General features: G+C 43.0%; 53 protein-coding genes and 1 other RNA gene (1 of these 54 running past the window's edge). 24 read left to right on the top strand and 30 right to left on the bottom strand.

Annotation, left to right across the window (positions count from 1 at the left end; all coding sequences use genetic code 11):
• Positions 1–462: the 3' portion of a TRAP transporter large permease gene (locus tag ACYQ28_RS15890; protein WP_460051569.1), read on the top strand. It extends 924 nt beyond the left edge of the window; the window shows 462 of its 1,386 coding nt (coding positions 925–1,386); the start codon falls outside the window, past its left edge; it ends in the stop codon at positions 460–462.
• A 233-nt stretch (positions 463–695) separates the two neighbouring features.
• On the opposite strand, the gene ACYQ28_RS15885 is transcribed toward ACYQ28_RS15890, so the two are convergent.
• On the bottom strand, positions 696–1,328 hold the full coding sequence (locus ACYQ28_RS15885; RefSeq protein WP_460051571.1) for a DUF2799 domain-containing protein: 633 nt from the start codon (positions 1,326–1,328) through the stop codon (positions 696–698).
• A gap of 474 nt (positions 1,329–1,802) precedes the next feature.
• Between ACYQ28_RS15885 and ACYQ28_RS15880 the strand changes: the two genes are divergently transcribed.
• The 4 genes from ACYQ28_RS15880 (at position 1,803) to ACYQ28_RS15865 (ending at position 6,961) form a co-directional block, all read left to right on the top strand.
• Positions 1,803–2,612, top strand: a complete 810-nt coding sequence (locus ACYQ28_RS15880; protein WP_460051572.1) for a formylglycine-generating enzyme family protein — start codon at positions 1,803–1,805, stop codon at positions 2,610–2,612.
• Positions 2,613–3,429: 817 nt separating this feature from the next.
• On the top strand, positions 3,430–3,864 hold the full coding sequence (locus ACYQ28_RS15875) for a hypothetical protein (RefSeq protein ID WP_460051574.1): 435 nt from the start codon (positions 3,430–3,432) through the stop codon (positions 3,862–3,864).
• A gap of 671 nt (positions 3,865–4,535) precedes the next feature.
• Positions 4,536–5,417 carry an alpha/beta fold hydrolase gene (locus tag ACYQ28_RS15870; protein WP_460051576.1) on the top strand — a complete coding sequence of 294 codons (882 nt, stop codon included), beginning with the start codon at positions 4,536–4,538 and terminating at the stop codon, positions 5,415–5,417.
• Positions 5,418–6,016: 599 nt separating this feature from the next.
• Complete coding sequence (locus ACYQ28_RS15865; protein ID WP_460051577.1) at positions 6,017–6,961, top strand: N-acyl homoserine lactonase family protein; 945 nt, start codon at positions 6,017–6,019, stop codon at positions 6,959–6,961.
• Between the two features lie 102 nt (positions 6,962–7,063).
• On the opposite strand, the gene ACYQ28_RS15860 is transcribed toward ACYQ28_RS15865, so the two are convergent.
• Entirely contained in the window at positions 7,064–8,359 is a 1,296-nt protein-coding gene (locus ACYQ28_RS15860; RefSeq protein WP_460051578.1) for a metal-dependent hydrolase family protein, read from the bottom strand.
• A gap of 148 nt (positions 8,360–8,507) precedes the next feature.
• Here ACYQ28_RS15860 and ACYQ28_RS15855 point away from each other — a divergent pair, with 148 nt between their 5' ends.
• A complete protein-coding gene (locus ACYQ28_RS15855; protein ID WP_460051579.1) occupies positions 8,508–9,173 on the top strand; it encodes a hypothetical protein in 666 nt (221 codons plus the stop codon).
• Between the two features lie 334 nt (positions 9,174–9,507).
• On the opposite strand, the gene pepP is transcribed toward ACYQ28_RS15855, so the two are convergent.
• Together pepP and ACYQ28_RS15845 are read right to left on the bottom strand one after the other, a co-directional pair.
• Positions 9,508–10,827: a Xaa-Pro aminopeptidase gene (gene pepP / locus ACYQ28_RS15850; RefSeq protein WP_460051581.1), complete on the bottom strand. Its 1,320-nt coding sequence runs from the start codon at positions 10,825–10,827 to the stop codon at positions 9,508–9,510.
• A gap of 10 nt (positions 10,828–10,837) precedes the next feature.
• Positions 10,838–11,545: a UPF0149 family protein gene (locus ACYQ28_RS15845; RefSeq protein ID WP_460051582.1), complete on the bottom strand. Its 708-nt coding sequence runs from the start codon at positions 11,543–11,545 to the stop codon at positions 10,838–10,840.
• 243 nt (positions 11,546–11,788) lie between these two features.
• Between ACYQ28_RS15845 and ACYQ28_RS15840 the strand changes: the two genes are divergently transcribed.
• The 4 genes from ACYQ28_RS15840 (at position 11,789) to ACYQ28_RS15825 (ending at position 13,270) form a co-directional block, all read left to right on the top strand.
• Complete coding sequence (locus ACYQ28_RS15840) at positions 11,789–12,013, top strand: TIGR02449 family protein (protein ID WP_460051583.1); 225 nt, start codon at positions 11,789–11,791, stop codon at positions 12,011–12,013.
• Between the two features lie 25 nt (positions 12,014–12,038).
• Positions 12,039–12,338 (top strand): cell division protein ZapA, encoded by a 300-nt coding sequence (locus tag ACYQ28_RS15835; protein WP_460051584.1) that lies wholly within the window; start codon positions 12,039–12,041, stop codon positions 12,336–12,338.
• Between the two features lie 95 nt (positions 12,339–12,433).
• Positions 12,434–12,610: non-coding RNA, 6S RNA (ssrS, locus tag ACYQ28_RS15830), on the top strand.
• Between the two features lie 51 nt (positions 12,611–12,661).
• Positions 12,662–13,270, top strand: coding sequence for a 5-formyltetrahydrofolate cyclo-ligase (locus ACYQ28_RS15825; RefSeq protein WP_460051586.1), 609 nt, complete (start codon positions 12,662–12,664; stop codon positions 13,268–13,270).
• Between the two features lie 61 nt (positions 13,271–13,331).
• On the opposite strand, the gene ACYQ28_RS15820 is transcribed toward ACYQ28_RS15825, so the two are convergent.
• Complete coding sequence (locus tag ACYQ28_RS15820; RefSeq protein WP_460051587.1) at positions 13,332–13,469, bottom strand: hypothetical protein; 138 nt, start codon at positions 13,467–13,469, stop codon at positions 13,332–13,334.
• 406 nt (positions 13,470–13,875) lie between these two features.
• On the bottom strand, positions 13,876–15,405 hold the full coding sequence (gene ilvA / locus ACYQ28_RS15815) for a threonine ammonia-lyase, biosynthetic (protein WP_460051588.1): 1,530 nt from the start codon (positions 15,403–15,405) through the stop codon (positions 13,876–13,878).
• A 129-nt stretch (positions 15,406–15,534) separates the two neighbouring features.
• Here ilvA and rpiA point away from each other — a divergent pair, with 129 nt between their 5' ends.
• Together rpiA and ACYQ28_RS15805 are read left to right on the top strand one after the other, a co-directional pair.
• Entirely contained in the window at positions 15,535–16,203 is a 669-nt protein-coding gene (gene rpiA / locus ACYQ28_RS15810) for a ribose-5-phosphate isomerase RpiA (RefSeq protein ID WP_460051590.1), read from the top strand.
• Between the two features lie 315 nt (positions 16,204–16,518).
• Complete coding sequence (locus ACYQ28_RS15805) at positions 16,519–17,139, top strand: LysE family translocator (RefSeq protein ID WP_460051591.1); 621 nt, start codon at positions 16,519–16,521, stop codon at positions 17,137–17,139.
• Positions 17,140–17,437: 298 nt separating this feature from the next.
• Here ACYQ28_RS15805 and ACYQ28_RS15800 read toward each other — a convergent pair whose 3' ends face one another.
• The 5 genes from ACYQ28_RS15800 to ACYQ28_RS15780 form a co-directional block, all read right to left on the bottom strand.
• Complete coding sequence (locus tag ACYQ28_RS15800) at positions 17,438–17,782, bottom strand: TRL domain-containing protein (RefSeq protein ID WP_460051592.1); 345 nt, start codon at positions 17,780–17,782, stop codon at positions 17,438–17,440.
• 290 nt (positions 17,783–18,072) lie between these two features.
• On the bottom strand, positions 18,073–19,473 hold the full coding sequence (locus ACYQ28_RS15795) for a cryptochrome/photolyase family protein (protein WP_460051593.1): 1,401 nt from the start codon (positions 19,471–19,473) through the stop codon (positions 18,073–18,075).
• Positions 19,474–20,457, bottom strand: a complete 984-nt coding sequence (locus ACYQ28_RS15790) for a YbgA family protein (RefSeq protein WP_460051595.1) — start codon at positions 20,455–20,457, stop codon at positions 19,474–19,476. It lies immediately after the preceding gene.
• 405 nt (positions 20,458–20,862) lie between these two features.
• A complete protein-coding gene (locus tag ACYQ28_RS15785) occupies positions 20,863–21,186 on the bottom strand; it encodes a DUF4156 domain-containing protein (protein ID WP_460051597.1) in 324 nt (107 codons plus the stop codon).
• A gap of 61 nt (positions 21,187–21,247) precedes the next feature.
• Entirely contained in the window at positions 21,248–22,153 is a 906-nt protein-coding gene (locus ACYQ28_RS15780) for an alpha/beta hydrolase (RefSeq protein WP_460051598.1), read from the bottom strand.
• A 470-nt stretch (positions 22,154–22,623) separates the two neighbouring features.
• On the opposite strand from ACYQ28_RS15780, the gene serA reads away from it, so the two are divergent.
• Positions 22,624–23,853, top strand: a complete 1,230-nt coding sequence (serA, locus tag ACYQ28_RS15775) for a phosphoglycerate dehydrogenase (protein WP_460051600.1) — start codon at positions 22,624–22,626, stop codon at positions 23,851–23,853.
• A gap of 241 nt (positions 23,854–24,094) precedes the next feature.
• Here the strand turns inward: serA and ACYQ28_RS15770 are convergent, their stop codons facing one another.
• From ACYQ28_RS15770 to ACYQ28_RS15755, 4 genes are all read right to left on the bottom strand, one after another.
• Positions 24,095–24,961, bottom strand: coding sequence for a DUF3108 domain-containing protein (locus tag ACYQ28_RS15770; RefSeq protein WP_460051602.1), 867 nt, complete (start codon positions 24,959–24,961; stop codon positions 24,095–24,097).
• A 377-nt stretch (positions 24,962–25,338) separates the two neighbouring features.
• Complete coding sequence (locus tag ACYQ28_RS15765) at positions 25,339–26,292, bottom strand: alpha/beta hydrolase (protein ID WP_460051604.1); 954 nt, start codon at positions 26,290–26,292, stop codon at positions 25,339–25,341.
• A 139-nt stretch (positions 26,293–26,431) separates the two neighbouring features.
• On the bottom strand, positions 26,432–27,880 hold the full coding sequence (locus ACYQ28_RS15760) for a TonB family protein (protein ID WP_460051605.1): 1,449 nt from the start codon (positions 27,878–27,880) through the stop codon (positions 26,432–26,434).
• Positions 27,881–28,437: 557 nt separating this feature from the next.
• Complete coding sequence (locus ACYQ28_RS15755; protein WP_460051607.1) at positions 28,438–29,394, bottom strand: D-hexose-6-phosphate mutarotase; 957 nt, start codon at positions 29,392–29,394, stop codon at positions 28,438–28,440.
• Positions 29,395–29,624: 230 nt separating this feature from the next.
• Between ACYQ28_RS15755 and ACYQ28_RS15750 the strand changes: the two genes are divergently transcribed.
• Together ACYQ28_RS15750 and ACYQ28_RS15745 are read left to right on the top strand one after the other, a co-directional pair.
• A complete protein-coding gene (locus tag ACYQ28_RS15750) occupies positions 29,625–30,518 on the top strand; it encodes a fructose bisphosphate aldolase (RefSeq protein ID WP_460051609.1) in 894 nt (297 codons plus the stop codon).
• A gap of 158 nt (positions 30,519–30,676) precedes the next feature.
• The gene (locus tag ACYQ28_RS15745) at positions 30,677–31,864 is read left to right on the top strand and encodes an aspartyl protease family protein (RefSeq protein ID WP_460051610.1); all 1,188 of its coding nucleotides are present in this window, start codon (positions 30,677–30,679) and stop codon (positions 31,862–31,864) included.
• Positions 31,865–31,990: 126 nt separating this feature from the next.
• On the opposite strand, the gene ACYQ28_RS15740 is transcribed toward ACYQ28_RS15745, so the two are convergent.
• From ACYQ28_RS15740 to ACYQ28_RS15730, 3 genes are all read right to left on the bottom strand, one after another.
• On the bottom strand, positions 31,991–32,962 hold the full coding sequence (locus ACYQ28_RS15740) for a hypothetical protein (RefSeq protein WP_460051612.1): 972 nt from the start codon (positions 32,960–32,962) through the stop codon (positions 31,991–31,993).
• Positions 32,963–33,192: 230 nt separating this feature from the next.
• Entirely contained in the window at positions 33,193–34,035 is an 843-nt protein-coding gene (locus ACYQ28_RS15735) for a PoNe immunity protein domain-containing protein (protein WP_460051613.1), read from the bottom strand.
• Between the two features lie 367 nt (positions 34,036–34,402).
• Entirely contained in the window at positions 34,403–35,077 is a 675-nt protein-coding gene (locus ACYQ28_RS15730) for a DsbA family oxidoreductase (protein WP_460051615.1), read from the bottom strand.
• A 172-nt stretch (positions 35,078–35,249) separates the two neighbouring features.
• Here ACYQ28_RS15730 and ACYQ28_RS15725 point away from each other — a divergent pair, with 172 nt between their 5' ends.
• From ACYQ28_RS15725 to ACYQ28_RS15705, 5 genes are all read left to right on the top strand, one after another.
• Positions 35,250–36,800, top strand: coding sequence for an alkaline phosphatase D family protein (locus ACYQ28_RS15725; RefSeq protein ID WP_460051616.1), 1,551 nt, complete (start codon positions 35,250–35,252; stop codon positions 36,798–36,800).
• A gap of 430 nt (positions 36,801–37,230) precedes the next feature.
• Positions 37,231–38,316: a helix-turn-helix transcriptional regulator gene (locus ACYQ28_RS15720; RefSeq protein ID WP_460051618.1), complete on the top strand. Its 1,086-nt coding sequence runs from the start codon at positions 37,231–37,233 to the stop codon at positions 38,314–38,316.
• Positions 38,317–38,542: 226 nt separating this feature from the next.
• The gene (pip, locus tag ACYQ28_RS15715; RefSeq protein ID WP_460051619.1) at positions 38,543–39,514 is read left to right on the top strand and encodes a prolyl aminopeptidase; all 972 of its coding nucleotides are present in this window, start codon (positions 38,543–38,545) and stop codon (positions 39,512–39,514) included.
• 63 nt (positions 39,515–39,577) lie between these two features.
• Positions 39,578–40,015 carry a D-aminoacyl-tRNA deacylase gene (gene dtd / locus ACYQ28_RS15710; protein WP_460051620.1) on the top strand — a complete coding sequence of 146 codons (438 nt, stop codon included), beginning with the start codon at positions 39,578–39,580 and terminating at the stop codon, positions 40,013–40,015.
• A 944-nt stretch (positions 40,016–40,959) separates the two neighbouring features.
• Positions 40,960–42,111 (top strand): HD domain-containing phosphohydrolase, encoded by a 1,152-nt coding sequence (locus ACYQ28_RS15705; protein ID WP_460164728.1) that lies wholly within the window; start codon positions 40,960–40,962, stop codon positions 42,109–42,111.
• 155 nt (positions 42,112–42,266) lie between these two features.
• On the opposite strand, the gene tatC is transcribed toward ACYQ28_RS15705, so the two are convergent.
• The 8 genes from tatC to ubiE all read right to left on the bottom strand — a co-directional run bounded on the left by tatC (position 42,267) and on the right by ubiE (position 47,835).
• A complete protein-coding gene (gene tatC, locus ACYQ28_RS15700; protein WP_460051623.1) occupies positions 42,267–43,058 on the bottom strand; it encodes a twin-arginine translocase subunit TatC in 792 nt (263 codons plus the stop codon).
• On the bottom strand, positions 43,055–43,498 hold the full coding sequence (gene tatB / locus ACYQ28_RS15695) for a Sec-independent protein translocase protein TatB (RefSeq protein WP_460051624.1): 444 nt from the start codon (positions 43,496–43,498) through the stop codon (positions 43,055–43,057). The genes tatC and tatB overlap by 4 nt, the downstream gene beginning before the upstream one ends.
• Before the next feature lie 43 nt (positions 43,499–43,541).
• The gene (gene tatA / locus ACYQ28_RS15690) at positions 43,542–43,790 is read right to left on the bottom strand and encodes a Sec-independent protein translocase subunit TatA (protein WP_460051626.1); all 249 of its coding nucleotides are present in this window, start codon (positions 43,788–43,790) and stop codon (positions 43,542–43,544) included.
• A 57-nt stretch (positions 43,791–43,847) separates the two neighbouring features.
• Positions 43,848–44,183 carry a phosphoribosyl-ATP diphosphatase gene (locus ACYQ28_RS15685; protein WP_460051628.1) on the bottom strand — a complete coding sequence of 112 codons (336 nt, stop codon included), beginning with the start codon at positions 44,181–44,183 and terminating at the stop codon, positions 43,848–43,850.
• A gap of 48 nt (positions 44,184–44,231) precedes the next feature.
• Positions 44,232–44,651: a phosphoribosyl-AMP cyclohydrolase gene (gene hisI, locus ACYQ28_RS15680; protein WP_460051629.1), complete on the bottom strand. Its 420-nt coding sequence runs from the start codon at positions 44,649–44,651 to the stop codon at positions 44,232–44,234.
• A gap of 128 nt (positions 44,652–44,779) precedes the next feature.
• On the bottom strand, positions 44,780–46,402 hold the full coding sequence (gene ubiB / locus ACYQ28_RS15675) for a ubiquinone biosynthesis regulatory protein kinase UbiB (protein ID WP_460051630.1): 1,623 nt from the start codon (positions 46,400–46,402) through the stop codon (positions 44,780–44,782).
• Positions 46,403–46,421: 19 nt separating this feature from the next.
• Positions 46,422–47,057, bottom strand: a complete 636-nt coding sequence (locus ACYQ28_RS15670) for a ubiquinone biosynthesis accessory factor UbiJ (protein ID WP_460051631.1) — start codon at positions 47,055–47,057, stop codon at positions 46,422–46,424.
• A 31-nt stretch (positions 47,058–47,088) separates the two neighbouring features.
• On the bottom strand, positions 47,089–47,835 hold the full coding sequence (gene ubiE / locus ACYQ28_RS15665) for a bifunctional demethylmenaquinone methyltransferase/2-methoxy-6-polyprenyl-1,4-benzoquinol methylase UbiE (RefSeq protein WP_460051633.1): 747 nt from the start codon (positions 47,833–47,835) through the stop codon (positions 47,089–47,091).
• A 289-nt stretch (positions 47,836–48,124) separates the two neighbouring features.
• Between ubiE and ACYQ28_RS15660 the strand changes: the two genes are divergently transcribed.
• The 3 genes from ACYQ28_RS15660 (at position 48,125) to ACYQ28_RS15650 (ending at position 50,182) form a co-directional block, all read left to right on the top strand.
• Positions 48,125–48,493 carry a rhodanese-like domain-containing protein gene (locus tag ACYQ28_RS15660; RefSeq protein WP_460051634.1) on the top strand — a complete coding sequence of 123 codons (369 nt, stop codon included), beginning with the start codon at positions 48,125–48,127 and terminating at the stop codon, positions 48,491–48,493.
• 592 nt (positions 48,494–49,085) lie between these two features.
• On the top strand, positions 49,086–49,418 hold the full coding sequence (locus ACYQ28_RS15655) for a hypothetical protein (RefSeq protein ID WP_460051635.1): 333 nt from the start codon (positions 49,086–49,088) through the stop codon (positions 49,416–49,418).
• Positions 49,419–49,816: 398 nt separating this feature from the next.
• Positions 49,817–50,182 (top strand): hypothetical protein, encoded by a 366-nt coding sequence (locus ACYQ28_RS15650; RefSeq protein WP_460051637.1) that lies wholly within the window; start codon positions 49,817–49,819, stop codon positions 50,180–50,182.
• 209 nt (positions 50,183–50,391) lie between these two features.
• On the opposite strand, the gene ACYQ28_RS15645 is transcribed toward ACYQ28_RS15650, so the two are convergent.
• From ACYQ28_RS15645 to ACYQ28_RS15630, 4 genes are all read right to left on the bottom strand, one after another.
• Positions 50,392–51,483: a bifunctional transcriptional activator/DNA repair enzyme AdaA gene (locus ACYQ28_RS15645; RefSeq protein ID WP_460051638.1), complete on the bottom strand. Its 1,092-nt coding sequence runs from the start codon at positions 51,481–51,483 to the stop codon at positions 50,392–50,394.
• A gap of 221 nt (positions 51,484–51,704) precedes the next feature.
• Positions 51,705–52,838 carry an osmoprotectant NAGGN system M42 family peptidase gene (locus tag ACYQ28_RS15640; protein ID WP_460051640.1) on the bottom strand — a complete coding sequence of 378 codons (1,134 nt, stop codon included), beginning with the start codon at positions 52,836–52,838 and terminating at the stop codon, positions 51,705–51,707.
• A 96-nt stretch (positions 52,839–52,934) separates the two neighbouring features.
• The gene (gene ngg / locus ACYQ28_RS15635; protein ID WP_460051641.1) at positions 52,935–54,743 is read right to left on the bottom strand and encodes an N-acetylglutaminylglutamine synthetase; all 1,809 of its coding nucleotides are present in this window, start codon (positions 54,741–54,743) and stop codon (positions 52,935–52,937) included.
• Between the two features lie 2 nt (positions 54,744–54,745).
• On the bottom strand, positions 54,746–56,518 hold the full coding sequence (locus ACYQ28_RS15630) for an N-acetylglutaminylglutamine amidotransferase (RefSeq protein WP_460051642.1): 1,773 nt from the start codon (positions 56,516–56,518) through the stop codon (positions 54,746–54,748).
• 711 nt (positions 56,519–57,229) lie between these two features.
• Here ACYQ28_RS15630 and ACYQ28_RS15625 point away from each other — a divergent pair.
• On the top strand, positions 57,230–57,671 hold a 442-nt coding region (locus ACYQ28_RS15625; RefSeq protein ID WP_460164727.1), incomplete at its 3' end, for a hypothetical protein.

The following is a 57,671-nucleotide window of genomic DNA, read 5'->3' as shown; positions in this document are numbered from 1 at the left end:
ATGTTTGCATTAGTGTTGCGCGAATTAGGTGGTGACGAATACATTGAATCTTTATTAACGTCTTTGCCTTTTGGTCCTTACGGAATCATTTTATTTATTTTGTTTGTGGTGTTTTTACTAGGCTTTATTTTAGATTGGATCGAGATCACATTAATTATTTTACCGCTTGTTGCGCCGGTAATTAATGCATTGGAAATTTCGATTAACGGTTATGGTGTGTTGGATAATCCAACGCTGGTGTGGTTTGTAATGCTGGTTGCGCTCACGCTACAAACGTCATTTTTAACACCGCCGGTAGGCTTCTCATTATTTTATTTAAAAGGTGTGTGTCCACCGGATGTGAGCTTGGCGACAATTTATCGTGGTGTGGTGCCGTTTATTATCTTGCAACTTACTGCCCTTGCTTTATTGATTATTTTCCCGGCTTTAGTGAATTGGTTCCCCGCCGTGGTGTACGGATAACTCCCTGTCAGAATACCGCTAGGTCACGCCGCTTGCTGAAACGCCGCCAAAGATTTTTCATGGCGGCGTCTTTTTTTGCCAATTTCTTCACAATTTCAATCACTTACAGTTCTTGAAATTGGCGACACATCCTTGTGTCGCGAGAAACTCTAGGTTAATCAGAGCTTCCTATAGTCTTATTCAAGAAAACTTTGATTAAATCCTAGAGAAGTTAACCCTAGTCTCCCAAATACTTATCGAGCACTTTGTTGTTCGTAGATGAGTTCATCTAAAAAACGTTGTTCAGATTGCAGTGATTCTCGAATATCGCTGACAGCGTTAATTAATTCCACGTTCTCATCTTCAATCGCGCGCAATTCTTCCAGCGCTTCTTCTCGTTCTTCGCCTGTGGTTTGGTCGCTGACAAGGACTGCTTCTAAATGTTCGATTTGATGATGATTATCTTCGATAGAATGGTTTAGAGAATTGATTTCTGATTGTAGCTGGTGTATCACGCGATTTTGTTGGTATCGCTCATAACCGTGCTCATAACCCAGATTAAATTCGGCCAACGTTAGAGCCGGACAATACTCTGGACGGGATCGGCCGACGTTTCCTAAGAGTAGACCGTTGTCGTAGGTACAGTAGCGCAACAAACCTTGAGTATGGCCTTGCTCGTAGGCTTCTCGGTCTGGAGTAACACCGGCTTTAGCACAGGCTTTGCGATGACGACCAAGCGTTAAAGGGTCTTTGCCTTTGTTGCCGTCTTCTAATCCTATTTGATACCAGTCTGCGTACAGACATTCTTCTTTCGAGAGGGTGGCGCAACCTTGCAGTGCGAGGGTAATGCAACCTAATAAAAATGCAGTAGACGCTCTTTGTGACATGAATGACCTTATTGTTTGAGTTATGTATTCCGTCTATTTAATGCGCTCCGAATTCATCAGAGCTTTCTACAGTTACTTTGATTTACTGCTCCATGATTTAATTGAAAGAACAGAAATTGAACATACGCTTTCCAATTTCTTCACAGTTTCAATCAATTACCATTCTTGAAATTGGCGACTCATCCTATGTTGCTGAAAACCCCGGAATAATCTGAAGTTCCGTTAGTTTAATCGAAGCGGTGCGGATCTTAAAATCGGCCAATGCTGGTTCATCAGACCTAACCTCAAGCTGTTCCGTTTACATACATTCCGTAATCAACCAGATTTTGAACATTTGTACTGAGATTGCCGATGCATTTCTTTTTGAACGCACTTGTTAAAATATTGAATATCGGTTTTTTTTAATGACAATTTTAATAATGTAGCGTGTTAGCTGTATGCTTTATTAACAGCGCACTGCGTGAGTGAATAGTTATGCAATCGTTAAATAAAAAAGCGGGAATTTTGGTAATTGCGATGGCCTCTGCCGTGGCACAAGCCCAAGAGCGTGTGCTTATTAAGGCCGGTGCGTTTCAAATGGGGTGTTCAGTAAACGACACCCATTGTGAGCAAGACGAAGGTGAAGCGGGTGGTGTGCGTGTTGAGGTACCGAGCTTTTATATTGACCAGTACGAAGTTACCGTCGCGCAATATCAAGGCTGTATTGATGAGGGTAAGTGTGATCGCCCGAAAGACCATGATCGAAACAAATACTGTAATTTAGGGGCTCCGGGACGAGACAATCATCCGGTGAACTGTGTTGATTGGCAGCAAGCATTGACTTATTGTCAGTCAAAAAATGGCCGCTTACCCTATGAGGCCGAATGGGAAAAAGCCGCTAGAGCAACCAGTAAAACACGTTACCCTTGGGGGCAAGAAGTCTCTTGTGCAAACGCCATTGTTGACGACGGTGTAACTCAGGGATCTGTTGCTAACGAACCCGACGGCTGTGGCGAAGATCGCACCTGGCCGGTAGGTTCAAAGCCTGCGAACGGCTACGGCCTTTATGATATGCACGGCAATGCCGGTGAATGGACCATGAATTGGTATACCGCAAATGGCTTAAGCATCTACGCCGAGGGTGATTTACAAGCACCGGCAAATGGTGCCCGCAAAGTCGTACGTGGTGGCTCTTGGGATGAAAATAAAAATAACCTGCGCAGCTCGTTTCGCAACGTAAAACTACCCGACAGTGGCAAAACTGTGTACGGTTCTATTGGTTTTCGCTGCGCCTACGATTTATAAACACAGGAACCTCTGATTAAATCATGGATGAGTGAATCAGAGGCTTTAAACGAAGTTTCTTAGAAAACGAACAAAATTGCAGTTAACGAAACCGTTTTTATCACGCGTTAATTAACGTTGTGCCATTTGCGTTGGTGTTCCGATGCGTAAAAAACGATAATGATCAACGTTAAAAACTACTCTTTTCATCTTCTTCAACATTCTTTCTGGGCAATATTATTAGGCGTTCTGCTGAATGGTTTTGCTTTCACAATTGCCACCGCGGCTACTTTGGACGGCAAGTTAATTGTTGAATAGATATTTTCGTAAGCGTTCGCGATTGCTAAAGAAATTCACCAAAAGTTCTGGAATAAAAATTATTGGCATGAAAAATAGTTATTGTCTTTCACCTGTTAACAATGAAAGATAAAAACCCTAAAAATAGCTAACTATTTAGGGTTTGTAGTTGCTATTTTTGCGGCCTTTATAATATTGATGTTCACAAGCCCAGCAAGCAGAGCGCGCCATCTATGCATTTGATGAAAACTACTTTTGTATCTTGCGGTTTTATTGTTGTTGCACGAATGCTTTCTTAGCAACTTTTGTTCGCATGTTTGGGTATCTGTCTAAACAAAACTAAATTAAAGACAGTTAGTGTATTTCTTTTTGTTATTGGAATTTTATGGTCTATATTTACACAATTAGGCAACTCGGATTCTTCGCAATACTTATTTGAAAACGTTATCGAGTTTATGATTTCTTATTCGAGTGTCAGTACTTTGGTTGTGTTAACAATCATTGGAATAACTATAAAGTGACCACGTTTGAGAGGGTTAAAATGAATAATAATAACAGCCTGTTGAATAACACTGTGATTGATATTGATCACAAAAAATCGGTAATAGTGACTTTATTCGGCGGATTTATAGCTTTGGTTTTTTCGATTGTAGGTGGTTTATTTGTTGAATCTTGGGTGCATTTTTCTCTTACTGGAGCGGTTTCCAATCCCAATGAACCGCAGATTTATCTTCTACCCACAATTTTGACCTCATTAGTGAGCTTTTTCTGCCTTACCAGTCTTTTGATTAAGTTTTCTGGTCGTTATGCTATTTATTATGTAAGTCTTCCTCTGTTATTTTCTTGTTTTACGTTATTTTTAGGTTATGAGCCTAGTTACCCTTTAGCGCACAACATCGTTATATTATTTGCGATGACAACGGGTGCCTTGGCAGCTATATACAAGAATCACTATGTTGTTAGTAAACATCATTAGTTTAATCGGATTGTCAGTACTAAATTTTTTTAAACGTTAAAAGTAATAACCCAAACCCTAATTGGTATTAGCATTTTAGGATGCTAATACTGTCGCCTATAAAATTCTAAAAACCTCTGATTATCGCCACTAAGGTTTAATCAGAGGTTTCTCTCTCGATTCCCTAACAAAAAAACCTCTCTAGAACTTAAAAAGTTCTCACGCCTGTTTGGTTTCAAAACACAGTTGCTGTGATATTGCTGGTAAGTTTTTTGTGAATGCCTATCGAGAAGCTTCTGTTCAGAATGGAGCTTCTTTGGGTAATGCAGAAGCAATTTAATAACCTGTTAAATGCGATTACGTCATTTGGAGATGAAAAATTAAAAATTGCATTTTGTGCAACGGAGCAGGTTTTGTTGATGGACATCACAAATATATGCTGAAAAGATCTTTTTTTATTTAGATTTATAATTAATTACACACGTTCTTATAATTTTATATCACTGGATGAAAATTCTCTTTGCGAATCTTTTACGGCAGTAGTAACCTTCTATAAATACAAACAAGGGTTACTTGGGGTGTTTCCTATCGTTTGTGAATACCCAAGAGCAGCTTCATGAGGCCTGATAATTTCGTATTCATAGATTACGGCCCATCTACGCTCATCATAATAATTAATGTGGAGAATTATCATGGCGACTCTGCCTACAGTTGTATACGGTACCGAAAAGGTTGGTGATTTGGAGATTTTTTATCGCGAAGCTGGCGATCGCGCCAATCCAACGATTGTTTTGTTACACGGCTTTCCAACGTCTTCGTTTATGTATCGAAACGTCATCAATGGTCTAGCGGATAAATATCATGTAATCGCTCCGGATTATCCCGGCTTTGGTAACAGCAGTTGTCCTAGCCCAAGTGCGTTTAAATACACTTTCGATAAGCTAGCAGACGTCGTTGATCAATTTCTTGAGCAAAAAGAAATTTTCAAATTTTCCATTATGATGCAAGACTATGGTTCGCCTGTTGGTTTTAGAATTGCGACTAAGCATCCGGAGCGTGTACAAGCGATTATTACGCAAAACGGTAATGCCTACATGGAAGGTGTAAACACAGATACATTTGCACCAATTATTCAGTATTGGCAAACTCAAACCGAAGAAATTGAAAATATGATTATCGATAATATTTTCTCACTTGACGGTTTAAAGTGGCAATATGTTCACGGCGTACAAAACCCTGAAAGCATTTGCCCTGATAACTGGATGCTCGATTTTGCATGTATGCAGCGTCCCGAGTTGCATCGCTTGAACTTGGATTTATTTTTAGATTACCAAAATAACGTTGCTCTCTACCCTGTGTGGCATGAATACCTTCGCGATAGCAAAGTGCCTGTTTTAGTGGTTTGGGGTAAAAATGATGCATTCTTCCCTGAAGCCGGCGCTCATGCGTTTGAGCAGGACGCGCAAGATTTGGAGATTAATCTGTTAGATTCTGGTCATTTTGCGCTAGAAGATCATCATAATTTTGTTTGTGAAAAAATTGCCGCCTTCTTATCGGCCAGAGATATTCAATGATTTTTAAGTATATTTATTTCGATTCTTTCTTTTTTAAATTAAGGCATCGAAAAAGGCTGATATTCGCATGCTATCAAAATATTTTACGTATTTTGCACTGATATAGATAAAATAACTAATCTACGGCGGTGCTGGATAGTAACTTGATTAAGTGATGGATGTTAAATTAACTGCCATACTATTTTTCAATGTTGTGTTTTCAATGTTGTGTTTTCAATGTTGTGATTGCCTCTTGTTTAACCACTATTTTTTAGACTCTGTAACGTTTACGAGTCTTTTTTGTATGTAAGAGTTTTAACTACCACAAGCCCTAGGCAGCACTTAGTGCTGCCATTTTTTTATTTGTGTGTAATAGCTGCTGTTAAAACAACCGAAATATTGGCGTTGTAGATTTTGACGGATGAATAATTTATGACAAATACCATGTCATTTAATGTTTGTTCGGCGATAAAAAGCCGTGATGTTATTTTTGCGTGATTTGAAAAGCGTCAACAACTGATATTGTATACCAGTTCTAGCTTACACGATCATTATTGATTGTAAGTGGAATAAAGAATTTATTTTTTTAAAACAAAATAACAAGCTCTATGGTGAGAAATATGTTCAATCGTTTATATGACGCTATAAAAAATAAATCGGCGTTGGTTCTTTCATTGGGAATTGTGTCTTTTACTGCAATGGCTGAAAGTACAATAACCGAAGCAGAGTTTGTTGATCAAGGCATCGCCAATGCCAAGGTATACAAAGAGTTTGCGGCGCGTGGTGATAAAAACGCAGCGGTTTCAAGTTTGACGGTGTTTGAGTGCGGCAAAGTACAATCGCCGGATCGTTCACACTGGTCACCGGGTGTTGATGTTAATGTTGCCCATAAAATGGTGGCAAGCTGTTATCTTCTAAAACACGGCGATGACTACATGGTATGGGACACGGGAATCCCAGCGCCGGTAGCGAACATGAAAGATGGTCTTTCTATTGCTGGTGGTAAAATCAATTTATTTTTAGATACACCTTTCCCAGTATTGTTAAAAGAATATGGTGTCGAGCCTACAGACGTTAAATATTTGGGGTTATCACACATGCATGCCGACCACACCGGCAATGCCAATGTGTTTACCAACGCGACTTGGTTTATTCAAGAGGTAGAATACAACGCGGCTTTTGGTGAATTGGCTCCAAAATTAAATTTCAATCCAAAAACCTACGATAAGCTAGATCAAAATAAAGTGGTAAAATTAAACGGTTATCACGATGTATTTGGTGATGGTTCTGCGGTAATTATTCCGGCACCAGGTCATACACCGGGTCATCAAATTTTGTTTGTTAATTTAGAGTCTGGTCCAATTATTTTATCGGGTGATTTGTGGCACTTTACCTCTAACTACACTAACGAACGTGTGCCCGGTTTTAATTTCGATATGGAACAAACTCGTGCAAGCATTCGTTTAGTTGATGCCTTGGCAAAGGTATCGGGCGCGAAAATTTTAATTCAGCACGATCATGAGCGTAACGAGCACGTACCTCATGCTCCAGATTCAATTCATTAATGCTAAGCAACAAAAAAGGCTCCATGGGAGCCTTTTTTATGTTTATCACTTTGTGAGTGAGAGTACAATAAACGGAATGATTGCTCAGCTTATTAGCTGCACTCAAATTTCTTGCGCGACGCTTTTAAAGACCTTTCCAGATTTCATCACAAAATCAACATCCAAAAGTTCTTCGATGTTTTCAAGAGGCGATCCTTGCGTGGCGATGATATCGGCGGCTTTGCCAACTTCTAAGGTTCCAATCGAATTACTCATATCAATTAAGTCTGCGGCATTTACTGTAGCAGAAACCAAAATGTCCATCGGTGACATACCGGCTTGATGCATTAATACCGCTTCTTGTGCGTTTATACCGTGTCTTGATACGCCGCTGTCGGTACCAAAGGCGACTTTTACTCCAGCCTTATGAGCTTTAGCAAAATTAGATTGCATATCGCCACCGACCCGAATGGCTTTTTCTTTGATGGCTGGACTCATAAATTCAGAGTTTTCGGCCAAATGTTTTACTGTGTCTCCAGCCAGTAAGGTTGGCACCAGGTAAGCACCGGTTTGTTTAAAAAGTTTAATGGCTTTAGGGCCTGTGTAAGAACCATGTTCGATACTGGCAACACCGGCTTCTAATGCCGCAATAATGCCATCTTCTTGGTGAGCGTGGGCAGCAACCTTTTTACCCATAGATTTCGCCGCTTCGACAACTTCTTTGAGTTCGTCATTGTGCATTTGCTGGCCGGTACCTGTGGCCCGATCGGTAAGCACGCCACCGGTGGACGCTACTTTAATGAGGTCGCCACCAAATTTGATGGCTGATCGAGCAGCGCGACGACAGTCATAAGGGCCGTCGCAAATTTGCTTGGTGGTGTAAAAATCCAAAAGCTCGTGTTTCATACCACTGACATCGGTGTGACCGCCGGTAATGCCCACGCCACCTGCGGCGATAATTCGCGGGCCATCAACCCAGCCTTTGTTAATGGCGTCGCGCAACGCGTACATGTATTGTGGGTTAGAACCAACATCGCGAACGGTGGTAAATCCGGCCAATAATGTTTTAAAGGCAAAATGAGTGGAGCGCATGGCCATAAGCTCATCCGACATCTTTAGCGCTTCGGAGTCGTTCTCTGGGCCGAGCTCGCCTTGCAGATGCACATGCATATCCATTAGGCCTGGCATTACAAAACTGTCTGTTAAATCAATGATATGATCGAAGTCATCGCCTTTAATATAACCCGATTCGATGGCGGAAATTTTTCCATCTTCGATAATAACGGTTTGTTCGGTGAGTGGTGTTTTACCGGGAATAGAAAGTAAGGTTCCCGCGTAGATCGCCGTTTTGTCTGCATAAGAAGCATTGGCTATGAAAAGCGCTGAGCACAGGCCGAGAGTTGTTATCGTTTTTAGCATAGTAAACCCTTATCGCTTATTTTAAGTAACACGTCTGTCAACGAGTTAGCATCGAACAACCTCACATATTATGGTCATTAAAATAAACCAATTCGAATGAGGTTTCGTCTATATTCGAAATTGACAAACAACCTTGTTGGTAACGACTATGTATAAATTAATTTTCAGCATTTTGGCACTGGGTTTTTTACATGCTTGCGTGTCTGTGAACGCCGATGAGGGGCAGAGATTTCCCCATACATCGGAAAAATTAGACAGTTTTGATACCGGCGATGCCGAGAGTGTTCAGATTAATGTAGCCGTTGGTGAAATCGAAATTATTGGCACCGACAGCGATACCATTAATGCGAAAATCGAGTTGAGCTGTAAAAAGGTTAACGCTAAATGCGAGCGTCTACGTGAAAAACTGGCTTGGCGTGTTGACCAAAATAATCATCAAATAACACTGCATTTAGATCCTAGCGGTAAAACAACTTACAACAATGTAAATGTTCATATTTTACTTGAAGTGCCAAAAAATAAAGAACTCGATTTAAAAGTCAATGTGGGTGATATTGATGTTAAAAATATCGACGCTTGCATTAACGCACATGTTGATATTGGCAAACTTTCTGTTGAGGCCAAAAAAGATATTATCAGTGATATCTCGCTTAAGTCCGACGTTGGTGAAACCAACTTGACCGTGATCGATACCAGAATTCGTGAATCGCGTAAATCCTTGGTGGGTTCATCCAGTAAGTGGTCTGGTTCGGGCAGTTGTGATTCTAAAATGACAGCTGATATTGGTGAGGTTTCTGTCACGCTCGTAGAATAGATTTTAGGAGCCTCTGATTAACTCATCCGTGATTTAGTCAGAGGACAGAAATTGCAAATGCGATTTCCAATTTCTTCATAATTTCAATCACCTACTGTTCTTGAAATTAGCGACACATCCTCGTATCGAGGGAAACTCTAGGTTCATTAGAGTTTCCTTTATTTTTACTTGAAAGGCGAGAGGATAGTTTGTATGAAAAATTCTAGATCCACTGAAGTTTTTATCGCTTTGTGAATTAATTATTTAAATTACTCTGGGTGAAGAAATGTTGCTGTTTAAAAGAATCAGAGCCTTTGGCAATAGGTAAGACCAAAGGCTCCTGATTTATTATTTTTTAAGATGCTATTAGTGCTTCAATTTCTTCAACCGTTTTTGGTACCGATGCCGTCAATACTTCGTGTCCATCTGTGGTAACCAAAACATCGTCTTCAATACGAATACCAATGCCGCGCCATTTTTCATCGACATTTTCATTGTCGGGCGAAATGTATAAGCCCGGTTCAACGGTTAAACACATGCCGGGTTCAAGAACTCGCCATTGACCCGACACTTTATAATCACCCACGTCGTGCACGTCCATTCCAAGCCAATGACCAGTGCGGTGCATGTAAAAATCAACATACGCTTGGTCGGCAATTAATTCGTCCAAGTTACCTTCAAGCAAACCCAAATCAATTAAACCTTGGGTCAATACTTTTACCGCAGCTTCGTGGGGTTGATTCCAATGATTACCGGGTTTTACTGCATCGATTGCTGCGTATTGAGCGTTTAGAACTACTTCGTACAAGGCTTTTTGTTCTTCGCTGAATTTTCCGTTGACCGGAAATGTACGAGTAATATCGCCCGCGTACATTTCGTATTCGCAACCGGCGTCAATTAAAACAAGATCGCCGCTTTCGAGTTTTTTGGTATTTTCGATGTAATGCAAAATACAGCCATTCTTACCACTGCCAACGATGGTGTTGTAAGCCGGTGCACGCGCGCCGTTTTTCAAAAATTCGTGGTGCAGTTCGCCTTCGAGCTGATATTCGTACATGCCGGGCTTGCAGGTTTTCATAGCGCGGATATGCGCTTGTGCAGAAATTTCTCCGGCGCTTCTCATTAGCTTTGCTTCGGTGGCGCTCTTAAATAAACGCATGTCGTGAAGGAAGTGATCCAGATCTTGCAGTTCGCCGGGAGGCACAGCACCGGCTCTTGCTTGGGCACGTAGTGTGTTTATCCAACTCATAATGCGTTGATCAAAATTAGGATCGCGGCCAAGGCTGTAATAAACGCGATCGCGGCTTTCAAGCAAGCCGGGTAGAATTTCGTCGATGTCATCAATGGGGAAGGCGTCGTCTGCCCCAAAGTTTTCGACAGCACCTTCAGGGCCTTGGCGGTAGCCGTCCCAAATTTCTTTTTCACGGTTGCGTTCACGTACGAACATGACAAATTCGCCATGTTCGCGACCGGGAATAAGCACAAGCACGGCTTCAGGCTCGCAAAAACCGCTTAAATAATAGAAGTCACTGTCTTGGCGATAGGTAAAGTGTGTGTCGCGACTGCGGGTTTTTTCTTCTGCCGCAGGAATAATCGCAATGCTGTTTGGCTCGATCATGGCCATCAATTCTTTGCGACGGCGAGCAAATTCTTGAGCATTAATTTTGGCTGACAAGGTGGCTTCCTCAGTGAATCAATTTTGACGGTCCAGTGTTATTTGCCGACGAGTTATTGGTGTTTGTGGGACGTTTAGTGTCGAAATTCTCGTAAAGCGTAAGCACCGCAACCTTTACATATTCGGTAATTTCTACGAAATCAAATTCGGATTGATCATCAAGTTCTTGGTAGTTTTCTGCGGTTTGCTTGCTGATTTGGGCGAGATCCATGATCAACTCTTGGGACTCTTTTGAAAGTGCCTCCATGCTCAGCGCGGTCTTGTCTTTACTTTGCGCAAGTCCTGCTAAAAAACCGTGAATCCACTCTGATAATGCTAGGGCTCTTTCTGAAAGAGGCGCATCATCGGTGTTTGGCAGTTGTGGCTGAAAGCTTAATGAGTTTTGCGCGAGTACTTTTGCGCTGGCCAGATAAAAGCTCAGCAAGGCTGTTCCTAAAGCTTCGTGTTCGGTTGGACTCTTATCGATGAGTATTTGCAAATCTTGGAGCCACAGCTCAGGTGGCAGTCGTCTGCACAAATACGCGGTTAGAAAACCGTGAATTTCACTGGCTCCGGCCAGTGCATCGAATTCATCCAGCGTTTGGGTCAATTGTGCATAAGAGGTATCGGCTTGGTTATCAGACATAAGGCAGTATTTAACGGGTTGATCTGTTGGTGTAAGTCTACAAGGCGGTAAGTTGTTGGGGCATTTCCCAAAATTCACCAGTATTGCCGCCATGCTATCATGTTTCTTAATTGTGGCTGGGAGTTCTATGAGAGCCCAATCACCAAGCCAATAAGAATTAGTGCCTAATAACGGCAAATTCGTAAAATTTAAACCTAAGTATCGGCTAAAATTGATTATTTGAGACTTGCAGGTTGATCAAGGTTTGATCCAGTCTGCAGCCAAGCAAGTGAGCGATTGACCCGCATAGATCGCCGCAATATAGTTAGTTGATTCGATAGGACGATACAAATAGTTATGGTAGACGATATTCCACCAGAGCAATCTCTTGTGGCGATGGAGCGCAAGATCGAGGCTCTGATTAGCGCTGCTCAACAACTGTTGAAAGAAAATCAGGCCTTGCGTGCTAATGAACAACGTTGGCAGCAAGATCGCGCTCGCTTAATCGAAAAAAACGACCTCGCACGGACTCGTGTTGAGGCCATGATTCATCGCTTAAAAAGTTTAGAATCCCAGCCGTAGCTGTGATTTTGTCGATAAGAACCCTATGCAAAGCGCCAAAACCGTCATCGTTAGCATTCTTGGTAAGCAATACCAAGTCGCTTGTGCTCCTGAGGAGTACGAGGATTTGCTGCGTGCTGCCCGCCAGCTTGATGAGCGTATGCGCGCTATTCGTAACTCCGGAAATGTGATTGGCATTGAGCGTATCGCGGTTATGGCGGCGTTGAATCTCTGCCACGAGCTGCTTGCCGCTCAATCGCAACCAAAACCTATCTTTGACGAGTCTATGCTTGAGCGAATGTCGTCTAAACTGGATGATGCGTTGTCAAAATTAAACGATCAGTAGTTTCTTTAATGCTCATACGTTATAAATTGGCAGCTATAAATTAAAAATCATCTAGATACAAGAGTTTTTCCGGCGACAGTTTTCGGTATACTAGATCTCCCCTGAGGTACTCGCCAGTCGACAAGTCCTCGAGCCGATAATGTTACCCCCGGAGGTAACTCGCAAATACCGGTGTGCATGTCCGCGTGACGGAAAGCCTAAAGTATTTCAGTTGCCACCCCTTGAACCCTACGGTTCAAGGCCAAGTTGGCAGCGGTATTCTCGGGGTTCCTATACCTAGGCTACAGTCGCTTGCTCTTTAAGACACAAAGTGAACAACAAGCATGTATGATTTAGGTTCAGTTGAGCGTAAACAAGACCTTCGTAAACGACTTCGTCGCGCACGTGCACAGCTGGATATGAAAGCGCAAATAGCGGCCGGTGAAAAGCTTGCCGAACAAGTTGCAACCAGTTTGATGTTCTTGAGTGCCAAACGTATTGCGATTTACCTTTCCTATAAAAGCGAAATTCAAACACGCCCCCTTATTGAAAAAGCGTTGTGCTTTAGCAGCAAGCGGATTTTTGTGCCCGTAATTGATGAGCACAGAATGTACTTTCAACGCTTTGATCATCAGACAGTATTGGTGCCTAATCAGTTTGGTATTGATGAGCCTGAGCGAAATCTTATCCAGACGATAAGTCCGCGGTTTTTAGATATTGTTTGCCTACCACTAGTGGGTTTTGACAGTAAGCTTAATCGGCTGGGTATGGGCGGCGGCTATTACGATAAAACGTTCGCTTTCAGAAAAGAGCGAGGCAGAAAGCCGTTTTTACTGGGATTGGCGCACTCTTGTCAGTTTAGTGAAGATCCCATTCCAACCGAACCTTGGGATATTCAATTAGACGCAGTAGTTACCGAGCAACGCTGGTATTTTGCCAATCAACAGCAGTGATATTTTGAGCATAAAAAAACCGGCAATAGGCCGGTTTTTTTATGGGGGATTTTCGTAAACCTTATTTAAAGGCAACACCCTGTTGCAGTTGCGCAGGCGGTTCGGACTCTGACTTAAACAAATCGCTAGCCCCAACGCTGGATGCCAAAACGCCAATAAAAAATATTGCTGCAGCCAAGGTAAGTACATCATGTTTCATATGAATGTCCTTACATTTCACTCTTCTTGTGATAATAATTTTTTTTAATAAGCGATATTGGAAGAGCAAGCTTTATACCTAAAAATGCTGACAAGACCAAGTACTTATGAAGCCATACTTATCACAAATTAGTTCTCAGAACGGTGGGTATTCTAAGCAATGTAAAATCCTATAGATGCTAAGCGGATCACAACGAAAGTGAGTGCATGCTAACAAACTATGAACGTTTCTTTACCGTGGGAATCTGTGTTTAAAGACGGCTTAATAGAAGAATTTCGTGATATTTTGAAGAACTTGAATAATACCAATTTTGGTCTACCGCGCTGACGCGAACGGTAGGTAGGTATCAGATGAGCGCACAGAAAGATTTGTGTGTGCGCTCATTGGGCAAAAGTTCGAGCCGAGCTTACGCTAAAAACAATCGGTAGGCTTCGTTATCAGTTTCATCCCAGAGTCGATAGCCGTCTAAGGAGCGTAAGAAAGCCTCCGCTGTTTCAATTTCGTTTTCTGGAATCTGCATGGCGACCAGAATCCGAGCGAAAGCACTGCCGTGATTACGGTAGTGGAACATGGAAATATTCCATCGTCCGGCTAAGTGCTTTAAGAATTTCAATAAAGCCCCTGGGCGTTCTGGGAATTGGAATCGATAAACTCTTTCGGTTAAGGGTTTACCTTCAACGATAGGCCTGTGCCCGCCAACCATGTAACGAATGTGAAGCTTGGCCACTTCGTTATCTGTTAAATCAACAACTTTGTAGCCTTTTTGCGCTAACTCATCGACCAATTCTTGGCGGCCGTTACCACCGTGAGAAACTTGAATCCCTACGAAAATGTGCGCCTTATCTGATGTGGTAAAGCGATAATTAAACTCGGTAATATTGCGTTGACCCAAATCAGAGCAGAATTGCGCGTAGGCACCGGGCTTTTCAGGAATTTCTACGGCGATAATTGCCTCGCGCCGCTCACCGATTTCGGTGCGCTCAGAGATGTAACGTAGGCGATCAAAGTTGGTGTTGGCGCCGCTATCGATAGCGATCAACGTTTTATCTTTAGCACCATTTTGTTCCACGTATTTCTTTAGGCCTGCCAGTGATAAAGCACCGGCGGGTTCGGCAATGGAGCGCGTATCTTCAAAAATATCTTTGATGGCTGCGCAAATTTCGTCAGTATTTGCCGTAATTACGCCATCAATGGTGTCTTTAAGAACCTCAAAAGGCGCCTCACCAATCTGTGCCACGGCTACGCCGTCGGCGAAAATTCCGACTTCTGATAAGACTTCGCGCCGACCCGCTTCCATAGCCAATTTCAAACAGGCGGCATCTTCCGGCTCGACGGCAAACACTTTGATGTTAGGTCGAACGTATTTGATGTAAGCCACTACCCCAGCGGCAAGGCCGCCACCGCCGACGGGAACAAAAATCGCGTCTATGTGCTTCGGATGTTGTCGCAGGATTTCCATCGCGACGGTGCCTTGTCCGGCAATAACATCTGGATCATCGTAAGGTGGAATATAAGTGTAGCCTTTTTCCTTCACGAGGTTTTGCGCATAGCGAGACGCTTCGTCGAACATATCGCCGTGTAAAATTACGTTGGCGCCAAATCCACGTACAGCGTTAACCTTAATCGCCGGCGTAGTTTTGGGCATAACGATAGTGGCACTGACACCTAAGTGCTGAGCGCTATAGGCAAGTCCTTGAGCATGATTTCCGGCCGACGCGGCGACAACGCCTTTCGCTTTTTCTGATTCAGATAATTTCAAAAGCTTGTTATAGGCGCCGCGAATCTTGAACGAAAATACCGGTTGTAAATCTTCGCGCTTAATATAAATCGAATTATTTAAGCGTCGAGAAATTGATTTTGCATAATCGAGGGGCGTTTCAACAGCGAGATCGTAGATGCGAGCGTCTAAAATACGCTTTATATAAGAATCCAACATAGCAAGAACACGAGTTTTGGTTAGCAAAGGCGGCAATACTAACTTAACTTAGCTAGATAAGTCATGAAAAGGGCTTTATTCCGATTAGACGGTGACTATAATGGCGCCAAAAATTGAGGGGAAACCGCAATGAACCAAGATCAACTCAAGCAAGCTGTGGCGAAAGCCGCCATCGATTATATTGCACCTAAATTAGAATTGGATTCGATTGTGGGTGTAGGTACTGGCTCGACGGCGAATTATTTCATCGATTATCTTGCCGAAATCAAAGGCACCTTCGACGGAACCGTCGCCAGTTCAGAAGCTTCCGCCGAGCGTTTAAAAAGTCATGGCATTCCTGTGTACGATCTCAACGTGGTTGATCGAGTTTTGGTTTATGTTGATGGCGCCGACGAAACCGATCCTAAAAAAATGCTGATTAAAGGCGGTGGTGCCGCATTAACACGCGAAAAAATTGTTGCCGCGGTTGCCGACGAATTTGTGTGTATTGCCGATGGCAGTAAATGGGTTGATGTACTTGGTGCGTTTCCGCTTCCGGTTGAAGTCATTCCCATGGCGCGTTCTCACGTTGCCCGTGAGCTTGTTAAATTAGGTGGAAGTCCTGTGTATCGAGAAGGCGTGGTTACCGATAACGGCAATATTATTATTGATGTTCACGACATGCAGATCCACGATCCTGTGGCGTTGGAATCGCAGATTAATCAAATTGTTGGTGTGGTTACCAATGGATTATTTGCGGCACGTAATGCGGATGTATTGCTGCTTGCGACAGCCGAAGGTGTTAAAACCCATTCGTAAATATTGTGTTTAAAATGAATTTAATAATGTAAGTAATAAATTCAGAAAAGTTGTATCAAGTGGTTGTTAAAGTCTAGGGACCTCTCATTAACGCATTCGTGATTTAATCAGAGGGAAGAAATTGAAAATGCGATTTCCAATTTCTTCACAATTTCGATCACTTATACTTCTTAGAGTTGGTGGCACATCTCTGTGTCGCTGGAAACACTAGGTTAACCAGAGTTTCTTCTACTTGATTGCGTCACAATAAAGGCCGATTTTTATCGGTCTTTATTTTTTTATTAAGTGCTAACTTTACCTAAGCTGTGATGGATTATGATTGATTTCGAATATTGGAGCTTTTTCTTTGTTGCAGCACTTGCACTTAATTTATCGCCCGGTCCAGATTTAATTTATGTGCTAACGCAAACTATTTCTGGTGGCAAAAAAGTCGGCGTTGCCGCTGCATTAGGTGCTTGTTCCGGTGCCATGGTGCACGTTTGCGCTGCTGCATTGGGTGTTTCTGCGGTTATACAATCCTACCCATTCGGGTTCAAAATTATTAAGTATCTAGGCGCTGCTTATCTGGTTTATCTTGCTATTCAGGCGTTTAGAACATCTAAAATATCGCTCACCGATTCAAATATAAAAGACAAAAGCCCTTGGCAGGCGTATAAACACGGCGTATTAATTGACCTTTTTAACCCCAAGGTTGCTATTTTCTTTTTGTCTTTTTTACCACAATTCGTTCGTAAAGATACTGGGCATGCAGGGCTACAAATGTTACTGCTGGGAGCCATTATCGTATTTATGGCCGCGATCGTAGAAGTGATTGCTGTACAGCTTGCTGGTAAAATTTCGTCAAAATTAAGAAGTGAGCCAAAATACGGTGTGTGGCTTAATTATTTCGTTGGTTTTGTATTTACTGGTTTAGCGGTAAATCTGCTGATTCCTTAAATCGAATTTTAGCGTTTCTAACAATTTTTTGTGCGGTAAGGTTGCCGAGAGACGTTATAAAATTGTTTAAAAATTCTCTATTAAGTCCTCTGGTTAAGTTGTGAAAAAATTAATCAGAGGGCGGAAGTCAAAAATGCGATTTCTAATTTTCTTTCAAAGCTTTAATTATTTATCGCTCCCGAGCTTTGCAGCACAGACCTGTATTGGTACGGGCTCTAAGATAATCAGAGTTTTCTGTGACGATAAATAAAATGGTTTTAAATATCAAAAATAAATGGGAGATTGTTCTCCCATTTATTTATTCACCATAAACGATAGTTGTAGTTTTGCTGAATAAGCCTAATAAAAAGCTCTCGTTTTTAAAATCTATGTGATGGATTTTAGAGATGTCGCCATTTTCCATGGCTTTGGTAACGCTTGAGTCGCCGTAACCCACTAGCCAGAGAACGGATCCTGCGGAAGATTCACCGGATTTATTCGATTGGCTGTCTTTATCTATAGGGGCAGATAATAAAGGTGCAGTACTCGTTACCGATTTTGCCAGTAACCCCGGAGGAGTTGCGCCGCCAGGATGAATGGATGATGCACAGCCAGTGCAAAGAGAAATTAAAGCAGCCATAAAAAGTATAAATATTTTGGGCATGATTATACCTACCATTTGAGTTGACGATTTAGGGAAGTTTATTGTTGTTTTTTTGAATCGTCTGTAAGAGTAGGTTGTTCAAAATAAGTTTTATTTTATGGCTTATTTTTTTAAAGTTTTTTTTGCAAATAAATTAAAGTTAATGCTTTAGTTTATTTTATTTTTTAATAAGCTATCAACCTTTGTAGGTTATCCGGTTTTTAACTATTAGAATAATTGAGTGTATACCAACGGAAAGTTCTGATTAATTGCCTCGTGATTTAATCAGAATTTCCCAAAAATGCGCATATTTATATTTGCTTAAATGTCTTCTCTAATATGTCCAGTGTATATTTTCTTTCTTTGGCATAATCAACAATGGGTTTAGGATAATTTAATGTTGCGCACTGTGTGTCTGTGGGTTGATGGATTTTTTTATTGGTAATGGATTTGAGTTCGGGAACGAATCGTCGAATATAATCGCCATTGGGGTCAAATTTTTCCGACTGTCGGTAAGGGTTGAATATTCGAAAGTAGGGCACTGCGTCGGCACCTACTGAAGCGCTCCATTGCCAACCACCGTTATTACTAGCGAAGTCGCCATCGATAAGATGTTGCATAAAATAGGTTTCGCCGAGATGCCAATCAATGCGCATTAATTTTGTTAAAAACGCGGCGACGATCATCCTTACTCTGTTGTGCATCCAGCCGGTTTGATTTAATTGTCGCATTCCTGCATCAACGATTGGGTAGCCGGTGTGTCCAAGACACCATTGATCAAACAGTTTGTCATTGTTCCACGGAAGGTTATCGCCAACGGGTTTAAAGCAATAACCTTTGCTGAGCTTTTTATCTTTGGCCATTAGATGGCGATAAAACTCTCGCCAAATTAATTCCGTTGTCCATTGTTTTTCTAATGCTTCGTGTCCCGAATGTTTTAATAATGTGTTTAGGCATTCTCGAACACTTAAGGAGCCAACGGTTAAATATGGCGAGACGGTACTGGTACCGTTGATGTTCGGAAAATCACGGTTTTCTTCGTAATCAGATTCTCTGTTCTGGATAAAAGACTCAAGATGTGCGTGTATTTTATTGGCGTCACTCAGCCACAAATCTTCGCGATAATTTCCGCCGAAAGCTGGAATTTTATCGCTTTTTATAGCGCTTTCTGATTGTTTTCTGGGAGCTTTTACAACGTCTAAATCCGATAGTGTTATGGTTTTTCGCCAGCGGTTTGCAAACGGCGTGAACACTTGAAACATGCTGCCGCTGCCATTTACGACGCTACCGGGTTTTGCAATAACGTCTCCGTCAAAGCGGTGAGTGTTAACACCAATATGCGATAAGGCCTTTTCTACCTGTAAATCACGTTTGGCTTCGTTAACAGGGTATTCGTTATTAAACCAAATCGATTCGATATTTAATTTACTGCAAAGCTTTGCGAGTTGTTTGGGAATATTCGCATACCAGTCTGATATTAAAATTTTTACAGGGATATTTTTGGTATTTAGTTGTTTCGCTAACGCAATTAATGTGTCTCGTATAAGACCTATTTTTGCGGGACTATCGTTGTGCTCTTGCCATTGTTTTTCGCAGATACAAAACACGGCAATCGTAAAACCGTTTTTGGAGGCGTTATAAAGAGCAGGGTTGTCGGTGATGCGAAGGTCGTTACGCAGCCAAACCAGCTGCGTTTTTTCAGTCTGTGTCATTTATATTTGATTGCGTAGGCCGAGTTCAAGAGGATAGGGGTCTAGGTAGACTTGTGATCGAATATAGTCGTTACCGTAGCGATCGACATAATGTTTGATCATGGTCACCGGTACACTTAACTGCACAATACCTCGGCGGTATAGGTCGATAACTTCTAATAAGTCTTTGCGAATTTCTCCGTCAACGGTTCGCTTTAGATAACCCAAAATATGTTGCAGGGTGTTGCAGTGATTTTTTCGCGTTGCCGGTTTGCTGAGCGTAGCCATAAAGCAATGAATGTATTGGTCGAGTACTTCGCGCTCGGGCTTTTTGTCGTGATTGGCCACGATTCTGCCAGCTTCACGATAACCTTTCTGCGAATGCGCCATTAAGGTGTATTTGTAGCGGCTGTGGAAGTCAACCAGGGCAGCAAAGGACGGCTTTTTCTCTACGGATTCACGCCAGTAGTGCAGAGCGAAAACGCGCAAAATAAAATTCTCGCGCAATGGAGGGTCGTTTAATCTGCCTTCTTCCTCAACCGGCAGCACCGGATTGTTGTCCATCACGGCTGCGGCGAATACGCCTCTACCTTTCTCTTCACTGGGATAGCCGTAGCTCTTGCTGCTGGTATCGTCGTTGTAGACCTTTACTCGAAATGCACCACAGCTTGGCGAGTTCTTGATAAAAATATAGCCGCACAGATCAGTTAATTGTTTTGATGTGGTATCGCTGTAACTGTACATGCGCTCGGTAACATCAAGGTTTGGATCGTCGCTGCCGATAACGCGCGGTTTTTCGGGGTCACCCACCAAGCGAATGGTTGGTCTTGGAATACCCAAACCGATGGCAACTTCTGGGCAATAGGGTTTGAAGTCGAACACTTTACTGAGAATGTCGGTACAAAATCGCGACCGTTTATGACCGCCGTTATAGCGAACTTCTTGGCCGAGAACGCAGGCACTGATACCAACGGGTATGTTTTGAGAATGTATTCGGTAGGGCAAGATTAATATCCAATAAGCTGTATGACTGTGTACGACTTAGAAGTGATTACGCGTAAGCCAGTCGTGATTAATCGGAAACACTAATCGGCTCGCCCCTTTTTAACGCTTTCTTTAGTTAGTCGATAAAAATACAGAGGCAATTAGAGTGTTCGATAATAAATTTATGTACGTTACAGATTACAGCTTAGATCAATTAGCAGCGGCTTTTAGAAGGCCGCTGTAATTTTTTAGACATTTATTGAAGAGCGAACCCTGATTAATCTAGAGTTTCTCCCAATACAAGGATGTGTCGCCCATTTCAAGAGCGGTAAGTGATTGAAGTTGTTAAGAAATTGAAAATCGCATTGTCAATTTCTGTCCTCTGATTAATTCATGGATGAGTTAATCAGAGGTTCCAAGAGTTTATCAAGGGCACTGGTACATGCTGAATTGTTGGCGGCCTTCTACGGGCTGGTCAATTGGTACGATCACGTTTGCATTCATGGCTGCGGCGTCGTTGCGCGCTTGGGTGAGCAGTTCTTTTTCAACCTTGTCTTTATTGCGTGAGATTCCGGTAACCTTATCAACGCCGCTGACGGTTAATACGCCCAAAGATTTACAATTGGCGACACTGGTGGATCGTCTCACGTCCACTTGCTCACCTTGATCAGTCAGTTTTACCCAGCTACAAGCACTTAGGCCGCTTACTAGCAGCACCGCAGCCACGATGGCGGTCTTTTTGTACAACATTTGTTCCTCGCTTTTGTGTATTTCTCAAATTACCAATAACGTGTATATGACAACTCTTTGATTAATTTTGTCGAAAAAATTCACCAATTTCAGCAATCGCTTGATTGGCTTCTGGCAAAATTGGCGCAAAACCTTGGAATACGTGAGGCATATCGGCAAACACCGATAATGCCACAGGGCTGCCCTGTTGCTGCGCTGCGTCGATAAATTCTTGGGCATCTTGCAGCAATATTTCGCGATCGCCCACTTGCAAAAGCGTTGGTGGTAATTCGTTTAGATCGCCAAAAACCGGAGACACCAGCGGATTATTGAGCGTCGCTTGTTCCTGCAAATAATTGGCAACTACATACGGCAGCGCTTTTAAGCTCAAAATAGGATCGTTGTTGTCGGTAAGATTTTTGCGCTGGTAGTTTAAATGTATTGCTGGAGACAATAGCACGCAGGCATCCGGCAGCTTATGTTGTTGCTCTTTTAAGGCCAATACCGACGCAAGCGCTAGATTACCACCCGCAGAGTCGCCGGCAATGTAGCAGCGTTCGGCTAGGATCTCGGAGTCTGGGCCGTGTTTGATTAACCATTGAAAGCCGTGGATGACATCTTCTAAGCCATTTGGGAATGGGAATTCCGGCGCTAAACGATAATTTAGCGCTAAAACCGCGCTTTGACTGGCCTCCGCGATGCGAGAAATCAGGGCTCGATGGCTTGACGACGAGCCTGCCATCCACGAGCCGCCGTGCACGTACAAAAGTCGTCGCTCGGTTTGGCAAGTGGCTGGAAGAATCCACTCACAGGGCAGATCTCCCACCAGTACGGGTTTTATGGTTGTGCTTGGCACCAGGTTGAGTGTTTCGGGACTGGCTGCGAAATACAAATCCAATAGCGCACGTTTGTGCATCGGGTGGTTACCACTCGACCAAGAAAGATCCGCAATGGATTTCATGTGTGCAATCACGGTATCCAGACTCATCGTAAACCTCAGTCAGTTAGTTGTACGTTTACCGATTCAGGTTCGAATACTTAAGCCGGTAAAAAGATTAATTACTGATCAGCACTTGGGAACAATCAGGTCTGTGCTATTATAGCGCCCCTTTTTCGCCGCAGAGCGCTGTTTAATTGCGCTGACTCGGTGATTAGAGTTTCGAAGCGTTAGGGATTTCTGATGAATTTATTCGTAAATAATTCAGAAAACAGGCATTTCAATAACGCGATAGTTATTGAAATTAACGACACCTTTTTTTGTTTGTGTCGATGCAGTTTTATTTGTGTCGATAGAGTGTGTCGACAGAAGCTCCGCATTTATGCGAGTTTCCTATTATAACTCCATGAGAGAAAGCGCTACGGCGCCAAGCAATTAGCTGGTTCAGCGACAGCTGACTGGCACCACCGCCAATCAACGTTACAGTGATTGCAACCATTTAGTTGAGGTTAAAGAGCATTATGGCCAACACGTCGCTCAATAAAGACAAGATTAAGTTTCTCCTGCTTGAAGGCGTGCATCAGTCGGCGATTGATACACTGACCCAAGCCGGTTACAGCAACATCGAATACATAAAAACCGCAGTGCCCGAAAACGAGCTGATCGAAAAAATCAAAGACGCTCATTTCGTTGGCATTCGTTCCCGCAGTCAATTGACTCGCCGAGTATTTGAAAACGCAGAGAAGCTAATCGCAGTAGGTTGTTTCTGTATTGGTACCAACCAAGTTGATTTAGACGCTGCACAAGAGCACGGTGTTGTGGTGTTTAACGCCCCATATTCAAACACACGTTCTGTAGCTGAGTTGGTAATTGCTGAGGCGATTTTATTATTGCGTCGAATTCCTGAGAAAAACGCCGATGCACATCGCGGCGGCTGGCAAAAAAGCGCTGAAGGCTCCTACGAGATTCGCGGCAAAACCTTGGGTATTGTGGGTTACGGCTCGATTGGTACTCAAGTCAGTGTGCTTGCCGAAGCCTTAGGCATGAAAGTGTGTTTTTACGATACCATTACCAAGCTTCCTTTGGGTAATGCAACGCAAATTCGCGATCTGAACGAGTTATTAGCCATTTCTGATATCGTTAGTTTGCACGTACCAGAATTGCCATCCACCAAAGATATGATCGGTGAAAAAGAAATTGCAGCCATGAAAAAAGGCGCAATTCTTCTGAACGCTTCTCGCGGATCGGTTGTGGTTATTGAAGCATTAGCGGCGGCGCTTGAGAGCGGTCACCTTGCCGGTACGGCTATCGACGTATTCCCGGTAGAGCCACGCGGTAACGACGATGAGTTTATTTCTCCTCTGCGCGGCCACGATAACGCGATTTTGACGCCACACATTGGTGGTTCTACGCAAGAAGCGCAAGAAAATATCGGTTCTGAAGTGGCTGAAAAATTGGTCAAATACTCAGATAACGGTACCACTATTTCTTCTGTGAATTTCCCAGAGGTTGCGTTACCGGCACACACGGGTACACACCGCTTGTTGCACGTTCACAAAAATATTCCGGGCATCTTGTCTGAAATTAACCGAGTATTTTCTGAAAACAACATCAACATCTGTGGCCAGTTCTTACAAACTAAAGGCACCGTTGGTTATGTGGTGGTTGATATCGACGCAGACTACAGCGAAATGGCTCTAGAGCGTCTTCGCAAAATCAACGGCACAATTCGCGCGCGCATCTTGTTTTAATAGCGTTTGCTATTAACAACCGTTGAAATAAAAAAACCTCGCATTAGCGAGGTTTTTTTATGCGTTAATCAGAGGATAGAAATTGCAATGCGATTTCCAATGTCTTCACAATTTCAATCACTTACCGTTCTTGAAATTGGCGACATATCCTTGTGTCGCGAGAAACTCTGGTTAATCAGAGTTTCCTGTAGCCTGGTTTGATTTAGCAGTAGTGCGCAGTTATTGTTGCTGTTCTTTAAAATTAGCGTTCGCTTAAATCCTGCTTAATGGCATTCAGTCTTGGCACGTCGCTGATGCTTAGGCTATTGGTTTGGCCGTCTTCTGTGTGCTCTAGCTTCACAATGCTGTAGGCCAAGTCTTTTGCCAGCCACACTCGTGTTGCTCTGTCGTCTTCGCTATCACGCTTTTCAATCAATAATGCCTCGAATTTGCCAACGTCGGTATCGATAACATCATTGCCAACAATTTCAAAATGATACTCTTTAACACCACGTTTTTTGGCAATCGTATAATCAACACCTTGTTCTTGAACCTGCGGAGCGTTACACGCTACATCTAATTGCAGGCGCAATTGGTAATTCAAAGCATCGTGTAACTCGTTGTCGAACATCACCGTGTTTTCGCCTTTGGCGGATTCACTCACATAGGTATGCTGTTGGTAATCGGCTTTAATGGTTAAATCTTTGCCGTCACCCATGCCTTTGCGCTTATGTTCAAATTCGCGCAGCTGCCAGCTGGGTAAATCGAATACGCTTTTTTCCTCAATTCCTAGAAATAACCAATTGGCTCTGGATTGCATTTCCCAGGCATCGTTTTCAAGGGAATTGATGGTGCGTTCAGACTTAACCGATACAGAGTTTACGGTGGCATTGTATTTAAAGGTAACGCCATCGAGCTGATTTAATATATTCAGTTCGCATTCATTGATGGCATTGTTTGGGTTACCAACAAGGGTGGGTTTAGACGGTTGTGAGCTAGAAGCAAAGGGCTCAGAGGCTACTTCTGCGTGGGCAGATGTAAGCCATAACATGCCAGAAAATAACGCCAATGAAATTGGTTTTAAACCAATAAGAGTCGGTCGCGAAAAGTGCAATCTACGAGAAATCACTCAACCCCCAAAGCTGTTTAACGCAAATAATGTGAATAATTAGAGAAGGTAAATACGCTTTACTCAAGCTCAAGTCATGATGATAACTCGGCTTGCCTGAACGGGATCAAAACCAGCGACGTTAAGACATAAAGTCTAGCAACTTGTTCAAACCTTTAACCAGCTGCGTTTAAACAGAATTTTTGACGGGAGCTTTTATAATTTTTGGTGAATTTAAACATTAGGAAACTCTGATTAACCAGAGTTTCTCGCGACACAAGGATGTGTCGCCAATTTCAAGAACTGTAAGTGATTGAAATTGTGAAGAAATTGGAAATCGCATTTTCAATTTCTGTCCTCTGATTAAATCATGGATGAGTTAATCAGAGGTTCCATTACTAATAGGCGAGAAGTTCTTTCTCAATAATGGCCATGACTTGGTTGCGATAATAATCGCTTTCGTTCACCAAATTATGTTGCGCATCCATAATAATCTCGGCGGTCAAATTAGGCATTTTTTCCTGCGCCAGTGGTAGGTTGTACGTCCAATCTACGGTTTGATCGTCATCGCCTTGAATATAAATTATCTCAGACGAGTTTGATTCGAAACTATTAAAACGCGCGATCCACTCTTTTAACGCGGCAATCCATTTCATAGAGACCTTATTAAATTGCAAAGGATCTGTGCGTAAAAAATTAGCAAATTCTTTGTCGTGGCTACCGACCTGATGCAGACTTCTTGGAAAATACTTTAGCCAGGGATAAACCAAGCTGTGGGCGTTGCCAACAAAGCCCCAACTCTTGATGCGAATCAGCGGTGCTAGCAAGAGTGTTTTGGCGAAATTGTGGTCTGGATGGGTAAACAAATAATCAAAGATAACGGCGCCACCAGTGCTTTGGCCAATGGCGATTTGCGGGCCGGTAAGCTGCAAAGTATCTTGGATTTGCTCGATGATATCCTCAAAAACTCTGGTGTAGGTAGTAAACGAATCGATTTCGATACGTGCACCGCTGCTTAATCCGTGCCCCGGCTCGTCGTAGGCAACCACGTTGAATCCCAAGTTAATGAGATGACGAATTAGGTGATGATACAAACCGGTGTGATCCCAATAACCATGCACAACTACCGCAGTGCCGCGGGGGTTCTCCGGTTGCCAGCTTTGCACTGCAATTTGATAACCCTGAGTCGATAACTTACCAAATAGATAGCGATGTTTAGATGCAAACCTTAGTCGGTAGTAGTCGAGGTAATTTTCGTGACGTTCGGGCAGTGTTTGACCGATTTGAGCGGCTTTTGCAGCGTTCGCTAAGGTTGGCCAGTGGTTGGCCAAATCGAGAAAATCATCAGTCATACAAAGTGTTCAATGTAAGTAAAACTGCCAAGGTAACCAAAGCCTGAATCAATAACAAGGCGCAAGGTTTTTTAATGCGATCTAGGCTGGATTCCACCAGCAAGAGCAAGGCTAAACCAAGCTCTTACTGTAATTGATGTTAGTTGGAGATACGAAAACGAATTTCGATACGGAAGTTATATAGGCCTTCTTCTAACAGTGATAACGGCGGCGCCGGAAATGGTTTGCTGTTTTCAACCGCCCGAGAGGCGGCCTTATTAAAAAAGGAATACTTTGACTCTTCGGTAACCGCAGAGTTAATTACATTGCCTTCGTTATCGAGCTGAATCGAAATGCTCACCTCACTTTCGCGGCCCAGTTTTAAACCACGTTCAGGAAAAACCACGTTTGAATAAATCAGGTCGCGAACCGATTCGTAGTAGCGCTTGTTCGAGAGAATATCTTCGGCGGTAATGGCGGCAAGATCTTCTTCAGATTCCTCTTCCTCTTCTTCAGGTAGGTTACCTGCAGCGGTGAGAGGCACGGGCGATGTGGAAAGCGACGCGGCAAGAGGCTGAGCTGCATCCTCGTCTTCCGATTCTGGAATTGTCTCTGCTGAGCTTACAGAGTGCTCCGCAATTTGAGTTACCTCCGGCGCAGAATCGTCAGACTCTTGCTCGTCGGCAGCAAGTTCTTGTGGTGGCTGAGATACCGGAGTATCGACGGTTTCAGCCGGTGCTTGCTGAGCTGGTGCGCCGCTGTTGTTGCCATTATTGCTGTTGTTATTACCACTGTTGGTAACATTACTACTGTTGTTGCTATTGCCGTTACCGTTGGCAGTTTGAGCCAAGCGCTGAGAATTCCCTTGAGTGGGTGCAGCTGGGGGTGTAGTTGATCCCGTTTGCGCTCTAGGTACTGGTGTTGCGGCAACGGCGACTGTTTCGGTCTCTGTTTCGCTGGGGTCCTCTGGGGCAGCCAGCCAGTTTGCTGTGATCTGCTCCAGCCTGGTCGGCGTTGCTGCCAAACTGTCGTATCGAGACTTTAATTCGATACTAACATCTCCGGCGGCGAGAATTTGCTCTTTGAAATGAGTAGACGGTGGTACAGGGCCAATCCAGGTTTGCATCAGCAACTGGAACAGACCACGCGACTCAATGGTACCTAATGGCAAACCATTAATATCGACGGAGACTCCGGTGCCGGTATTGACGATGCGAAGTTTATCGCCCGGAATAAGACGGCCTTTGATGAGGGAGGTCAGTGAAACGAGATCATTGGCGTAGAATTCTAAGTCGTCGGGTTTGGCGTTGATGGAAACTGCTTCTACCCAGAGACGCGACATGCTGCGTGGACTGATCTTGTCGGAAACAATTTGGTATTCCATAACTGCATTAGTATTAATGCCTAACGCGGTAGTCGCATCCGTAGTCGGTTGATCTAAATAAAGCGCGGCAATGTAACGCTCTTTGCCGAAGCTTTCATACACAGACATTCCATTTAACGCTGCATTTGCAGAAACACTAAGCAGGCTACCCCAAAACAGCCCTAGAACCGCGTATGCGTTTAGATGAGATTTGAATGACATCCTCGAAGCGACTTGCTTTCTCACACAATTCCCCTTTTGCCAGTGCCAAGTCCTGAAAATAAAAAATGGCGATGTACGTTGGTGTTTTTATCAAGCTAAAAATAATTGTTATATGGGTCTAAGCCCTGTCAGGTACTCAATCAGTTAAGATTAAAATACAAACAATTTATTGACGCTTTAGACCGAAAAAGCCTTACATATATATGTGATAAAAAATTTAAGCGACAAACAATATCGTATCGTTATTGTGGTAGTGTGAAAGTTAGGCAAATTTGTTCTTATGTATATAAAAAAAAATCGGTGACGAAAAGAGGCGCGCGCTCGAAAAAAACAAAAATCGCTGTTCGAAATGTAAAAACATTTTTTATGGTCGTTTATAGTAGAGTCGCACTCGAAAAGGCTGCGTTAAGCGACAATGCAGTGCGTAAAATAGAGTCAGCGAGGCTCGTTCTTATCGACACTAAATACGAGCAAATTTAGCGCCGATAAGAACTTCGAATTTTGAGGCGGGTTAATCCAAGGCTTTTTCAATTTGCTGTGGATAAGTTCCCAGAGTTTGATACAGGCCTTGGGTATCGGTGTTAAATTTTTGTGGGCTGGCTGTGTGTAATTTGTGTGTAGTGACGGACAGTTTGCCCTGCCGCCAATTCTGGTGCGTTGTCTAGCAGTGAAGCAGACTCTACGCACACCATCTTTTGATAGTCCTGTGGATTAAAATCACTCAAACGCTGCGATTTATCGACCCAAGGATTCCAAATTACCCAGCTTGGTAAATTATGACTGTGAATATCGATACGACCTTGCTGGTCTTCCTCAATCAAGTGCACGGTTGATGGTCCAGTTGGGCACACTAAATCCGTTTCTTCCGTAAAGTTGAGCGCGTCGGTCTGGGATTGCTCTAACCAATTTTCGGCCGCATTAAAACAAACAGTGTCTTCTAATCCAGTTAGATAACATTTTTCAACATTATCTACCGCCAAATACGAATGCAAGGCCAGTGAATATTGGAATGCACTAAGGCCGGTATTTGTAACTGAAAGCGTTAACTTCAAGCTTTCGCCGACGCGCACTTCTAAAGAAAGCCGAGCCTGATATGGCCAGGCTGGATAAGTTTGTGGCGTGACATCAAGGCTCAGCGTCAGCGTGGTTTCGTTGGGTGATGCCACAATATCATCGAGCTGCCATTGCAGATTGCGCACAAAACCATGTGCAGGAGCGTTTTCGACATCTTCAACCTGTTGGCTAATGGCTGCTAGATTGCTTTTTAAATCGCCAAACCATGGCCAGCAAATTGGAATGCCGCCGCGCAGTGGAACATCCGGTAAAAATCGATTGGCACTGCTTAAAAACAAGGTCGGTTTTTCGCCGTGGCGCTGATATTCGCTGACTTGTGCACCCTGTAAAAACACGGTGGCTACGGCCTTGTCATTGGTTACGGTTATCGCCGGTAGGCTTTTATGAATTTCAATTTGTACACCCGGTAATTCGCCAAAACGGGCGTAAAGTGTTTGAAGCGTTGTGGCAAGATCACTCGACATAGGATTTCCTCGAACATTTTCCCTATTCTCGCAAAAAATTAGCGTCGATGACGAGGCCCAATCCATAGCAAAGACGTGTTATGGACTCTGCCTAGCTGCCACTTAAGGTGAATTTGTGGTACTTTTAGATACCGGAGTAGAGAAAGCCTGAAAATGTTTTGGGCAAACTCGCCACCAACAAATTATCAACTTGCCAACCCGCCAGTTCAACGAATGGGAAGCGTTAAACTATGACCAGCTTTACTCAACAACTCGAGAAAATCAAAACGCAAAAGGGATTTATCGCCGCTTTGGACCAAAGTGGGGGCAGCACTCCTAAGGCGCTTCGCCTTTATGGAATCGAAGAAGATCAATACAGTGGCGACGAAGCTATGTTTGATCTTGTGCATCAAATGCGCACTCGCATCATTACCAGCCCTGCATTCACCGGTGAGCGTGTTCTCGGAGCGATCTTATTTGAAAACACCCTAGATCGCGAAATTGAAGGAATGCCATCGTCCGCGTTCCTTTGGAAAGAAAAAAATGTTGTTCCGTTTTTGAAGGTCGATAAAGGTCTTGCCGATCTTGAAAACGGCGTTCAACTCATGAAACCTATGCCAAATCTCGCTGAGCTACTTCAAAAAGCCAAAGCTCAAGAAGTGTTTGGCACCAAAATGCGTTCTTTCATTGCCGAAGCCAACGAAGAAGGCATTAAAGCAGTTGTTGAACAACAGTTTGAAGTAGGCTTACAAATTGTTGAAGCGGGATTGGTTCCAATCATCGAGCCTGAAGTAGACATCAAAAGTGCTACCAAGGCAGAAGCGGAAGAAATGTTAAAAGCAGCGCTTTTGGCTAAGTTAGATGCACTTGCCGATGATCAATTGGTTATGTTGAAACTCTCACTGCCAAGCAAACCGGGCTTCTACCAAGAATGTATCGATCATCCAAAATGCATTAAGGTTGTTGCCCTATCGGGTGGTTATAGCCGCGACGACGCCAACGCTAAAACCGCAGAAAACCCAGGCATGATCGCGAGCTTCTCGCGTGCATTAACCGAAGGTTTATCGGCGCAGCAAAGCGACGAAGAATTCAATGCATTGCTAGACAGTGCCATTGAGTCGATCTACCAAGCGTCTAGCACCTGATCGAATGCGATGAATTCAGTCACGATTTAATCAAAATTGTCTGAAATTTATTGGATGTTTTGAATGTCGAAAAGCCACATGAGTGTAAAAACCGTGTGGCTTTTTTGTAAGTAATAATTTCTCCGCCAGTAAATAATGTTTTTAAATTAGAAACCACTATGAAACGACCGACGATAACTGTGTTGAGTGTCTTATTACTCTCTTCTGTAGCGGTAAATATCTGGCAATATAAACACTCACTTAGCGTCGATGATCCAAAGCCTCAGGCTAAACTAACACCCAACAATTCTGCACACCCAGAGACCTCAAGTAAAACCGCTTCACGCACCGAATCGCTGACCATTTCTGAATTAGCATTATCTTGGTTTTTAGAATACCGCTTTGATGAAGCTTTCAAAGTATATGAGTTGATCGAAAGTACCGATGCAAAAGCGGCCGATCAGCTAAAAGCACAGTTCTTGGTGGCTGTAGAAAATAAATTAGCAAGCGGCGATAGCGAATACACCAGAAACGCCATTGACTATTGGTTGACACAAAATGCCTATGACGAAGATTTTTTGGCGTTAAAAGCAAAATTCTTTATTGCGCAAAACCAAATTGCCCAGGCCGTCGATATTTATTTTGAGCTGACAACACTAACCACATCCGAAACGCGGCTGCAAAGTTATCGCAAGAGCATTGAGCAGCAAGCCGAGCATTATATTGCTGAACTGGTAACACAAAAAAACTGGTTAGATGCCATCGCGTTTCTCGACCAACTAATTTGGCAAGAACCAGATAACATAGAGCATCTACTAACGTTGGCAAAAATATACATTGCCGCAGAAGACAACGAAAGCGCACGAATTCCCTTAGAGACTGCCAGTCATTTCCCAGAATACGAACTTGAAGCTCACAATTTACTGGCTTTAATTACACCCAAAGAACCCGAACCGGTAAAAGCCAATCGCCAACTCGCGAGATCGGAAATTCAACTGCAACCGCTCAATAATCACTTCTTGGTACCATTAACCATAAATCGTAATTCTCGAGTGTCGTTGCTAATTGATACCGGCGCTTCGCTAACGGTTTTGTCGCGACACAGCTTTAATCGGCTTAACATTGCCAATCGCGTTACATTTTTATCCACAGCACAAATGAATACCGCCGGCGGCATTGCTAATGCCGACATCTATCAAGTGGATAAACTCACCGTGGGAAATTTTAGTGTTGCAGATGCACAAATTGCCGTGATGGACTTGGGTGATTTGGGCGGAAGCGACGGTCTCTTAGGGATGAATTTTCTCGGGCAATTTAATTTCCAAATTGATACCGAAGACCATATTTTATCGCTGCGCCAAAAATAATCACGTTTATAAATCTCTGATTCATTTCGCAATGATTTAATCATGGGGGATTTCATCAGAGAATTATAAAGTAAGTTTTTTCGATAGCGTTATCTTAAATTAGACCAATATCTTAAATTAGACCAATTAACTTTTAAGAATAGTTACGCCAGATAGCTTTTGTAATTCATCAAGTTCAGAAGGCGTTACAAATGCCAATCCCGCTTCGGTACCAAATGAAACGGTATTAAATGCAACAAAGCGTCGCTGATTTTTATTTTGGTCTACAAGACAATTATTGATAAAGCTAACAATGTTTAAATCAACATAGTCTGTATCACCCTCAAGATTTGCAGAATACAATTTACCTTCAAGTTCGAACTCAATAACTCTAACACGATTCTCTTCACTGAAACCTATTGTGCTGGGTGAAAATTCGCCATTAGATAACTTTTCAAATATTTTCAGTAAATAAGCATAGTCTTTCACATCATCAACGGATTCTAAGTCAATTATTTGGTGCGAATCAGACAACAGTTCTTTAAAGGTTTTTTGATTGATATTCAATATGTTTGTTAAGTTTACGATGCCTGAATTTGAGCGGATTTCATCAAAATCGATAATGTCTGTGAGTTTGTTTGCGACAAAAACTTTATCTTCAACCCTATTTAATGAATGGGCATAGATTCCTTTAACGGATCCATTCTTTTCAAATATGTAAGCTAAGCCTGTATCTTTATCTGGAAGTTCTTTTGTCCACGCAAAGGTAAACGATTTATGTTCCTCCCAATTATAAGACATCGAATAGGAGGCCTCTTTATTGGCATTCAAAAGAATATTTTCTCCCTCAGGAGTCAACCATTTCGGAACTGCAAAATCTCCCAGTTTTGACGAGTTAATATTTTTTGAGTTTAATAAAAAATACTTCGCATTTAAAAACCAATGCGGGGGGCTTTTTGCTTTGCCAATTACATAAGTACTGTCGGGTTGTGCATCGATCAATTCATAGAGTATTTTAAGTTCTTCGGGCAGCTTAAATCCTAATTGGCGTTCTATTTTCTTTAGCATATTGCTCTTGAGTCCCAGTTGATCTTTTATTTTCTCTAATATCGATGTCATTAATAAGTTCTACTTTTATTAAAGTTGATTATTACAACCTCTGACTAACTCACTCATGATTTAATCAGAGGGCAGAAATTGAAAATGCGATTTCCAATTTTTTCACAATTTCTATGACTTAAAGTTCTTGAATAGAAAACTCTAGGTTAATCAGAGTTTCCTATTTAAGTTACCCTGTAGCGTATTTATTTGCCATGAGTTTTGGAGCACAAAACACGTCAATTTGTTATTTAATGATTATCCAAAAAATGCACCAGATCATAAGGGTAAAATTCGTGATCTTTAAAAGAGCTGTCATCGATATTAAAGAATTTTACTACTAAAGCAGCTTCCCAAGCCCAAAAACCTTGGTAATGGCTATCAATTGAATCAATTAAAGTTTTCCGGTCTTTTACTCTAATTCCTGCAAACACTCCTATTGAATGAAGGCCACGTAAATGGCCTATTAACCTCGGCCATTCATCTAGATACTTTTTCACCAACGCCGGGCGTTCATTTGTATCAGCATCAATCACTTGATCAAGCAAACCGAAGGTTTCCGGGTTCATACAGGTTTTAGCTACGATGCGATTCGGTTGATAATGTTTAATAATGGTATCAATTAAACGATCTTTTCCTGCACGCCCTAAAAATGGAGCCACTTTAGCAATTTTTTGTGTTTCACCACCGAAACAAATAAACCAACAAAGCCATGTATAAACTGAATGGTATCTGCACTCAGGTCCATCTCCGCGTAGACCACTGGTACGAGGAGTTTGATCTGTTAACAAATACATTTCTTCAAGATTGTGTTTTTTCATCTCTTGAACATAGAAAATATAATCATCCAACAGTGGCAATACTAACTCCTGCTGTATAGCCATTAAGTTATCGCCTCGGCTATAGCGTTTGGGAATCAATGTTTGCGGAAGTTCAATCAAAAAATTCGTCAAAGGGCTGATTTTTTGCACGCCGTGTTGCTCTCTTAAACAAGCCGCTTCATAACTCTTATGAGGGTTGAACTGCTTACACGCTTCTGTAAGTAGGGTTATTGATGCATCAAAAAATTCTTTTGATTCGTTCTTATCTCTCATTGGGTAGTTCCTTTTTTTATCTAACTTCCACGAATTAGTTTACGTTTAAATTTTTAGCATTATACGCGGATACTAATCAACGAGTTGCGAAAAAGAATTCTTAGATATTGAGAGTTATAAAAGGGAAAGCAGAATTTATGTGAGACGAGTAAACTAAAGAATTAAAAACAAATCGGCGTAACAGAAAGTAAGACGGGAAACTCTGATTAACCTAGAGTTTCCCCAGAGAACAGGATCTGTTGGTAGTTTCAAGAATGCTAAGAGATAGAGTTTGTGAAGACTTTAGAAATCGCGTTTTTCAACTACTTTTTTTTTGAGTACATCATAAAAAACGAAGCTGAGTTTCTGTAGTTAACACAAGCTGGGGTTAACACCAGCTGGCTTCGTCGGTTGGGTTGCGTAACAGCTCTTCGATATTTGCGCATAATATTCGGTAACCAACATTGCCAAATAATATTTGGCGACCGTTATCCAGAACATAAGAGGGACTGCCTTTTAAGCCTTCGGTTTTGGCTTGTTGGTAATCAGCCATCAGTTTTGCCATGGCGGTACCGTTATTTAATTCGATTTCTATGGCGTTAAAATCAAGGCCGTTATTGTGTGCCAGTGTTTTTAGAATATCCCAATCACCAATGTTTTGCGCATTACAAAAAAAGGCACGTCTGAGTTGTAAGGCATAATCTATAGAGGCATCCACACCGCAGGCGCTCTCAATGGCTTTTATCATTAAATGCGCAGGCGCCGAAGATTTTGGTCTTACTTTGGTCCAAATATCGGGGTGCACTTGTGCGTGTTCAAAATCTTCACTGCTGTGGCGAACATGCTCGGCAAAGCCGCAGAAGCCGCCGCGGTCTTTCCATTGGCGATTCATTTTGCCATCAACATCGCCGAAAACGTCCATATAGTGATAATGAATTTCGATTCGCTTACTGAGCTGCTGATTGAGTTCATCGATGCGTCGCTGGGCTATCCACGCCCAGATGCACAGTACATCGGAGTAATAATCAACGGTTAGAGGCGTATTTGAGGCGCTAGTGTTCATGGCGATTACCTGTGTTTTTCTCTATTTTACATAATTTAGATAAAAACGAAATAGGTTTTTTCTTTTGGCCGAATCCGTGGTTTTGTCATCTATCTCGTCTAAGGTAAGGTCAACTGTGAATGACAAAGCGATTACTTATTTTGAGTATCGGTTCTAAAATACGGAATGGGTTATGAATTTACCAAGACGATCATTGCTAAAAGCCGGTGTGGGTTTGTCGTTGTTATCAGGACCGATTACGGTGGCTTTTTCCAGAGCGAATAACAGGCCTTTAGTGAACGATGGTGTGCAGTGTGGTGAAGTTACGGCGAGTTCTGCGGTGCTTTGGAGTCGTTGTGATCGCCCTGCAAAAATGTATGTGGAGTACAGTTATTACCCCGAATTTTTTAACGGCACGCATTTACCGCCAATAGACGTATTATCGGTTTCGGATTTTACCGGCAAAATCCAGCTAACTCATTTGCTCAGTGATAAAACCGTCTATTACAAAATCACCTTTGCTGCGCTTGAGGATTTAAAAGCAACGTCAGAACCTGTATTTGGTCGCTTCAAAACAGCGCCTGTGACCGCACGAAATATTGCTTTTGCTTGGTCTGGCGATACGGTCGGGCAGGGTTGGGGAATTGATCCCGCGCGCGGTGGTTTTAAAACCTATCGTGCCTTAAACCAACACGAACTGGATTTCTTTATTCACAGTGGCGATACCGTTTATGCCGACGGCCCATTACAGGAATCCGTCCATTTAGCCGACGGCAGCACATGGCATAATTTAATTACGCCCGAAAAATTAAAAGTGGCAGAAACCCTAGAAGAGTTTCGCGGCCAGTGGAAATACAATTTTTTAGATACGCATTTTCGCGAGTTTAATACTCATGTGCCCACCTATTATCAGTGGGATGATCACGAGGTTATTAATAACTGGTCACCTTCAACCAATTTGTTGGACGACAGCCGTTATACAGAAAAATCCGTTCACGTTTTGGCGGCGCATGCCTCTCGGGCTTTTTACGAGATGACACCCATTGCATACGTTGCCCAAGAACCCGGTCGAATTTATCGTTCTATTCACTATGGCCCAGATCTCGACATTTTCTTTTTGGATCTACGTAAATATCGCGCGGGTAATGGTGAAGGTCTCGAAGCTGTGTCGGGCGACACCACGGTTTTATTGGGTCGCCAGCAGTTAGATTGGCTGCGTTCCGAATTAGCCAAATCGAGCGCAACATGGAAGGTCATTGCTTGTGACATGCCAATTGGACTGGTGGTTTGGGAAGATTGGAAAAATGCCAGCGGTGTTGAAGCCGTCGCAAATGGTGATAACGGTGATCCAAAAGGCCGCGAATTAGAATTTGCCGAATTGCTGAGTTTTATCGCAGAGCGGGAAATTCATAATACGGTGTGGTTGACCGCCGATGTGCATTACACCGCCGCGCATTTTTATAATCCCAAAAAGGCGGCGTTCAAGAATTTCTTACCTTTCTGGGAGTTTGTGTCTGGACCTTTGCATGCTGGCGGTTTTGGCCCTAATGTTTTAGATAATACCTTTGGCCCTGAAGTCGTGTTTCAGAAAACTCCACCTACAGCCAATAGTCATCCCGATCAAGGATTCCAATTTTTTGGTTTGGTGAATATTAATGCCGATACGAAAGCATTAACCGTTAGATTAATGAACAATGAAAATGTGCTCCAACATGAACAGGTGTTACTGCCGGTGTTAAAGTGATTTCCGTCGCAGATAAAATAGTCATAGATGTAGACATTGACTGCTGTTTTTTCCGAGCATTTAAGTAAAACAAAATCATCACAAATTAATTTTTAAATTCGACTGGTGTTTATTTTGCTTTTATTGAGGCATTTATTATCGGTCAGTTAAGCCATTTTTCTTACGAGATGTATTTCTGCAAGACATTGTGTTGAACTCAACGCGCCAGAAGATACAGAGCTCGACGAGTAGTTATTTCATAAAGTTATGTTTTTTTAAATTTTAGACTGATTTGTTATTGCACATATTATTTCGATTTTTGGTACGTTACTTTAGTTAGCGCTTTCTATCGATTTTTATGGGCTTTTGTTCATAAGCAACGTTGGCTCTTCGGTATCTGAAATATCGGTTCAATAGATTATTAATACACAATTTGGGTGATTTAAGGGTTATGAATAAACTGCAAAAAATACAGCGCATACATCAACTCTTTAAAACCCGACGTCGGTGGCTAAGTGCGTCAGATATCAGCAGTGATTTAAAAGCACCAGAATCGGAAGTATCGGAATTGCTTGCACAAATGCAGAGCTTTTTGTCGGCGCCTATTGAGTTCTCAGAACAAGAGCAGGGCTACCGTTACCGAGAAGGCGCCATCGCGAATTACAATTTGCCGGACTTCTGGTTGAGTGCCAGCGAAATCGTTAGCCTTTCTCGTTTACACAATAATTTTAATGGTTTGAGCCGCGGTTTGTTATCCGATGAAGTGGAGGGTTTCAAATCTCCTATTGAGCAGGCGCTGCGTGTTCGCAAGATAAACTCTGATCAGTTTTATGCACGCGTTAAATACATTCCTAACGTACAGGCGCGTACATTCGACGAGGTGTTCTCAATTATTTGCGCGGGTGTTTTAGAGCGGCGCCAGATTGCCATGCATTACAACAACAGTGACGGTAGCGTCAGTCATTGCACGGTATGTCCTCAATTATTGGTGCATCGTGAAAATGTCTGGATTCTTGAAGCCTGGTGCCACATGCATCGCGGTTTGCGCAGTTTCAATTTGTCTCGGGTTGGTAATGCTGAGGTTTTGAAATCAAGAAGCCGAGAAATTGCCCAGAAAAACCTCGATAAATACTTTGATAATCTATACGGCGTTAATCAACAGCGACCACAGTTGGTGGAGCTAAAATTCAGCGGCGACGCGGCCTACGAGGCTGCATCGCAGCTTTGGCATGTGGATCAAAATGGCTTCTGGCAAGACGGGCATTACTGTTTGCATCTGCCGTTGCAAAACGAAGATGCTTTAATCAAGCGACTGTTGCCGCTGCTTCCCAATGTACAAGTCTTACAGCCGCAAGCGTTAAAAATGCGCCTTCACTCAACCCTCACCCAAGCACTCAAACGCCTCGAAGAATTGACCGGTGATTCGGTAACCCTCCCCAAGACAGATGAAGCTCGTAGCAGCGGAGAAGTTGTGCACCAGCTGAACCCCAACGGAAAACGCAGCAAGTCCTTCCAAAAAACTCTTAAACAAGCCTGAGCTTGTGTTAATGGCTATTGTGTTGTGGTTTAAGAGCACAAGACAGAGTTAATCCCAGTTAGTAGCTATACTTCATCGAACAACGTGCATAACGGCGCTTTGAGTATTGCTACGCTGGTCATTCATCGAATTTTTAGACTCAGGTTTTTCAAGATTTGATCGTCGTTCGCTTTACTTCAAGAGTTTGTTGTAAGCTGCTTGTAATAACCCCTAATAAGGAACGCCGATGCTAGGTCTTTATCCCGATATCAAACCTTATAATCGCGACTACCTGAAAGTCGAATCGCCGCATGAAATCTACTTTGAGGAATGTGGCTCGCCGGATGGAATTCCAGTGGTGTTTGTACACGGCGGTCCCGGTGGTGGCTGTACCAGTGGCGATCGTTGTTTTTTTGATCCCGAAAAATATCGCATTATTCTGTTTGATCAGCGCGGTGCCGGTCGATCTAAGCCTCACGCCGAACTTGAAAATAACTATACACAAGGGTTAATCGCCGATATGGAGGCACTGCGTGAGCATCTTGGAGTGCAGCAGTGGTTAGTCTTCGGTGGTTCTTGGGGTAGTACTCTGAGTCTTTTATACGCACAAGCCTATCCAGAGAAGGTATTAGGTTTAATTCTTAGAGGCATCTTTCTCTGCCGTAAAAAAGACTTGGACTGGTTTTATCAAGGCGGCGCAGCGCATGTTTTTCCAGACTATTGGGAACATTTCTGTAAGCTCATTCCAGAAGAAGAGCGCGACGATTACATCAAAGCGTATTACAAACGCTTAACCAGCGATAACGAATTAGCGAAAATGGCGGCGGCTAAGTCTTGGTCTCAGTGGGAAGGTCAGTGCGCAACGTTACGTCCGAGCCAAGAAACCGTCGATCACTTTAGTGAACCTCATTTGGCCATGTCTTTGGCGCGTATCGAAGCCCATTACTTTATCAATGATTCTTTCATTGAAGAAAATCAGATATTGAACAATATGCAGGCCATCGAAAATATTCCCGGGGTCATTGTTCATGGCCGTTATGACATGGTTTGCTCCCTAGACAATGCCTATGAACTGTACAAACTTTGGCCCGAATCAGAATTAAAAATTATTCGTGATGCTGGCCATGCGAGCCGCGAGCCCGGGATCATTGATGCGCTGGTTAAGGCCACCAACGAAATGGCTCATAGAATTAACAAAGACTTAGATTCACCGGCATAATTATCCAGTGCGTTCATTGCAAAGATTACCGCCGTCGATTTTTTTGTGAAATAGGAATAGGTTGTGAAAGGATTAATTCAGCGAGTGACTCACGCGTCGGTCGCTGTCGATGGTGAGATTGTTGGTGAAATCCAACAGGGTATTTTGCTGTTGTTAGGCATCGAGAAAACCGATACCAACGAGAGTATTGATAAGCTCGTCGATAAAGTTTTAAAAATTAGGATTTTTTCCGATGAACAAGGAAAAATGAACAACAGCGTCGCGGATATCAACGGCGGTGTTTTAGTGGTGTCGCAATTTACGCTAGTTGCCGATACTAAAAAAGGTACTCGGCCGGGATTTTCATCGGCTGCGCCACCGGATATTGCCGAGCAACTTTATCGACAGTTTGTTGATAAAATACAGCAAAAACACGTCAATATTGCCACCGGTATTTTTGCCGCAGATATGAAAATCAGCTTATTAAATGATGGGCCTGTGACTTTTATGTTAGAGGTATAACATAAAAGAACCTCTGATTAATTCATTCCTGATGTAATCAGAGGTCTGAAATTGACACTGCGATTTCCAGTTTCTTCACACTTTAAATTACTTACCGCTCTTGAACTCGGCGATACATTCTCGTGTCGCGGGAGACTCTGGGTTAGTCAGAGTTTTCTTTATTTCTTAATTATCTGTATACGATATACGACTCCGACGATTTCTTTCTAACCGTAGACTGTAATAACTGTCAGGAAAGCGCAATCTTTTGGTGTATTTTGATTTATCAATCAAATTGCCAGTTTTCTTTTATTATCATTTGTAGTCTTATTTAGTCAGTTTTTAACCGTTGTTTATTGGTTCGAATAATTCATTTTATTTTCCATAATCGATTTATTCGTAACTGTCGTTCATGTTTTTAGAGCAAGCTAAATCGAACATTTGAATGAGCTGTTAAAAAGTTAAAAAAATAATCACGCTGAGCTTTTTGCGTTTATTTATTAATCGAAAAAAACGTAAAATTTTGACTTTTAATTTATACAGTTAATACTTTTTGTAATATTTTGTTATTATGGCTACGTACATAACTTGTAGCCTTTTGGGAAGATAACGAAATTGAAGCAGGATGCTCAGCGGTTGGAGGTTCCCACTCCAGCAGTATTTAAGCTTGCAAGTGTATGTAATCAAATTGATTAAGTGAATTCGAGAGTCAACTTTCGATGCGGTTGAATCCGCTGTTTCCGTCTTTAAATAGATGTGCGGTTCTGCGTTTTTTTTATCCTTATCGAGAGTATTTTTTAGCTCATGAATGTCTGTAGAGCTCCCCGAGATCCTTTTTTGGGTTCAACAAATAATTAGAAAAATGTGTGGGTAGGGGTAACGACAAGGATTAAAGTCGTCTACGAGTTCAAGCGCAAAATAACTCTTATTCATCGGTAATCGAGTTTTTATTTTCAGTGCTGCGAATGGAAATTGCTATGGCTAGGGCTTACCAAGAAACCATTTTTCAACTGCAAAGCCAAGAATTGTTGTTAAACGCTTCTATTTTGGTGTTTGTCAGTGATCCGCTATTACAAGACGAGTTGAAATCCTACGTTGAGGCTATACATGCCCTTAATGTCGATTTTATTGAGAGTGGTGATCAACTAGAACGCATGTGCCAAGTAAAAAATTATGACTTGGTGTATGTTGACGCTCAATTGGGCAGTGATTTAATTTCTCACAGTGTCGATGTCTTAAAAGCAGAGGCGAATTTTTCTGAATTGCCTATGCCGTTGTTATTTTTGATTGATAACCATTTCGAAGATACCTTCAATGAAAATATTTTAAATTTAATGGATGAAGTATTTTTTTCGCCATTAAATTTTCGTGATTTAGATTTTAGAGTTAAAAAACAACTGCAACGTCGTGTTGATGGCGCTGATGCTCAACAACGTTTAGACGTTTGTGAAGCTAAACTTCTCGATCGCACCAGACAACTGTACGAAACTCAGCTGAAATTAGTAGAAGTTTTATCTCGGAATTTAGAATCGAGAGGAGAAGCTCATCGCCACGATTACCTACCTTTGGTCGGACAGTACGCCGCAATTGTGAGTAGAGCGATGGGTTTAAGCGATGACGAATGTGATTTGTTGGAGCAAGCCAGCCCGCTGCATGACTTGGGTAATATCGAATTACCGGATGAGGTTTTGTACAAAAGCGGCCCTATGACTTCGGACGATATTACCTTACTCCGCTCCCACGTGAATATCGGTGCTCGTTTGCTGGCCAGCCAAGACGGGCAAATCATGCAAATGGCGGCAACTATTGCCCAGACGCATCATGAGCGTTGGGACGGAACCGGCTATCCATCGGGATTAAAAGGCAAAGAAATTCCGCTGTGCAGCCGTATCGTTGCGGTGTGTGATGTGTTTGATGCGCTCACATCTAACCGGCCCTATCGCCCGGGCTGGAGAGTTTCAAAAGCCTTAGAGTATCTTAAATCGAATGCTGGCCGATTGTTCGACCCCGACGTCGTAAATAGCTTTCAGTCGGTTTTTAACGAGGTGTTGGCTTGCCGTGAAAGCGCGTTTGGCGTAACCCGCCAAGAGTACCGAGCCAGCTGTGAGTTGAATTAATCCGTCTTACGGCTCAGTGATTCGTACCCTGAGCCGTTTCTCTTCGTGTTTAGCTGTCTAGTTTGTCTGAACCTTTCTCTCGTCCAAAAGACCTCTTATCGAAAGCCTCTTTGCCTAAACAATACCGTCAAGTACAAAATAGACGGGCTTATCGTTTAGTGAAGATCTGCACTTTTCTCTTCTAGATTTTCTTCGCTGTCTGCGTCTGTCTGACGAGGTTTAATAAATCGTCCGAACAGAATGCCAAGCTCGAATAGCATCCACATGGGAATGGCTAACAGTGCCTGTGAAAAGATATCCGGTGGAGTCATCAACATACCAACCACAAAGCAACCTACGATCACGTAGGGACGCTTGTTGGCTAAGGTTTTTGCATCGGTAATGCCTGCCCAGATTAAAAGCACCGTCGCGACAGGGATTTCAAAGGCAAATCCAAAGGCAAAGAATAATTTGATGACAAAATCGAGGTAAGAACTCATGTCGGTCATCACTGTTACGCCCGCCGGGGCGGCGCTGGTGAAAAACGCGAAAATCAGCGGAAAGACCACATAATAGGCGAACGCCATTCCGGAATAAAAGAGTATGACGCTTGAAATCAGTAGCGGAATGGCAATGCGCTTTTCATGCTTATAAAGCGCTGGCGCTATAAACGACCAAAGCTGAAACAACAAAAACGGCATGGCTAAAATAACCGCCGCAAACATGCTCATTTTAAACGGTGTTAAAAATGGCGCGGCCACACCCGTGGCGATCATGCTGGCGCCTTCGGGCAGATAGGTTTTTAACGGTATCGAGATGTACGCGTAGATGTCATTCGCAAAGGCGAATAGCACACCAAATACAACCAGTATCGAAAGAACACCCTTGAGCAGGCGATTGCGCAGTTCAACCAAATGAGCAACCAGCGTTTGCTCACGATCCTTGTTAATGTTGTCGTAACTAGTCATGGTTGCGACTTGGTTGCCTCGGTATTGCTTGCGGGTAGGTGATTTTCTGAACCAGATGCCGCTTTGTTTTCGGGTTTATGGCTTGGGTTTGTTGTAGTACTTGGGTTTGTTGTAGCACTTGGGTTTGTTGTAGCGGCGTCGTTGGGCAGCAGGGTGTTTTGCTCAGATGGATTTGCAAAGGTATCTTCTTTGAGTGTCATATTGAGTTCACGGCGAGTATCTTCGAGTTTTCGCAAGACCTCTTCATTGTGCAATTGACGACGAATATCGTCGGTGCCCAGTTGCCGCTCAAGTTCTAAACGCGTATCACGCATGCCGCGCTTGATTCTGCCCACCATGAGGGCGATATCGCGCAGCGTTTGCGGTAGGCGCTCGGGACCAATCACCAGCAGACCCACCACCGCAATGATAAGAATTTCAAAAAAACCAATATCAAACACAAAAGTGCTCCCTGAAGCTTTAAAAAGCGGCAACTAAGCCCGGTTACTTAGTGGCTTCTTTATCTTGAGTGCTGACTTTTTCGGTGCTAGCGGTGCTTTGTGTGTTGTGCTCCACTTTTGCTTGAGCTTGCTGCTCTTTGGCTTCCTTTTCTTCGTCGCTCATGGCGTTTTTAAAGCCTTTGATGGCACTGCCAAGATCACCACCCAGCGAGCGAAGACGTTTTGTGCCGAAAAGCATTACGACGATGGCAAGAATGATCAGAAGTTGCCAAATACTGATTCCACCTAACATAACTTACTCCTTCGATGTTCTAAGAGCTCAGCGACCAAAGGTGCTGAGTAACTGTTGTTATTTTGATTGACGAGAAGCTTTTTCTTCAAGGCCAGACAAATTAAAACGACGCGCCAATTCTTGCAGCACTTCGTCACTGCTAATGTTCATGTGACCCAGTAATACTAGACTGTGAAACCATAAATCGGCCATCTCGTAGATGACCTCAGAGTTATCACCACTTATGGCAGCGTCTTTTGCTGCGATAACGGTTTCGGTGCACTCTTCAGAAACCTTCTCCAGAATTTTGTTTAAGCCTTTGGCGTGTAGGCTGGCAACATAGGAAGAATCCGGAGCCGAGTTTTCGATACGCTCTTGAATGGTCGCGGTAAGTTGTTGCAAAACGTCTGACATAGCACTACCAGTAAATTAAAGATGTTTTTCTCGAGCGGTAAAATAAGTTTAGCTCTTGTAAATCTCGCTTGGATCTTTAATGACCGCTTCTTGGGTTTGCCATTGGTCGTTGATCAAAGAGCGGTAAAAGCAAGACTCCCGTCCAGTATGACAGGCAATGCCGCCAATTTGCTCGACTTGTAAAACAATAACGTCTGAATCGCAATCCAGTTGAATATCACGAACATTTTGTACGTGACCTGAACTTTCACCCTTCGGCCACAGCTTTTGGCGCGAACGTGAATAATAGACGGCGGTTTTGGTTTCGGCGGTTTTTGCTAAGGCTTCACGGTTCATCCAGGCCATCATCAAAATACGCCCGGTTTTTGCGTCTTGCGCTATAGCCGGTACCAAACCGTCACTGGTCCACTTAACGTCATCTAGCCAACTGAGCGGCGACGAACTGTTATTTCCGGGCGCTGTATCCATAACTGATTGCCTTAGATCAAAGGCTGGCTAGTGTAAAGAGTTTCGATTGTCGTGAAAACCTTTGTCGAAATCGATGAAGATATGCTCGTCAACAATTTTCTGGGTTAACCTAAATTAACCCAGTTTGACTACCGAAATAACCAGACAGCACCTGCCGTCAAGAGCAATACAACCGTGATTGTGGGAAGGTTTTGCAGCCACGGTAAAAAGCCCGGCCACGCGGCAGCCGCGGCCAAGACGAGCGCGGCGGTAGCAATTTGCTTACGTCGAGTACCGGAGCTGGGTCGATCGGCCAAGGCTTTGGTGGCGCGTTTAATTTCTGGCGTGAGCTTTGTTAATTCTTGTAATTGTTCGAGATTGTTAAAGATCAGGTGCGGAACCTCGGGGAATTTCTCCATCCATTCCGGCCCGTAGCGACGCAGCTCGCTGTACAGCGCTTTCGGATGGAAGCGATCTTTAATCCAGCGTTCCATATAAGGATGGGCCGTACTCCACAGATCAAGATCAGGGTATAGCTGCCGCCCAAGACCTTCGATGTTTAATAACGTCTTCTGCAACAGAACCAGCTGCGGTTGTACTTCCATTTGAAAGCGACGCGCGGTTTGGAACAGACTGATCAACACGTGGCCGAACGAGATTTCTTTCAAGGGTTTTTCAAAAATAGGCTCGCACACGCTGCGAATAGCCGCTTCTAATTCACCAATGGAAGTTTCTTCGGGCACCCAACCGCTAAATACGTGCAACTCAGCCACCAAACGATAATCACGGCGGAACATGGCTAAGATGTTGCGCGCAAGATAGTACTGATCTTCGCGACTCAGTGAGCCAACCACAGCCGTATCAATGGCGATGTATTGTGGGTTTTGGGGCGTTTTAGTAGAAACGAAAATGTTGCCCGGATGCATGTCTGCGTGAAAGAAGTTGTGTTCAAACACTTGCTTAAAGAAGATTTCTACGCCGCGCTCAGCCAAACGTTTTAAGTCGGTATTTTGCTCGCGCAAAGCATCGATATGAGTGACCGGAATACCAAAGATTCGCTCCATCACCATCACATTGCGACGGCAATAATCCCAATACACTTCCGGCACATAGAGTTGGTCAGAATTGGCAAAGTTACGGCGTAATTGGCTGGCGTTGGCGGCTTCGCGTTGAAGGTCAAGCTCATCAAAAATGGTGTGGCGATAGTCTTCAACCACATCGCGCATGTGCAGACGTTTACCGTCGGCGCTGAGTGCTTCTGCCAGATAGGCAACGGTTCGCAATAGGGCGATGTCTTTTTCGATAGTAGGTTCGAGTCCGGGGCGAACTGCTTTTACAACTACCTTTTTGCCAGAGTGCAGGGTTGCGGTATGAACCTGAGCAATAGATGCTGAAGCCAAAGGTTCGCGATCGAACGCTTTAAACAGCTCATCGATAGGTGCACCCAGTGACTGCTCTACCAGTGCCACAAAGGCTTCGCTCGGAAATGGTGTGACGTGATCTTGGAGCTTATCCAGAAAATTCATCAAATCGGGCGGAATAAGGTCCGGGCGTGTCGATAAGAGCTGCCCGAACTTTACAAACACCGGGCCCATGTGTTCAAAGAACAATCGTAGGCGTTCGCCTCTGGGCAGTTCGGGTTTGGGTAACCACGTTAGTGGCAATAAAAGCCAGCGTATTGACCAAGGCAGGCGTTTGATTTCAATAAACGTATCGAGTCGATATTTAAACGCAGCAAAAATGATCTGCAAAAGTCGAAATAGGGCGAGCACAAGTCTTCCTTAATGTTGCTTAATCTTTCGAGGTAGACTCGTCATCGATTAGTAATTGGGTGAGTCGCTCAATACGAGCTTCAAGTCGATCGATATCCAAACGGAGTTGTTGGTTGCGCTCACAGAAATCTTTGAATAACGCTTGGTTGGGCAGAAGCTGCTTTTCTTCGATGGCATATTCGAGCAATTGATTGCGAATATTTTCGCGACGGGTTTTGCCCCAAGCGTGGCTGCTTCGAATCACCTCGGCGACTTGGTGGCCGATGGTGTCACCTGCGTATTGACTGATAATTTCTTCCCAGTCGATTTCGATGTCTTTTGAAAACTCCTGCCACTGCTGTACAAGCCCAGCACTGCCAATGATCTCAACCTGAGAGTCGGCAAGATTGGTTTTGCCTTCGATAAAGACTTTAATCAGATCGCTGAGCGATCCGCGAATTTCCGCCTCGGGCTGCTCGCCATGGCTTTGCAATCTTAGTTCACCGTCAATGGCGGTAATAAAGCAAACGAAGGCCGGGTTGTTAATGGTCAACCGTACCAGACGACCTTCGAGAGATTGCAAACGTAGCTTACTGACGGGATCGAACTTCAGTGCCTGATTGATCATCAGCTGCACTGAAGCCAGGGCTGTGGTGGTTACCGTGGGGCCAAACATCTTAGATACCCATTAAACTAAACGTTAAGACCTAAATTTTCAGACCTTTGTGCAAAGCCACAATGCCAGAAGTCATGTTGTGGTATTCGCACTCTTTAAATCCGGCGTTTTCCATCATGCCTTTCAAGGTTTCTTGATCGGGATGCATGCGAATGCTTTCGGCTAGGTATTTATAGCTTTCGGAATCGTTCGCAACTAACTTACCCATCATTGGCAAAAGTCTGAACGAATACTGATCGTAAATTTTTTCCACCACGGGATTGTTTGGTTTTGAGAACTCCAATACCAACAAACGACCGCCTGGTTTTAACACGCGATACATGGATTCAAGCGCCATGTCTTTATCGGTTACGTTGCGAAGACCGAAGGCAATGGTAATGCAATCGAAGGTATTGTCTGGAAACGGCAAGTACTGTGCGTCTGCCTGGCAGTATTCAATGTTACCCGCCACACCTCGATCGGTAAGGCGATCGCGACCCACTTTGATCATTGAATCGTTAATATCGGCGAGCACCACTAAGCCGTCTGGGCCAACAATGCGAGAGAATTGGTAGCTTAAATCACCGGTACCGCCGGCGATGTCCAAAATCTTTTGCTTTGGACGTGCCGCAGACATTTCAATGGTGTAACGCTTCCAAATTCGATGAACGCCACCGGACATTAAGTCGTTCATCAAATCGTATTTGGCGGCGACGGAGTGAAACACATCGGCAACGCGGCCGGCTTTTTCGGAAGTTTTAACTTTTTGGAAACCAAAGTGCGTAGTATCGTCGCTCATAATCTTTCCTAAACTCATAGACTGGTGGCATTGTACGCTAGGAACACAGGGATTTCAGTGCCGAATTGCGTATCCTAGAAACATCATCAAATTCAGTACGCCAGTTGGTATCGACTTGGGCTTTCGATGAACAGATTAGCCGAAGCGTTTTTCTTCCAACTAAGATCACAGATTGATGCAAAAGACTTGTTCAAGAACTAAGTTAATAATAAAGTTGTCTACCTTTTGGTAGATCGTAACTTTTCGATATAACGTTGTTTTTCACAAATTCAGACTTAATGAGGGACCTATGACCATGCTGCAACGGGCTTCAAAATTAATCGCCGGAATGTTTATGCTAGTAACGGCTACTTTTGCGACCGCTAACGAGAGCGCCGCGGAAATTCCAGATAACGCCATTTGGTTAGATGTGCGCAGCCTCGAAGAATACAAATCGGGCCATGTCGACGGTGCTTTGAATATTCCTCATACCAAAATCGAAGAACAAATTCTGGGTATAGTCCCTGATAAAGACACGCCAGTGTATTTGTACTGCCGTTCGGGTCATCGTTCTAATATTGCTTTAAACAAAATGAAAGAATTGGGTTACACCAACCTGCAAAATGTTGGCGGATTAAACGATGCCCGTGAATTTTTAAAAGAATCCGAAAAAGAATAAGCGGCAATCTCTAAATTGTAATCACCAAATCTTCATAACCAAGGAACCTTTGATTTGTGCCTTCAGGGTTTAATCAGCGGTTCCTTTATTAATATTCCCTTCTTAAACTCCTCGCTAAAACATTACCTTCGCGAAAATTACGATATTTTTTTCTTTATCTAACGATAACTGCCTGCGAATGTGTGCAATCTGTTTGTGGTTTTTCGTCAGAAATCTTAATTCTCAAATCTATCCATAATTCACACTTTAGTTTATTTGATTGATCTTTGGTTTTAGGCTTTTTGGATAAAGATCCAAAAATACGTATTTGAGATTAACCCAGGTAAAATCTTGCTATATGATCCACGACGTTTGATTTTTTAAAGGAACCTCTGATTAACTCATCCATGATTTAATCAGAGGACAGAAATTGAAAATGCGATTTCCAATTTCTTCACAATTTCAATCACTTACCGTTCTTGAAATTGGCGACACATCCTTGTGTCGCGAGAAACTCTAGGTTAATCAGAGTTTCCTAAAAGTTTTATGGTGTGAATTTTTCAAAAAAAATAAGCAGTATTAGGTGTTTTGGAATTTATAAAAGGAAATTGTTGTGAAATATATATTTGCATTAGTTGTATTAATGTTTTCTTCATTGTCTTACGCGTACGACTTTGAAAACTGCAAAGTTGTGGAAATCGTAACTAGTGGGCAGGTAAATGCTCATGTGGCTTTGGATTGTGTTATTCAAAATTTACCCGCCTGTGCGACCGCAAATCGTTATATTGGCTTTGATAAAACCACAGCTGCAGGAGAAATTTATTTTTCGATGATTCTTACCGCGTTTGCCAGCAATTCAACGCTCACTGGCCATATTCATCCTTCTGAGTGTCCAAGTTTTCAAACTAATGTTGGGTGGTTAACCCAATTGAGATTAAGAAAATAAAATCCGAATAATTTTTTTAAAGGCACATGGATGTGTTACTGGAGGCTTAGGTTTAGTCAGAGTTTTCAGTGATTAAATTAAGGTCGAATAAAGGAAACTCTGATTAACCAGAGTTTCTCGCGACACAAGGATGTATCGCCAATTTCAAGAACGGTAAGTGATTGAAATTGTGAAGAAATTGGAAATCGCATTTGCAATTTCTGTCCTCTGATTAAATCATGGATGAGTTAATCAGAGGTTCCTAAAGTAGGTTTTTTTTCAGAAATTTTTATGTGTAAAAGCTCTGAATATAAAGAGTCTGGGTGATAAATCGTTTAAAAACTTGCTGGATTTATTGGTGGTGAGATGGCGGTTTTAATCGTGATTTGTGTCTGAAAATTTTAAAGTGGAATTAATCTATGATTAGATTTGGTTATTATAAGTTTTTTATTGTATTGAGTTGTTTTTTCTTGTTGTGGGGGTGTGGAAGAGTAAAAACGCCAATTCCAGATTTCCACTTTACCGAACAACAAATTCAAGCGGCGCGTACTGAGTTTCGCCAGTCTAATAAAGAGATATTGTTCTTCTTGATGGTTGATCGTGACGGTAAGGTGGTAAAGTCTGAGGTTATTGATTTCGACAGTAAGAAACTTGACCGCAGAGATACCGAGAAGTTTAAGCGCTCTACTTATCGAATAGAATTTAAACCTGCTTTAGAAGCTGAGCCAGACTTCAGAGAATTTATTTATCCGATGAACGTAGACACCTCTTTTGAGTGGCGATAATTTTAAAGCAGCTATCTCAAAACGTTTTTATTCTCTAGGAGCCTCTGATTAACTCATCCATGATTTAATCAGAGGACAGAAATTGCAAATGCGATTTCCAATTTCTTTACAATCTTAATTACTCACCGTTCTTGAAATTGGCGACACCTCCTTGTGTCGCGAGAAACTCTAGGTTAATCAGAGTGTCCTCTATTGGTTAAACCATTCCATTAATGTTGGTTGCTATGGGCTTTTTCATGGTCCAGTAACCAGCGCTTTCTTTCTAGACCGCCCGCGTAACCTGTGAGGCTCCCATCTTTACCAATTACTCTGTGGCAGGGAATTACAATCGCTAAACGGTTGCAACCATTGGCGTTAGCCACGGCACGTACGGCCTTGGGCTTGTTAATAATGTTGGCTTGATCTTGGTAACTGCGAGTTTGTCCGTAAGGAATACTTTGCAACGCTTGCCAAACCTGATTTTGAAATTCCGTTCCCGGTGAATGGATTTTGGTGTTAAAGGTGGTTAATTCACCATTAAAGTACTGGTTTATTTCTTCTTGAATGGAGCGAATGTAATCGTTTTCGCCGGTGATGATTTCGGCCTTTAAAAGACGTTGTAAATCTTTAAATTCGGTTTCGAGTTTTTTGCGATCGACGAATTCTAACAAGCACAGGCCTTCATCGGTTGCACAAGCAAACATTGGCCCTAAGGGTGTGGTAAATCGATGAATTAAAATAACGTTATTTTTCATGCTTTTTTGCGGCGAGTTGCCCATTAGTTTTTTGTAGGTGTAAGAAAATCCACTTAAAGAATCGTAACCGTGATCTAACGCTGTATCGGTTGCAGACTTTCCGCCGGATTTTAATTCGATAAACGCATTATTAATACGATACATTCTTTGAAAGGTGTGAAAGGTAATTTGATAGTGACTTTTAAACCAGCGGCGCACTAAATCTGGACTGATGTGGTTCTGCCGCAGTTCAAAATCAGAAATCTTCTGCTTTGGATTGTTGCGAACCAAGTCAATGGCTTGGGTAACTTGCTCGGGGGCTTGCTCTGAGTTTTCGGTGGGTTTACAGATTTTACAGGGGCGATAGCCAGCACTCAGTGCCGCTTTATAATCCGTAAAAAACTCAACGTTTTCTTTCTTCGGTTTTCGAGCACGGCAGGTGGCAATGCAGAATATGTGCGTGGTTTTAACGCCAGCGAAAAATATTCCGACGTAACTCGATTGGCGTTCGCTTAGTGCGCGATAATAGTCTGCAAACTTCGCAGAATCTGTATCGGGTGTTACGACGTGTACGTAAGACGGCAACATAGCGCCAAACCTAACCTATGAGTGTTGGGAGTCGGTGGATTCTCAACACTCTAGTTTGGCGGTCAAATACTCGCAACCGAAAAATTGGCAAGTATTTTTTCTGTAGCCGATCAATGGCTCGGTAACGGTCTATCGGAGCACGATCTTTCAGATGCATGGGAAACTCTGATTAATTCATGACTGAGTCAGTCAGAGATTCCTATATTCAGTCGCGTCGCAATTCAGTCGCGTCGCAGGTGTTCTAAATGATTAATCATGGGGTAGTCTTCTGCCGAGCCTATGACGTTTTCTTTTTCGCCAAATAAGGGTTCAGAGAGCATATAGCTGGTCACCAGCGATGCGATAGACACCAATGATTTTAGATGAACGCGCTCCCATCCGTGAGACGCATCCAATCCAAAGCAGATTAATGCTGTGCGAATATCGTTGCCAGCTTCTAAGGCTGCGGCGGCATCACTGCGATAATACAAGAATACATCGCGGCTAAATTCAATCTCTTCGCGCTTGCAAATATTGATGAGATGACGAGTTAAGTGGCGGTCAAAAGGCCCGCTGGAGTCTTGCATGGCAACGGTTACACCGGTTTCGCAGGTGTTTTGGTCCGGTGCAATGGTACCGTTATCGATAGAAACCATTTCGGCGACTTCACCGTGCAATATGTGCGAGGCGCCAACGCCGACTTCTTCAGAAATGGTAAACAGCAGGTGGCAATCTAATGTGGGCGTTAATTTATGATCGCGAATGGCCTTGGCGGCGGCTAGTAGTGATGCGACACCGGATTTATCGTCGAGATGTCGTGCGTTAATAAAGCCGTTTTCATGGAAGTCGGGTTGCGAGTCAACGGAGACAAAATCGCCCACGCGAATACCGATATCCCACAAATGATCGATATTCATTACCGGTTCGTCGAGACGAATTTCAAGATTATTCCATGCCGAAATCTGGCTATCGACTTCTTTATTGTAAGTATGCCCAGAGGCTTTTAACGGCAAAATAGTACCAGAAATAATGGTGCCGCTATCGCAGTGAATCTTCACGCGTGCGCCTTCGGCAAAGCGTGCATTCCAATGGCCAATGGGAACTACTCTGAGTCGGCCATTACGTTTTAATCCTTTTACCATGGCGCCTAGAGTATCTAAATGCGCGGCAATGGCGCGTCTTGGTGATGTTTGCTTGCCGGTTAGGGTTGCGCGTATGGCACCGCGGCGAGTTAATTCGTAGGGAATTTCCAATTTGTCTAATTCGGCGCAAACGGTGCGAACAATCTCGTCGGTCATACCGCTGGGGCTTGGAATGCGCAGTAAAGTATCTAATAGAGTGCTCAGATACCGTTGATCAATAGTAATTTTGGTCATGGGTTACATCGGAGTTTAAAAGCGACGTCAGAACGATATCTGACGTGTTTCGCTTATGGGTAAAATGAAAGGCTGCTTAGGGCACGATAATGAGCTTTATTGGGCGTCTTTGCTTTTGGTGTGTGGAAACAATAAATCGACAAATCTCTCAGCCGTGGGTTGTGGTTCGTGATTGGCAAGTCCGGGTCGTTCATTGGCTTCAATAATGGCGTAATCCGGGCCATCAACGTTTGGTACCATAAAATCCAATCCTACCACGGGAATATGCAGAGCTCTGGCTGCCCGGCGTGATGCCGACGCTAATACCGGGTGCAGGCGTTGGGTAACATCATGAATAGTGCCGCCGGTGTGTAGATTGGCCGTGGAGCGGACTTTTATGCGTTCTCCCGAGGGCAGAATGTCAGACATTGTATAACCCGCTTGCTTAACACAGCGCTCGGTTTCAGCATCCAGTGGAATTGTGCTTTCACCGTGGGTTGCTGCTGCTCTGCGGGCACTTAAACCAGAGACTAAATCGGCGATGGACTCTCGACCATTACCGACCACGTGCGGTGGTCTTCTGATCGCAGCGGCTACTACTTGGTAATCGATAACAATCACCCGCAGATCGTCGCCTTCTACGCATTCTTCAATAAGAACCTTATCACTGTAATGGGAGGCTTCATCAATGGCCAAATGAACGGATTGCAGATCGGTTAAACCAACTTTGATTCCGCGACCTTGTTCACCGCGGGCCGGTTTCACCACGACCTTGCGGTGCAGATTTAAAAACTCGGCAACGTCATCCATGTTGTCGGCCGGTATTTGTTCTGGCACTCGAAGACCTTCGTTTTCCATGACGCGGCGTGTCACGGCTTTGTCGTCGCAGCGACTCATGGCAATCGCGCTGGTTAATTCGCTCAACGATTCGCGACAGGTAATGGAGCGGCCGCCGAGTGTTAACTTAAAAAAGCCGCCATCGGCATCAAGAATGTCAACGCCAATTCCGCGTCGACGAGCTTCAGTGGTGATAATTCGTGCGTAGATATTCAGTTCTTCTTCGGGATCTTGGCCCAAAAACCAACGTTCGTTAATGCTGTTTTTCTTTTTTAAACAGTAAACAGGAACCTGACGAAAACCTAATTTTTCGTAAACATGAATGGCTTTAGCGTTATCATGCATGACCGAAAGATCCATAAAGTCACGGCCTTTTTCGTGCAAACGCTCAATCAATTTTCGCGTTAGCCACTCGCCCACTGCAGGAATTTGCGATTGCCCATCAACAACCAGCGCCCAAAGACTACAGCCGTTGTCTGGGTCGTTAAAAGCAACGCGATGATCAACACCGGTAACGGCACCAATAATTTCGCCGGTACTTAAGTCTTCTGCAACCAACATGGTAATTGCAGGAATTTCATTGAGCTTACTGTAGAAGCCGTCGTAAGCAGGAACCATATTGTGTGATAGGTACAAACGATCAATTAATCGTTGTTTATCAGAACTGTTAATTTCACGAATTCTTACCGCGTCCGGTGGCTCTCCTGCCGATTGGTACTGACGAAAATCCAAACGATAGGTTAGAGACGGATCGAGAAATAATTCTTGCGGCGCGTACGATAAAATTACGTTGGGATCGCGTACATAAAGCGCGATATCTCTTTGGCCTTTTTTCTCGCGACGCAAAATTCCGGCAACGGTTTTAGGGTTATCGAAGGTTTGACCAAATACCAAACGTCCCCAGCCGCAATCGAGCGCTAATTCTTTTTGCATTTCTTCGCCGGGTTGTTGTTCAACCGGCTGACCCCAGTGCTTTAACGAAGTCATTACCGACGGGTCCATGGGATCGTTCTGATGGTGATCTTTGTCGGCGTTTTTGGGGGGTTTAGAACCGTTTTTATGTGTTTTAAGAGTATTGGAGCTCGTCATGGTTAAATTCCCTGAGCTTGCAACCACATTTCTAGAAGCGCAATTTGCCAAAGTTTAGAACCGCGTAGCGGCGTAATGTGTTCTCTCGGCGCTGCCATTAATTGATCGATATAGTCGCGTTTAAAAATACCGCGGCTGCGGGCTTTATCACTGTCGAGAAATTCGCGAACAAATTCTAAATACGGGCCTTCAATGTATTTTAAGGCCGGTACCGGAAAATAACCTTTAGGTCGATCAATCACTTGATTGGGTATAATTTTGCGCGCGACATTTTTTAAAATATGTTTGCCGCCTTGCTGTACTTTTAAATGTGCCGGAATTCGTGCGGCAAGCTCGACTACTTCGTGATCTAAAAATGGAACCCGCGCCTCTAAACCCCAAGCCATGGTCATGTTATCAACGCGTTTAACGGGATCGTCAACCAGCATCACGTTAGTATCTAAATGCAGGGCTTTATCGATAGCCGATGCCGAATGAATTTGCGAGAAATGCTGTTCCACAAATGCTTGACTGTAATCTTGTTCGTAAAAATTCGCCTGTAAAATATTGCGAAGCTCTGCTTCTGTTCGATCAAAAAAATGATTGCGATAATCCGCAACAGGGTTTTGCGAATTAGCCAAGGGTGGATACCAATGATAGCCACCAAACACTTCATCGGCACCTTGACCGCTTTGCACTACTTTTAAATGCTTAGAGACTTCTTTCGATAACAAATAAAATCCGACATTATCGTAACTCACCATCGGTTCAGACATGGCGGTAAAGGTTTCGGGAAGCGTTTCTAATAATTTGCTTGAAGGCACCTTTATTTGAAAATGATTAGTTTGATAATGATTGGCGATAATATCGGAATACATGAATTCATCGCCTTTCTCACCACCGGCGGCTTCAAAGCCGACCGAGAAGGTGCTTAATCCGGTTTGACCTTGTTCGGCCAATAAGCCAACAATCAGACTCGAATCTAAACCGCCAGAAAGTAAAACACCTACGGGAACGTCGGCTATGGAGCGGCGCGCCACGGAAGATTTTAAGGTTTGTAACAGTAATTCTTCCCAATCTTGTTCGCTAAAACTTTCATCGCCTTTTTTACCGCCCATTTTTAACGACCAATAATTAAAATCTTGGAATTGACCGTTTTTATCGATAGTGCGAATGGTTGCAGGTGGTAATTTTTTAGCGCCATTTAAAATAGTATGCGGTGGCGGTACAACGGCGTGCCACTGCATGTAGTGATGTAAGGCAATTTTATCGATACTGGTATCCACATCGCCGCCTGCAAGCAGCGCCGGTAATGACGATGCAAAGCGAAGAAAATCATTGTTTTGCGTGTAATACAGGGGTTTGATGCCGAAGCGGTCTCGTGCTAGTACGGTTTCGCCTGTATCGCGGTGATGAATTGCGAAGGCGAACATGCCGTTAAAACGCTGTACACAATCAGTGCCCCATGCATGATAGGCCTTCAAAATCACTTCAGAGTCACCGGTGGAGAAAAATCGGTAACCTAGCGATATTAATTCATTGCGCAATTCTTGATAATTATAAATACAACCGTTAAATACCAGTGTTAAGCCTAACTCCGGGTCTTGCATGGGTTGCTGAGCGTGTTCAGATAAATCAATAATTTTTAATCGTCGATGACCAAAAGCTATTCTGCCTTGACTATAAATGCCACCGGAGTCTGGGCCGCGAGGCACCAGTTTTTCGGCCATTCGAGAGACTTTTTCTACTGAGGGTGGGTTTTTGTTGAATCGGATTTCTCCGCAAATTCCGCACATAATATTACGATAACCTTTAGGTTCTTTGGATGAAAATAAGATTAAATTAAATGTCTTGTTGCGAAGATTTATCTAAATAAACAGGTTATTTTTATAGAATAAGTTTATTAAAATTGTGTGAAGTTCTTTCGCAAAGGGGCGATTCTTAATCTTTAAAATTAATTCAATTGCATAGACTAACATAAATTTAGCGTGTTTTGTGTGATTTCTTGGTGTGTTTTCATGAAGCGTGGGGTTTATAAGTAATTCTTTTTTAATGCCAATATGAAATTAGATACGTCTTGATTTTCAATATCGCTTTATTTTCGGCGTATTTTTTAGTGTGTTTTATTTTCAACGTCGCTTTGTAGTATTTACAAAGTGTGCTGTTAATTGCACTGTGTATCTAGCTGCGCCTCCATTTTCCACCTTCTATTTTCCACGTTGTTATTAATCTTATAAGTGATTAAGCAAGGTTTAGACCGATTACAAGAATCGCTCTCTTGAATTGTATTTTTAATTGTCGCCACCCTATAAAAATGGTCGCCAATCTCAAGAACTGAATCAGAGTTTCCTAAAGTTTTTAGCGTATTAGCCGATAGATTGATTTGGCGTTTTGCGTTGTGAGATATCAGTATTGCTGGAAAATACGTTCACAAACAGCTGGGTTTGCTCATTTAACGCCATTTTTATTCAAAGGAAAACGTTGAATAGGCTTAGTAATCGCACATTATGCTAACTGTTAAATTATTACTGGTTCTGATTTTGATGTCGGTTGTGTGCGCTTGTAGCACGCATAGCCTCTACACGGTCGAGTCATTACCTTCAGTAAAAGCAAAAAGCATTCATCTAGACGCTGACCCGATAGAAACAAGCCATATTGACCAAATCGACACGCCTGACGATGCAATCGAGTCAAGTTCTGACGAAAATAACAAAGCGCAACCGGATTTGAGTTCGGAAAATTTCTACGATTTTTATATCGTTGACGATAATTCTTTATTACACAATGAATTTGATGCTGGAATTCACAATACCTTTGTTAGTAAAGAAAAAAAATCCATTAATAAAGAAATAAGATCCAAGCCAGAATTATCAATTGGCGTCGAGGATTCTTCAAAAAAATATAATCAAAAAGATTTGACAGAGAATAATTCGAAAATTCAAGCTGTAG

The sequence above is a fragment of the Sessilibacter sp. MAH1 genome (assembly GCF_054658315.1).
Note: the sequence above shows the minus strand (reverse complement) of the source record. Positions and strands in the feature narration are given on the sequence as shown.

Coding starts and splice junctions, on each gene's coding strand:
- ACYQ28_RS15785 (WP_460051597.1), bottom strand. CDS start 21,186: ATGTTGTACAAAAAGACCGCCATCGTGGCTGCGGTGCTGCTAGTAAGC.
- ACYQ28_RS15745 (WP_460051610.1), top strand. CDS start 30,677: ATGAAACGACCGACGATAACTGTGTTGAGTGTCTTATTACTCTCTTCT.
- ACYQ28_RS15650 (WP_460051637.1), top strand. CDS start 49,817: ATGATTAGATTTGGTTATTATAAGTTTTTTATTGTATTGAGTTGTTTT.
- ACYQ28_RS15730 (WP_460051615.1), bottom strand. CDS start 35,077: ATGAACACTAGCGCCTCAAATACGCCTCTAACCGTTGATTATTACTCC.
- ACYQ28_RS15755 (WP_460051607.1), bottom strand. CDS start 29,394: ATGTCGAGTGATCTTGCCACAACGCTTCAAACACTTTACGCCCGTTTT.
- ACYQ28_RS15865 (WP_460051577.1), top strand. CDS start 6,017: ATGTTCAATCGTTTATATGACGCTATAAAAAATAAATCGGCGTTGGTT.
- ACYQ28_RS15800 (WP_460051592.1), bottom strand. CDS start 17,782: ATGCCCAAAATATTTATACTTTTTATGGCTGCTTTAATTTCTCTTTGC.
- ACYQ28_RS15740 (WP_460051612.1), bottom strand. CDS start 32,962: ATGACATCGATATTAGAGAAAATAAAAGATCAACTGGGACTCAAGAGC.
- ACYQ28_RS15855 (WP_460051579.1), top strand. CDS start 8,508: ATGTATAAATTAATTTTCAGCATTTTGGCACTGGGTTTTTTACATGCT.
- ACYQ28_RS15645 (WP_460051638.1), bottom strand. CDS start 51,483: ATGTTGCCGTCTTACGTACACGTCGTAACACCCGATACAGATTCTGCG.
- tatC (WP_460051623.1), bottom strand. CDS start 43,058: ATGACTAGTTACGACAACATTAACAAGGATCGTGAGCAAACGCTGGTT.
- ACYQ28_RS15805 (WP_460051591.1), top strand. CDS start 16,519: ATGATTGATTTCGAATATTGGAGCTTTTTCTTTGTTGCAGCACTTGCA.
- pip (WP_460051619.1), top strand. CDS start 38,543: ATGCTAGGTCTTTATCCCGATATCAAACCTTATAATCGCGACTACCTG.
- ngg (WP_460051641.1), bottom strand. CDS start 54,743: ATGACGAGCTCCAATACTCTTAAAACACATAAAAACGGTTCTAAACCC.
- ACYQ28_RS15705 (WP_460164728.1), top strand. CDS start 40,960: ATGGAAATTGCTATGGCTAGGGCTTACCAAGAAACCATTTTTCAACTG.
- rpiA (WP_460051590.1), top strand. CDS start 15,535: ATGAACCAAGATCAACTCAAGCAAGCTGTGGCGAAAGCCGCCATCGAT.
- ACYQ28_RS15885 (WP_460051571.1), bottom strand. CDS start 1,328: ATGTCACAAAGAGCGTCTACTGCATTTTTATTAGGTTGCATTACCCTC.
- ACYQ28_RS15825 (WP_460051586.1), top strand. CDS start 12,662: ATGTATGATTTAGGTTCAGTTGAGCGTAAACAAGACCTTCGTAAACGA.
- ACYQ28_RS15765 (WP_460051604.1), bottom strand. CDS start 26,292: ATGACTGATGATTTTCTCGATTTGGCCAACCACTGGCCAACCTTAGCG.
- ACYQ28_RS15835 (WP_460051584.1), top strand. CDS start 12,039: ATGCAAAGCGCCAAAACCGTCATCGTTAGCATTCTTGGTAAGCAATAC.
- ACYQ28_RS15750 (WP_460051609.1), top strand. CDS start 29,625: ATGACCAGCTTTACTCAACAACTCGAGAAAATCAAAACGCAAAAGGGA.
- ACYQ28_RS15640 (WP_460051640.1), bottom strand. CDS start 52,838: ATGACCAAAATTACTATTGATCAACGGTATCTGAGCACTCTATTAGAT.
- ACYQ28_RS15840 (WP_460051583.1), top strand. CDS start 11,789: ATGGTAGACGATATTCCACCAGAGCAATCTCTTGTGGCGATGGAGCGC.
- serA (WP_460051600.1), top strand. CDS start 22,624: ATGGCCAACACGTCGCTCAATAAAGACAAGATTAAGTTTCTCCTGCTT.
- ACYQ28_RS15720 (WP_460051618.1), top strand. CDS start 37,231: ATGAATAAACTGCAAAAAATACAGCGCATACATCAACTCTTTAAAACC.
- ACYQ28_RS15880 (WP_460051572.1), top strand. CDS start 1,803: ATGCAATCGTTAAATAAAAAAGCGGGAATTTTGGTAATTGCGATGGCC.
- ilvA (WP_460051588.1), bottom strand. CDS start 15,405: ATGTTGGATTCTTATATAAAGCGTATTTTAGACGCTCGCATCTACGAT.
- ubiE (WP_460051633.1), bottom strand. CDS start 47,835: ATGAGCGACGATACTACGCACTTTGGTTTCCAAAAAGTTAAAACTTCC.
- ACYQ28_RS15725 (WP_460051616.1), top strand. CDS start 35,250: ATGAATTTACCAAGACGATCATTGCTAAAAGCCGGTGTGGGTTTGTCG.
- tatA (WP_460051626.1), bottom strand. CDS start 43,790: ATGTTAGGTGGAATCAGTATTTGGCAACTTCTGATCATTCTTGCCATC.
- ACYQ28_RS15870 (WP_460051576.1), top strand. CDS start 4,536: ATGGCGACTCTGCCTACAGTTGTATACGGTACCGAAAAGGTTGGTGAT.
- ACYQ28_RS15685 (WP_460051628.1), bottom strand. CDS start 44,183: ATGTCAGACGTTTTGCAACAACTTACCGCGACCATTCAAGAGCGTATC.
- ACYQ28_RS15630 (WP_460051642.1), bottom strand. CDS start 56,518: ATGTGCGGAATTTGCGGAGAAATCCGATTCAACAAAAACCCACCCTCA.
- ACYQ28_RS15660 (WP_460051634.1), top strand. CDS start 48,125: ATGACCATGCTGCAACGGGCTTCAAAATTAATCGCCGGAATGTTTATG.
- hisI (WP_460051629.1), bottom strand. CDS start 44,651: ATGGATACAGCGCCCGGAAATAACAGTTCGTCGCCGCTCAGTTGGCTA.
- ACYQ28_RS15795 (WP_460051593.1), bottom strand. CDS start 19,473: ATGACACAGACTGAAAAAACGCAGCTGGTTTGGCTGCGTAACGACCTT.
- ACYQ28_RS15820 (WP_460051587.1), bottom strand. CDS start 13,469: ATGAAACATGATGTACTTACCTTGGCTGCAGCAATATTTTTTATTGGC.
- ACYQ28_RS15875 (WP_460051574.1), top strand. CDS start 3,430: ATGAATAATAATAACAGCCTGTTGAATAACACTGTGATTGATATTGAT.
- ACYQ28_RS15845 (WP_460051582.1), bottom strand. CDS start 11,545: ATGGCGGCAATACTGGTGAATTTTGGGAAATGCCCCAACAACTTACCG.
- ACYQ28_RS15860 (WP_460051578.1), bottom strand. CDS start 8,359: ATGCTAAAAACGATAACAACTCTCGGCCTGTGCTCAGCGCTTTTCATA.
- ACYQ28_RS15735 (WP_460051613.1), bottom strand. CDS start 34,035: ATGAGAGATAAGAACGAATCAAAAGAATTTTTTGATGCATCAATAACC.
- ACYQ28_RS15670 (WP_460051631.1), bottom strand. CDS start 47,057: ATGTTTGGCCCCACGGTAACCACCACAGCCCTGGCTTCAGTGCAGCTG.
- ACYQ28_RS15780 (WP_460051598.1), bottom strand. CDS start 22,153: ATGAGTCTGGATACCGTGATTGCACACATGAAATCCATTGCGGATCTT.